This is a genomic window from Agrobacterium tumefaciens (assembly GCF_031801495.1).
In the GTDB taxonomy this organism is placed as follows: Bacteria; Pseudomonadota; Alphaproteobacteria; order Rhizobiales; family Rhizobiaceae; genus Agrobacterium; species Agrobacterium tumefaciens_K.
The window spans coordinates 155,870-213,540 of record NZ_JAOEGC010000001.1; the positions used below are offsets into that span (position 1 = coordinate 155,870).

At 57.7% G+C, this 57,671-nt stretch carries 54 protein-coding genes and 1 pseudogene (2 of these 55 running past the window's edge); 28 read left to right on the plus strand and 27 right to left on the minus strand.

All coding sequences use genetic code 11. From position 1 onward, the window contains the following. The 11 genes from N7578_RS00800 to N7578_RS00850 form a co-directional block, all read left to right on the plus strand. Window positions 1-1,423 carry the 3' portion of a PAS domain S-box protein gene (locus N7578_RS00800; protein WP_311108427.1) on the plus strand. Its footprint begins 392 nt before the window's first position, so only the last 1,423 of its 1,815 coding nucleotides appear in the window; the start codon falls outside the window, past its left edge; its stop codon occupies window positions 1,421-1,423. A gap of 289 nt (window positions 1,424-1,712) precedes the next feature. After that, window positions 1,713-2,480: a Crp/Fnr family transcriptional regulator gene (locus tag N7578_RS00805; RefSeq protein ID WP_311108428.1), complete on the plus strand. Its 768-nt coding sequence runs from the start codon at window positions 1,713-1,715 to the stop codon at window positions 2,478-2,480. Window positions 2,481-2,823: 343 nt separating this feature from the next. Further along, window positions 2,824-2,967, plus strand: a complete 144-nt coding sequence (locus N7578_RS00810; RefSeq protein WP_311108429.1) for a hypothetical protein — start codon at window positions 2,824-2,826, stop codon at window positions 2,965-2,967. 43 nt (window positions 2,968-3,010) lie between these two features. Beyond that, entirely contained in the window at window positions 3,011-3,181 is a 171-nt protein-coding gene (locus N7578_RS00815) for a hypothetical protein (RefSeq protein WP_311108430.1), read from the plus strand. 876 nt (window positions 3,182-4,057) lie between these two features. Next, complete coding sequence (locus N7578_RS00820) at window positions 4,058-4,675, plus strand: NAD(P)H-dependent oxidoreductase (protein ID WP_311108431.1); 618 nt, start codon at window positions 4,058-4,060, stop codon at window positions 4,673-4,675. 265 nt (window positions 4,676-4,940) lie between these two features. Further along, window positions 4,941-5,258, plus strand: coding sequence for a PepSY domain-containing protein (locus tag N7578_RS00825; protein ID WP_311108432.1), 318 nt, complete (start codon window positions 4,941-4,943; stop codon window positions 5,256-5,258). Window positions 5,259-5,285: 27 nt separating this feature from the next. Then, window positions 5,286-5,888: a general stress protein gene (locus N7578_RS00830; RefSeq protein ID WP_311108433.1), complete on the plus strand. Its 603-nt coding sequence runs from the start codon at window positions 5,286-5,288 to the stop codon at window positions 5,886-5,888. Window positions 5,889-5,956: 68 nt separating this feature from the next. Next, complete coding sequence (gene catE, locus N7578_RS00835; RefSeq protein ID WP_311108434.1) at window positions 5,957-8,095, plus strand: catalase C; 2,139 nt, start codon at window positions 5,957-5,959, stop codon at window positions 8,093-8,095. Between the two features lie 48 nt (window positions 8,096-8,143). Continuing rightward, the gene (locus N7578_RS00840) at window positions 8,144-8,644 is read left to right on the plus strand and encodes a ferritin-like domain-containing protein (RefSeq protein ID WP_311108435.1); all 501 of its coding nucleotides are present in this window, start codon (window positions 8,144-8,146) and stop codon (window positions 8,642-8,644) included. A gap of 81 nt (window positions 8,645-8,725) precedes the next feature. Next, the gene (locus tag N7578_RS00845; protein ID WP_311108436.1) at window positions 8,726-9,385 is read left to right on the plus strand and encodes a DUF6766 family protein; all 660 of its coding nucleotides are present in this window, start codon (window positions 8,726-8,728) and stop codon (window positions 9,383-9,385) included. A gap of 9 nt (window positions 9,386-9,394) precedes the next feature. After that, window positions 9,395-10,021: an isochorismatase family cysteine hydrolase gene (locus tag N7578_RS00850; RefSeq protein ID WP_311108437.1), complete on the plus strand. Its 627-nt coding sequence runs from the start codon at window positions 9,395-9,397 to the stop codon at window positions 10,019-10,021. Between the two features lie 7 nt (window positions 10,022-10,028). On the opposite strand, the gene N7578_RS00855 is transcribed toward N7578_RS00850, so the two are convergent. Both N7578_RS00855 and N7578_RS00860 read right to left on the minus strand, forming a co-directional pair. Next, complete coding sequence (locus tag N7578_RS00855) at window positions 10,029-10,823, minus strand: SDR family NAD(P)-dependent oxidoreductase (RefSeq protein ID WP_311108438.1); 795 nt, start codon at window positions 10,821-10,823, stop codon at window positions 10,029-10,031. 10 nt (window positions 10,824-10,833) lie between these two features. Further along, a complete protein-coding gene (locus N7578_RS00860) occupies window positions 10,834-12,003 on the minus strand; it encodes a zinc-dependent alcohol dehydrogenase (protein ID WP_311108439.1) in 1,170 nt (389 codons plus the stop codon). Window positions 12,004-12,189: 186 nt separating this feature from the next. Here N7578_RS00860 and N7578_RS00865 point away from each other — a divergent pair, with 186 nt between their 5' ends. Then, window positions 12,190-12,387 carry a hypothetical protein gene (locus N7578_RS00865; protein ID WP_311108440.1) on the plus strand — a complete coding sequence of 66 codons (198 nt, stop codon included), beginning with the start codon at window positions 12,190-12,192 and terminating at the stop codon, window positions 12,385-12,387. 15 nt (window positions 12,388-12,402) lie between these two features. Here N7578_RS00865 and N7578_RS00870 read toward each other — a convergent pair whose 3' ends face one another. Beyond that, window positions 12,403-12,633: a hypothetical protein gene (locus tag N7578_RS00870; protein ID WP_013762433.1), complete on the minus strand. Its 231-nt coding sequence runs from the start codon at window positions 12,631-12,633 to the stop codon at window positions 12,403-12,405. Between the two features lie 156 nt (window positions 12,634-12,789). Beyond that, the gene (locus N7578_RS00875) at window positions 12,790-12,915 is read right to left on the minus strand and encodes a hypothetical protein (RefSeq protein ID WP_311108441.1); all 126 of its coding nucleotides are present in this window, start codon (window positions 12,913-12,915) and stop codon (window positions 12,790-12,792) included. A gap of 181 nt (window positions 12,916-13,096) precedes the next feature. Here N7578_RS00875 and N7578_RS00880 point away from each other — a divergent pair, with 181 nt between their 5' ends. Next, on the plus strand, window positions 13,097-13,621 hold the full coding sequence (locus tag N7578_RS00880; protein ID WP_112154539.1) for a sigma-70 family RNA polymerase sigma factor: 525 nt from the start codon (window positions 13,097-13,099) through the stop codon (window positions 13,619-13,621). 147 nt (window positions 13,622-13,768) lie between these two features. Here the strand turns inward: N7578_RS00880 and treZ are convergent, their stop codons facing one another. The 5 genes from treZ to N7578_RS00905 form a co-directional block, all read right to left on the minus strand. Further along, the gene (treZ, locus tag N7578_RS00885) at window positions 13,769-15,550 is read right to left on the minus strand and encodes a malto-oligosyltrehalose trehalohydrolase (RefSeq protein ID WP_311108442.1); all 1,782 of its coding nucleotides are present in this window, start codon (window positions 15,548-15,550) and stop codon (window positions 13,769-13,771) included. Window positions 15,551-15,576: 26 nt separating this feature from the next. Further along, window positions 15,577-17,106: a glycogen synthase GlgA gene (gene glgA, locus N7578_RS00890; protein ID WP_311108443.1), complete on the minus strand. Its 1,530-nt coding sequence runs from the start codon at window positions 17,104-17,106 to the stop codon at window positions 15,577-15,579. A 515-nt stretch (window positions 17,107-17,621) separates the two neighbouring features. Next, window positions 17,622-17,849, minus strand: coding sequence for a hypothetical protein (locus N7578_RS00895; RefSeq protein ID WP_311108444.1), 228 nt, complete (start codon window positions 17,847-17,849; stop codon window positions 17,622-17,624). 124 nt (window positions 17,850-17,973) lie between these two features. Beyond that, entirely contained in the window at window positions 17,974-18,756 is a 783-nt protein-coding gene (locus N7578_RS00900) for a Crp/Fnr family transcriptional regulator (protein ID WP_311108445.1), read from the minus strand. Window positions 18,757-18,771: 15 nt separating this feature from the next. Next, a complete protein-coding gene (locus tag N7578_RS00905) occupies window positions 18,772-19,131 on the minus strand; it encodes a hypothetical protein (RefSeq protein WP_311108446.1) in 360 nt (119 codons plus the stop codon). A 243-nt stretch (window positions 19,132-19,374) separates the two neighbouring features. On the opposite strand from N7578_RS00905, the gene N7578_RS00910 reads away from it, so the two are divergent. Together N7578_RS00910 and N7578_RS00915 are read left to right on the plus strand one after the other, a co-directional pair. Then, the gene (locus N7578_RS00910) at window positions 19,375-19,623 is read left to right on the plus strand and encodes a hypothetical protein (RefSeq protein WP_311108447.1); all 249 of its coding nucleotides are present in this window, start codon (window positions 19,375-19,377) and stop codon (window positions 19,621-19,623) included. A 292-nt stretch (window positions 19,624-19,915) separates the two neighbouring features. Next, the gene (locus N7578_RS00915; RefSeq protein ID WP_311108448.1) at window positions 19,916-20,545 is read left to right on the plus strand and encodes a Crp/Fnr family transcriptional regulator; all 630 of its coding nucleotides are present in this window, start codon (window positions 19,916-19,918) and stop codon (window positions 20,543-20,545) included. A 90-nt stretch (window positions 20,546-20,635) separates the two neighbouring features. Here N7578_RS00915 and N7578_RS00920 read toward each other — a convergent pair whose 3' ends face one another. After that, entirely contained in the window at window positions 20,636-20,779 is a 144-nt protein-coding gene (locus N7578_RS00920; RefSeq protein WP_311110104.1) for a hypothetical protein, read from the minus strand. 9 nt (window positions 20,780-20,788) lie between these two features. Between N7578_RS00920 and N7578_RS00925 the strand changes: the two are divergent. Beyond that, window positions 20,789-21,123 (plus strand): annotated as a pseudogene (locus tag N7578_RS00925) (IS30 family transposase); the annotation flags it as partial. Between the two features lie 43 nt (window positions 21,124-21,166). On the opposite strand, the gene N7578_RS00930 reads toward N7578_RS00925, so the two are convergent. The 6 genes from N7578_RS00930 to N7578_RS00955 form a co-directional block, all read right to left on the minus strand. After that, window positions 21,167-21,943, minus strand: a complete 777-nt coding sequence (locus N7578_RS00930; protein WP_311108449.1) for an ATP-dependent Zn protease — start codon at window positions 21,941-21,943, stop codon at window positions 21,167-21,169. After that, a complete protein-coding gene (locus N7578_RS00935; protein WP_311108450.1) occupies window positions 21,940-23,919 on the minus strand; it encodes an ATP-binding protein in 1,980 nt (659 codons plus the stop codon). The genes N7578_RS00930 and N7578_RS00935 overlap by 4 nt, the downstream gene beginning before the upstream one ends. Beyond that, window positions 23,912-24,454, minus strand: coding sequence for a hypothetical protein (locus N7578_RS00940; RefSeq protein WP_311108451.1), 543 nt, complete (start codon window positions 24,452-24,454; stop codon window positions 23,912-23,914). The genes N7578_RS00935 and N7578_RS00940 overlap by 8 nt, the downstream gene beginning before the upstream one ends. 117 nt (window positions 24,455-24,571) lie before the next feature. Then, window positions 24,572-25,636 carry a hypothetical protein gene (locus N7578_RS00945; RefSeq protein ID WP_311108452.1) on the minus strand — a complete coding sequence of 355 codons (1,065 nt, stop codon included), beginning with the start codon at window positions 25,634-25,636 and terminating at the stop codon, window positions 24,572-24,574. A 331-nt stretch (window positions 25,637-25,967) separates the two neighbouring features. Beyond that, window positions 25,968-27,134 (minus strand): hypothetical protein, encoded by a 1,167-nt coding sequence (locus tag N7578_RS00950; protein ID WP_311108453.1) that lies wholly within the window; start codon window positions 27,132-27,134, stop codon window positions 25,968-25,970. 487 nt (window positions 27,135-27,621) lie between these two features. Further along, complete coding sequence (locus tag N7578_RS00955; protein WP_311108454.1) at window positions 27,622-27,921, minus strand: hypothetical protein; 300 nt, start codon at window positions 27,919-27,921, stop codon at window positions 27,622-27,624. 67 nt (window positions 27,922-27,988) lie between these two features. On the opposite strand from N7578_RS00955, the gene N7578_RS00960 reads away from it, so the two are divergent. The 5 genes from N7578_RS00960 (at window position 27,989) to N7578_RS00980 (ending at window position 35,007) form a co-directional block, all read left to right on the plus strand. Next, on the plus strand, window positions 27,989-28,324 hold the full coding sequence (locus N7578_RS00960; RefSeq protein WP_311108455.1) for a hypothetical protein: 336 nt from the start codon (window positions 27,989-27,991) through the stop codon (window positions 28,322-28,324). A gap of 644 nt (window positions 28,325-28,968) precedes the next feature. Beyond that, entirely contained in the window at window positions 28,969-29,766 is a 798-nt protein-coding gene (locus tag N7578_RS00965; RefSeq protein WP_311108456.1) for a hypothetical protein, read from the plus strand. 158 nt (window positions 29,767-29,924) lie between these two features. Further along, complete coding sequence (locus N7578_RS00970) at window positions 29,925-30,788, plus strand: recombinase family protein (RefSeq protein WP_311108457.1); 864 nt, start codon at window positions 29,925-29,927, stop codon at window positions 30,786-30,788. A gap of 74 nt (window positions 30,789-30,862) precedes the next feature. Next, window positions 30,863-32,644 (plus strand): recombinase family protein, encoded by a 1,782-nt coding sequence (locus tag N7578_RS00975; RefSeq protein WP_311108458.1) that lies wholly within the window; start codon window positions 30,863-30,865, stop codon window positions 32,642-32,644. Window positions 32,645-33,063: 419 nt separating this feature from the next. After that, on the plus strand, window positions 33,064-35,007 hold the full coding sequence (locus tag N7578_RS00980) for a M23 family metallopeptidase (protein WP_311108459.1): 1,944 nt from the start codon (window positions 33,064-33,066) through the stop codon (window positions 35,005-35,007). A 63-nt stretch (window positions 35,008-35,070) separates the two neighbouring features. Here N7578_RS00980 and clpB read toward each other — a convergent pair whose 3' ends face one another. From clpB to N7578_RS01010, 6 genes are all read right to left on the minus strand, one after another. Then, window positions 35,071-37,695 (minus strand): ATP-dependent chaperone ClpB, encoded by a 2,625-nt coding sequence (clpB, locus tag N7578_RS00985; RefSeq protein WP_311108460.1) that lies wholly within the window; start codon window positions 37,693-37,695, stop codon window positions 35,071-35,073. A gap of 403 nt (window positions 37,696-38,098) precedes the next feature. Further along, window positions 38,099-38,896, minus strand: coding sequence for a DUF4167 domain-containing protein (locus N7578_RS00990; protein WP_311108461.1), 798 nt, complete (start codon window positions 38,894-38,896; stop codon window positions 38,099-38,101). A gap of 396 nt (window positions 38,897-39,292) precedes the next feature. Further along, window positions 39,293-40,162 (minus strand): peptide chain release factor N(5)-glutamine methyltransferase, encoded by an 870-nt coding sequence (prmC, locus tag N7578_RS00995; RefSeq protein WP_311108462.1) that lies wholly within the window; start codon window positions 40,160-40,162, stop codon window positions 39,293-39,295. Continuing rightward, a complete protein-coding gene (gene prfA, locus N7578_RS01000) occupies window positions 40,159-41,238 on the minus strand; it encodes a peptide chain release factor 1 (RefSeq protein WP_311108463.1) in 1,080 nt (359 codons plus the stop codon). Before prfA ends, prmC begins: the two co-directional genes overlap by 4 nt. Before the next feature lie 30 nt (window positions 41,239-41,268). Next, window positions 41,269-43,536, minus strand: coding sequence for a phosphoenolpyruvate--protein phosphotransferase (ptsP, locus tag N7578_RS01005; protein ID WP_311108464.1), 2,268 nt, complete (start codon window positions 43,534-43,536; stop codon window positions 41,269-41,271). 174 nt (window positions 43,537-43,710) lie between these two features. Continuing rightward, window positions 43,711-44,988, minus strand: coding sequence for an aspartate kinase (locus N7578_RS01010; protein ID WP_311110016.1), 1,278 nt, complete (start codon window positions 44,986-44,988; stop codon window positions 43,711-43,713). A gap of 380 nt (window positions 44,989-45,368) precedes the next feature. On the opposite strand from N7578_RS01010, the gene N7578_RS01015 reads away from it, so the two are divergent. Beyond that, on the plus strand, window positions 45,369-47,207 hold the full coding sequence (locus N7578_RS01015) for a DEAD/DEAH box helicase (RefSeq protein WP_311108465.1): 1,839 nt from the start codon (window positions 45,369-45,371) through the stop codon (window positions 47,205-47,207). 143 nt (window positions 47,208-47,350) lie between these two features. On the opposite strand, the gene N7578_RS01020 is transcribed toward N7578_RS01015, so the two are convergent. Beyond that, entirely contained in the window at window positions 47,351-48,589 is a 1,239-nt protein-coding gene (locus tag N7578_RS01020) for a saccharopine dehydrogenase family protein (protein WP_311108466.1), read from the minus strand. 85 nt (window positions 48,590-48,674) lie between these two features. Next, window positions 48,675-49,772, minus strand: a complete 1,098-nt coding sequence (nspC, locus tag N7578_RS01025) for a carboxynorspermidine decarboxylase (RefSeq protein ID WP_311108467.1) — start codon at window positions 49,770-49,772, stop codon at window positions 48,675-48,677. Window positions 49,773-50,132: 360 nt separating this feature from the next. Between nspC and N7578_RS01030 the strand changes: the two genes are divergently transcribed. The 3 genes from N7578_RS01030 to galE all read left to right on the plus strand — a co-directional run bounded on the left by N7578_RS01030 (window position 50,133) and on the right by galE (window position 52,080). Continuing rightward, on the plus strand, window positions 50,133-50,474 hold the full coding sequence (locus tag N7578_RS01030; protein WP_311108468.1) for a DUF883 domain-containing protein: 342 nt from the start codon (window positions 50,133-50,135) through the stop codon (window positions 50,472-50,474). 9 nt (window positions 50,475-50,483) lie between these two features. After that, complete coding sequence (locus tag N7578_RS01035; protein ID WP_311108469.1) at window positions 50,484-50,915, plus strand: hypothetical protein; 432 nt, start codon at window positions 50,484-50,486, stop codon at window positions 50,913-50,915. Between the two features lie 181 nt (window positions 50,916-51,096). After that, window positions 51,097-52,080 carry a UDP-glucose 4-epimerase GalE gene (galE, locus tag N7578_RS01040; RefSeq protein ID WP_311108470.1) on the plus strand — a complete coding sequence of 328 codons (984 nt, stop codon included), beginning with the start codon at window positions 51,097-51,099 and terminating at the stop codon, window positions 52,078-52,080. A gap of 91 nt (window positions 52,081-52,171) precedes the next feature. Here galE and N7578_RS01045 read toward each other — a convergent pair whose 3' ends face one another. Then, window positions 52,172-52,750: a PRC-barrel domain-containing protein gene (locus N7578_RS01045; protein ID WP_311108471.1), complete on the minus strand. Its 579-nt coding sequence runs from the start codon at window positions 52,748-52,750 to the stop codon at window positions 52,172-52,174. 238 nt (window positions 52,751-52,988) lie between these two features. On the opposite strand from N7578_RS01045, the gene N7578_RS01050 reads away from it, so the two are divergent. Then, on the plus strand, window positions 52,989-54,710 hold the full coding sequence (locus N7578_RS01050) for an HWE histidine kinase domain-containing protein (protein ID WP_311108472.1): 1,722 nt from the start codon (window positions 52,989-52,991) through the stop codon (window positions 54,708-54,710). A gap of 199 nt (window positions 54,711-54,909) precedes the next feature. On the opposite strand, the gene N7578_RS01055 is transcribed toward N7578_RS01050, so the two are convergent. Then, on the minus strand, window positions 54,910-55,896 hold the full coding sequence (locus N7578_RS01055; protein WP_311108473.1) for a sensor histidine kinase: 987 nt from the start codon (window positions 55,894-55,896) through the stop codon (window positions 54,910-54,912). Between the two features lie 101 nt (window positions 55,897-55,997). Further along, a complete protein-coding gene (locus N7578_RS01060) occupies window positions 55,998-56,792 on the minus strand; it encodes a response regulator (RefSeq protein ID WP_311108474.1) in 795 nt (264 codons plus the stop codon). A gap of 136 nt (window positions 56,793-56,928) precedes the next feature. On the opposite strand from N7578_RS01060, the gene N7578_RS01065 reads away from it, so the two are divergent. After that, on the plus strand, window positions 56,929-57,135 hold the full coding sequence (locus N7578_RS01065; RefSeq protein ID WP_311108475.1) for a NepR family anti-sigma factor: 207 nt from the start codon (window positions 56,929-56,931) through the stop codon (window positions 57,133-57,135). Beyond that, window positions 57,135-57,671 carry the 5' portion of a sigma-70 family RNA polymerase sigma factor gene (locus N7578_RS01070; RefSeq protein ID WP_311108476.1) on the plus strand. Its footprint extends 30 nt past the window's final position, so only the first 537 of its 567 coding nucleotides appear in the window; its start codon is at window positions 57,135-57,137; its stop codon lies off the right edge, out of view. The genes N7578_RS01065 and N7578_RS01070 overlap by 1 nt, the downstream gene beginning before the upstream one ends.

The window sequence follows — 57,671 nt, forward strand, 5'->3', positions numbered from 1 at the left end:
CTACTCTCCTGTAAGAGATGAAGCTAACGTTGTGCGCGGCGTTTTTTGTATCGTCAACGAGACGACCGATCGGATCAGGTCGGACGCCGCACTGCGCAACAGTGAGGAGCGCTTGCGCGCAATATTCTCCCAATCGGCTGCGGGTATCGCCCTTCGGGACCTGTCAGGCAAGCTCATCAGCGTCAATGGGCGCTATTGCGAAATCGTCGGTCGTGCTGCCAGAGAATTGATGGGAACACGCATAGAGGATATCACCTATTCAGAGGACCTTGCTCGTAACAACGAGCTTACCCAGCAACTGATGGGAACCGGACAAAGTTTCGATATCGAAAAAAGATACGTGCGTCCTGACGAGAGCCTTGTTTGGGTTACGAACTCGGTTTCGGCTATCCGGGATGACGACGGTAGAATAATGCAATCCGTGGCCATCGTAATCGACATTACCGAGCGCAAGAAGGTCCAGGAAATCGAGAAGCATCTCGCGTCGATGATAGCATCTTCCAACGATGCAATTCTCGGGATTGACCTCGACATGGCGATCACAAGCTGGAACGCTGCCGCCAAACGGCTATATGGTTACGATGAAAGAGAAGCCATTGGCGCATCGGTGTTGATGCTGGTTCCCGACGATCGTCAGGAGGAAGAGCCCTCGATCCTCAACAGGATAAGGTCCGGGCTGGTTGTTGAGCCCTATGAGACCAAACGGATTTGCAAGAGTGGGCGGATCGTCGAAGTTCTGCTCAGTGTGTCACCCATTCTCGACGCATCCGGTCGGGTGATTGGTGCATCCAAGGTGGCTCATGACATATCCGCCCGAAAAGAAGCTGAACGTCTGCAGTCCCTTCTTACGAACGAACTGCATCATCGCGTAAAAAACATACTCGCTACGGTGATTGCGGTTGCGCGCCAGACATTGGGCCGCGACCAATCAAACAGAGATAGCGTTGATGCGTTCACGAGCAGGTTGACCTCCCTTAGCCGCGCGCAAGACCTTCTTATTCACGGAGATTGGTGCCACGCTGATCTGAGATCGGTTGTGATGCAGGCAATTTCTCCTTACCCGATCGACGTTTTCGAGATTGATGGACCACGTGTACCGCTGCCTCCAAAGGCCGTGATTTCATTGTCGCTTGCTCTACATGAACTGGCCACAAACGCTGCCAAATATGGTGCACTATCTGTTCCGGAGGGGCGAATATCAATTGCATGGCAGGATGACGTTAACGCCTCCAAACTGCGTATATTATGGAAAGAACGCGGCGGCCCCCATGTCGTTTTCCCAAAACGCAGGGGATTCGGATCGACGCTTGTAGAGCGGCTTTTGACGGCAGAGCTGCGCGGGGACGCTGAGATCGTTTATTCTCAAGACGGCGTTGTCTGCACTATCGAAGCGGACATGACGAAAATTCGCGACGGGCTATGACAGCCCGACCGTAGTTGCCAGGACGACTGTTGCCGAAGCTGAAGTATCGAGTGGGATCAAGCCGTTGCCGCATTTCCAGGTTATCGAATAGTAATGTTAGCCTATGGTGAGGGCCGTCTTGCGATGACGCACCGCTGCCCGCGACCACAAGACACAGGTGGGTGTCATTATCGTCGCGGTATCTGGTGATTGGTACGGAAACGTACTCATGGTTTTCTTACAATTTCCAGCTGCTAAGGTGCGGCTCGCAGTTGAGGTTTAAGCAGAAAGGCGAACCAACCGGACCGCCATGCCTGAATCCAATTTCCCAGTTCGCAACCGGTTACTCAATGCCCTTGGCAGCGAAAGCTTTTCGCGTCTCGTTCGATATATGGAGCCGATAAAACTACCTGCCGGTCATCGCCTGGTGGCAACAAACTCGCCAATCACGCATCTCTGTTTTATCGAAACCGGGCTGGCGTCAACGATAGCTCACACGGAGGGCGGGAAAAGCATGGAGGTTATGCCCGTCGGCTGCGAGGGTATGACGGGTTGGCCCAGTCTTCTGGGCGCGGAAGCAACCCCCGATGAGACCGTGATGTATGTTTCCGGCGAAGGCTTTCTAGTACCTACATTGGAAATCCGCCGTGAATTGGAAAGCGATATCCGCCTGCGCAACCTGTTATTCGGCTACATCAACGTATGTCTTATACAGATCGGGCAGCTCGTTCTTGCGAATGGTCAATACACCTTGCGCGAACGACTCGCCCGATGGCTACTGATGTGTCATGACAGGCTCAATACCGACAATCTTCCGATTACACATGAATTTCTTTCGACTGTACTCGGCGTTCGGCGGCCGGGCGTGACAAACGAACTGCACGTGCTGGAAGGTATACATGCAATTCGCGCCAGTCGCGGGAACGTTCGTATCATTGACCGCAATCTTCTCGACCAGGTGGCTGCCATGACATATGGCAGTGCTGAGCGTGAATACGAAAGGCTCATCGCGAGGGTGCGGAACGCAACGTCGTCAGGCTTTTCTCTCCAGGGGGGTGGCGAACCGGACCACTTTTAGTGGACGATGCATCCCTCGAAATTTCGCCAGTAACGAACCGCTTCGTCCATCAACACTCGTGCGCCCTCAAATCGCCGTTCCGGTGGTCACATAAAAATATCGGGCGTTTCCAGGAATAAAGGCGATTTCCACCTGGTCCGGATTTTTTGGTCCGCAAAAGAGCAGACAATTACGATTTGAACCTCCCCTCGCTTCCGGAAACCGCTCGGGCAAATTGTTTCGGGTTTGGATAACAGTCTTCCATGATGCCAAAACGGTTTGAGGTCCGAAGCGCCGTGCATCAGATGCTTTGGGGAACTCAACCGTCGAAGATCTGTTATCGCTTACAGCGAAAGGATTACTCATGCGGAAAAAACCTCAACAGGAAGTCGTGAGCGGGCGAGAGGCGCGTCAGGGGTGGCTTGGCCGCCCGGTTCTCGTCGTACTTATCAGCAGTCTTATTCTGGCGGGTATGGTTTGGCTGGGAATAGAAGCATGGTGGTCGTGAGTCTGTGCCATCGCTAACTCGTATTCAATGAAAGGACCGGGTGATGGAAAAAAGTGATAAATACGATCCGATTTTGCGAAAAACCGAGCCAAACGATAGCAAGCCCAAAAAGCGTCGTGCTGCCAGTTTTGTAATTGCATCTATGATTGTAATTGGAGCCGTGGTGTTTGTCGCTTATGCAAGTGTCATTGGCTTCACGCTTTTTAGCGGATGAGTACCAGTGAAATCTACGCGATCGGTTCGGACCCGACGCTGGATCTGTGCGGTTACAGCCTAGCTGGTCAAATAGTAGAAACACCAGCTCGTCGATAGGTGGCTGGCGTTTCCAGTATCTCTCCGAGACTCGCATCCGCTTTTGTCCGATATCTTAGCCCTCCTCTACGAGCGAGCGCTCAAACTGGCGAGTAAGTGACAGCGCGATTTATAAAGTGCATCGCGAAAATAAGCTGACGCCCCGTTCTGTTGGCCCCCTTTGTAGCAGCCTGCATTGGAAGGTTCGGATATTTCGCGATTTTTCGTTATCGCCGTCTCCCCGGCCCTGCTGCCAGATAAGCCCGGAACTATCCTCCGCTTTCTTTGTTAGTTTCATCGCGTAACAGCAGCGCACTCTACTGAACCTACGCCCTTCGTTTGCCCTACAAGTGTGCCAGTGATCGGCGCAGAGCGTTATGAAGAAGCTTTTATACAGTCTTGGGGGCGTTTTGGTGTCCCCATTCACCAACGGCGTTTCGGTTTAAGTGGTTTGGCAAGCAGTCATATTCCTCACGATTTTCCCGGTGCGGAATTCGCAGACCCAGGCTTCGCAGTGATGGAAGCAACCTTGACGACCTGCGGACCAGCAGGCGCACGTCGATAGAGCAGGATCGATCATCCCAACGAAGAGGAAATCGAAGATATCGCGCCAGACTGAAAAGGAAAACGGACCCGGAGCCGAGAAGCTGCCTCCACTTCCCACCAAAGCGCGGTTGCTTTCCCAGCGTTTGGTCAAATCGGTCTACCAGATTGGTGGCGGTGGTGGCCACCTACTTTCACCGAGACGTACTCACCAAAACCAACATGCGGCAAAGTCCGCTGACAGAAGGAGCTAACCATGTCTCTCACAGCCCTTGCATTGAACGCGACACTCAAGCCCTCCGCGTCGACAGAGCCCTCGTCGACCGAAAGACTGCTGGCCCTGATCCTTCAAGAGCTTGGCGATCACGATGTACGAACCGAGACGATCCGGCTTGCGAATCACGACATCAAACCTGGTGTCACATCCGATGAAGGCGACGGGGATGCTTGGCCGGCTATCCGCGAAAAGATTCTTGCTGCCGATATTCTTTTGTTTGGCACACCGATATGGCTCGGACAACCCTCGAGCGTTTGCAAAAGGGCGTTGGAGCGCATGGATGCATTTCTGGACGAAACCGACGAGCAAGGGCGTATGGTTTCCTACGGCAAGATTGCCGCGGTCGCGGTCGTCGGGAATGAGGATGGGGCTCATCATGTTTCTGCGGAACTTTTTCAGGCTCTGAATGATATTGGCTTCACGATCCCTGCAAATGCGGTTGCTTATTGGGTGGGGGAGGCGATGGGCTCGGAGAATTTCATAGATCTCGCTGAAACGCCTGATGCAGTTAAGACCATGATCAGCATGCTTGTGCGCAATACCGTGCATCTGGCGGAATTCCTGAAGAACAACCAGTATCCGGGCGGCAAGGACTGATACCATTCCCTCGGTTCGCAGCACGGGCCTTTCCCCCTCAAGCCGGCTGCGCGGGTCGTTGAGGGTCCTTTCAGGCCCTCCCGGATCGCCGCCGTCGCGACATCTGGAAACGAGGACTTCCTAAGCCGCTAATTATTTTCGGAACTCTTAGCATTTCGGTTTGTTCGGGAGGTGTTCAAGCCGGCCTTAAGGTGTGCTGCTCCGTCGCTCGGGGTAGTCGCATGAGGTAGGCAGGAGAACGATGATGCAAGTGGAGGAAACCTCAATGAAGAAGACTGTTTTCGTTGCGTTGCTCTTGGCGAGCGGTGCGCTGTCGGCTTTCGCCCAGCAGACGCCGACAGCAAATCCCGGAGGTGATACGCCTGCTGTGGCCACACCGGGCGCCAATAATCCCGCGGCACCGGTAGAGGGCGCCAACAGTTTCACCGAAGCGCAGGCCAGGCAGAGAATTGAAGATGCCGGTTACACACAGGTCAAGAACCTGACGAAGGACGACAAGGGTGTGTGGATGGCGTCCGGCATGAAGGGTGGGAAGACCGTCGCCTTAGCGCTCGACTACCAGGGCAACATCGTCGCCAAGTAGGGCGCGCACGATTTTGGGAGAAGTGACATGAGAACCGTAACCGGACTTTTCGACGACTATGATGATGCAAGTGCCGCCGTTTCCGAACTGGAAAACGCGGGCGTCCCGTCACACGATATCAGCATTGTGGCTAGCAACGCCGACAGACGACATGGAGAGGATTCCAATGCGGCCGAGGGCGCTGGGACTGGCGCCGGTATCGGCGCGCTTGTTGGTGGCGCCGGCGGTCTGCTGGCGGGGCTTGGACTGATGGCAATCCCGGGAGTGGGGCCGGTCGTTGCAGCCGGTTGGCTTGCCGCAACGGCAGTCGGAGCAGCCGGCGGCGCTGTTGCCGGCGGTGCTGCCGGCGGGCTGATCGGAGCCATGACCCGCTCGGGTGTTTCCGAAGAGGATGCCAATCTCTACGCGGAAGGGGTGCGCAGGGGCGGCACACTGGTAACCGCCCGTGTGGAAGACAATCTGGTGCCGGAGGCCGAGGCCGTGCTGAAGCGGCAAGGCTGGGTTGATCCTGCCGAACGCCGCGCCGCTTATCGCGAACAGGGCTGGACGCGTTTCGACGAGACCTCGAGACCGTACGCAGCGGAAGACATTGAACAGGAACGTAGCCGCTATCGCCGCTCGGCAATTTGACGAGAACGTCCGTCCTCCAGGGGCCTGGTTCCGCCATGGTCCCTGGTCAACGCCTTGCAGGAGTTAACATGGCCAAAAAACCAGATTCCACCTCATCTTCCGTTACCATCCACGACCAGAAGCTTGTTCGGGGAGAAGGAGGCGAGCTGCACCAGATTGCCGCTGGCGACGAGCCCGTGCTGACGACCGCGCAGGGCGGGCCGGTTGCGGACGACCAGAATTCCCTTCGGGTCGGTCCTCGCGGGCCGCTTCTCGTGGATGATTTTCATTTCCGCGAGAAGATTTTCCATTTCGATCACGAACGGATTCCAGAACGCGTAGTTCATGCCCGCGGTTACGGCGCGCATGGCTATTTCGAGACCTATGACTCCCTTGCCGCCCACACCAAGGCTGACCTGTTTCAGAGGGCCGGTGAAAAGACGCCCGCCTTCGTGCGGTTCTCGACAGTTGCCGGCAACAAGGGCTCGGCCGATCTCGCGCGGGATGTGCGCGGCTTTGCCGTGAAGCTCTACACCAAGGAAGGAAATTGGGATCTCGTCGGCAATAACATTCCCGTCTTCTTCATTCAGGACGCAATCAAGTTTCCGGACCTCATTCATGCCGCCAAGCAGGAGCCCGACCGCGCCTTTCCGCAGGCGCAAACGGCGCATGACACCTTCTGGGATTTCATCAGCCTCACGCCCGAAAGCATGAACATGGTCATGTGGATCATGTCGGACCGGACTATTCCGCGTTCCTTCCGGTTTATGGAAGGGTTCGGCGTACACACCTTCCGCCTCATCAATGCGAAGGGAGAATCGAGCTTCGTGAAGTTTCACTGGAAGCCGAAGCTCGGATTGCAATCGGTGGCGTGGAACGAAGCGGTCAAGATCAACGGCGCCGATCCCGATTTCCACCGGCGTGATCTCTGGACTGCGATCCAGTCCGGCAATTTCCCGGAGTGGGAGTTGCAGGTGCAGCTTTTCGACCAAGACTTCGCCGACAGTTTTGATTTTGACGTCCTCGATCCCACCAAGATCATCCCCGAGGAGATATTGGCGCCCAAACCGGTCGGCCGACTCGTCCTTGATCGTATGCCGGACAACTTCTTTGCCGAGACCGAACAGGTGGCGTTCATGACGCAGAACGTTCCGCCGGGCATCGATTTCAGCAATGATCCGCTGCTCCAGGGCAGGAATTTTTCCTATTTGGATACGCAGTTGAAGCGTCTCGGTGGACCAAACTTCACACATCTGCCGATCAATGCGCCGAAGTGTCCTTTCGCGCATTTTCAGCAGGACGGCCATATGGCGGTGCGCAACCCGACCGGACGGGCCAATTATCAGCCGAATTCCTTCGGAGAGGGTCCAAGGGAATCGCCGATGCGTGGTTTTCAGCATTTCCCCGCTGAAGAGCAGGGACCCAAGGCGAGGCTGCGGCCGGAAAGTTTTGCCGATCACTACAGCCAGGCGCGCCAGTTCTACATTAGCCAAACGCCGCCTGAACAACGCCATATCGCATCGGCGCTCACCTTCGAACTCAGCAAGGTGGAAACGCCAGTCATTCGTGAGAGGATGGTCGCGCATCTTCTCAATATCGATGAAACGTTGGCTGCGACGGTGGCGCAGAAGCTCGGCCTGCAAGCCATGCCGAAGCCCGCGGATGCCGCCATGCCGACCCGTCAGGATCTTGAGCCTTCGCCGGCGCTCAGTATCGTTCAGCGTGGGCCCAAACGGTTCGAGGGTCGCAAGCTCGGTATTCTCATCACCGACGGTGTGGATGCAAAACTGCTGAAGGGGGTGACCAAGGCGGTAACGGCCGAAAAAGCCGTCTTCGAGTTGATCGCGCCCAAGGTTGGCGGCGTGACGGCGTCGGACGGTACGTTCATCGAGGCACATCACATGATCGATGGCGGCCCTTCGGTGCTCTTCGATGCGGTGGCGGTGCTAACATCGGCTACGGCCGTCGACGAACTGACCAAGGAAGCAACCGCGCGGGATTTCGTTGCCGACGCGTTCCAGCACTGCAAATTCATCGGTTACGACCAGTCGGCGCTGCCGCTTCTGGAAAAAGCGGGAATTGCGGATGCCATGGATGAGGGGGTGCTGCCCTTGCCAGGCGAGGAGGGACTGGCGGCCTTCGTGTCCGAACTCGGCAAATTGCGGGTGTGGGCGCGCGAGCCATCGGTGAAGCTCGGCAAGGCCTCCGTTCCCGTTAATGAGCAATGACGAACATCTGATTTCCCACTCACCAACCAAAGCAACAGGAGACTAAAAATGGCTGAGAAGACATTGGAAGACCTTTTCCTCGATACGGTGAAGGACATTTATTTTGCCGAGCGCCAGATTCTCAAGGCGCTTCCGAAGATGGCGCGCGCTGCGCAATCGCCGGACTTGAAGGCGGCATTCGAAAAACACAGGGACGAGACAGAGGTCCATGTGGAGCGTTTGCAGAATGTCTTTGAACTGCTCGGCAAGCCGGCGCGCGGCAAGACCTGTGAGGCGATCCAGGGCATCATCGCGGAAGGCGAGGAAATCATGGAGGAATTCAAGGGCTCGTCCGCGCTTGATGCCGGGCTCATTTCTTCGGCGCAGGCCGTGGAGCATTACGAGATCACCCGCTACGGCACATTGAAGACGTGGGCGGTTGAACTCGGCATGAAGGAAGCGGCCAAACTGTTCGAACAGACGCTGGGCGAAGAAAGTGCGACGGACACGGCGCTCTCGTCGCTTGCCCAGGCCAGCGCGAACGTGAAGGGCAAATCCAAGGCGGCGTAAGCGTTCCGTCACTTGGGAGGTGCCGCTCAAACCGGCGGCACCTTCGATTCTGCAGTTGTCTCTTTCATGCGAGGCTGAACCATGAGGCTGTTTCGCGACAATGGATTGACGATTGTCCTTGTCCTGACTTCCGTATTGACGATCGGTGGTATGCTGGCGACCGGTTGGGCGGTTTACAATGAGGAGCTGGCGCAACATCACGCCATGCCTCTCACGTTTTTTTCTTATGCAAAGAGCGGTCATTTTCTCTCCGCTTTGTTCGAAAACTGGGAGAGCGAATTCCTTCAGATGTCGGCTTACGTGATGCTGACCGCATTTCTTTTTCAAAGAGGCTCGTCGGAGTCCAAAGATCCTGACAAAACGGCCTCGCAGGATGAAGACCCTGCCCAAAACGAAGATGATCCCAAGGCGCCTTGGCCGGTAAAACTTGGAGGATTTATCCGTGCCATATATTCTTATTCCCTGGGTCTGGCGCTGTTCTTTCTTTTTATCGTCAGTTTTCTCCTGCACCTGAAATACAGTGCCGACACGGCGGCGTTGGAAGCCGCCATGCACGGCGAGCCCGAGACGACGCTGTTTGCGCATCTGGGAAGTGTAGAATTCTGGTTTGAATCGTTTCAGAACTGGCAATCGGAGTTTCTGTCGACTGCGGTCCTCGTCGTTCTTTCCATCTTCCTGCGCTTTCGCGGATCGCCGGAATCAAAGCCGGTTGCCGCTCCTCACAGCGAGACTGGCGGGTAGGGAGGAGGCATGATCGAATTTTCGGACGAGGGAGACTGGCGGCACCTGTGCGTCGACATGCAGCGCGTTTTCGCCGAGGATACGCCATGGCATGTCGAATGGATGGACCGTATCAGCGAAGAGGTGGAGGCCGTGGTTCAGGCGGATCCCGCCCGCTGCATTTTCACCTGTTTTATGCCGCCTAAAACCGTAGAAGAGGCTCCCGGTGCGTGGCAGGCCTATTACGAAAAATGGCCGATGATGACGCAGCAGGCCCTGCCTCCCGAGCTCATCGAGGTCATCCCCTCCCTATCGCGCTATATCCCACCCGCCCGTATCTTCCGCAAAAGCGTCTATTCGCCGTGGCAACAAGGGGGTCTCGGCGAAATCCTGCGGAAAGAGCGTGTATCGACGGTTGTGATCACAGGCGGAGAAACGGATGTCTGCGTTCTCGCCACCGTTCTGGGTGCGATAGACCAGGGTTTCCATGTCGTTCTGGTAGAAGACGCGCTTTGCAGCGGAAGGGATGCGACGCACGACGCAGCGTTAAAGTTGCTCTCCGGCCGTTATTCGACGCAGTTGCAGGTCTGTGACACAGCGATACTCCTCGGTGCTCTTCCGTCGCAATCCGCTCGGCGGCTGATAAAATTCCCGTAGGCCAGCGTCACTTTTCTTCCGGGGCAGCCATTTTGCGGTGTTGTTTTGCCAGGATCTCGGATGGGGTCACGTTTGCCGCAGCCGACATCAGCTTGTTTTTCCAGCCGGACACGACGTCACCGTCGCCATTCATCATCGCTTCATAGCCGATTTGCGCGACGAAGCCGGGATCGTCCTTCTTCTGTTTGCCGACCGGCGTATCGAGCATATCTGCGCGCTCGAAAAATGCCGTTTCTGTTGCTCCGGGCATCAGGCAGGTAACGGTAACGCCGGTGCCATCCAGCTCTTCACGAAGTGCGAACGAGAAGGAATTAATAAACGCTTTTGTCGCGTTATACACCGCCTGAAAGCTGCCGGGCATGAAACCGGCAATGGAGCCCGTGAACAGGATCCGGCCGGTGCCGCGCTGGCGCATGCCGTTGCCTATCGCATGCACCAGCGCAACGGTGCCGCTGATGTTGGTGGCTATCACCCGCTGGATAGCATCCATTTTCTGATCCAGAAAACCGTTGCCCAGCCCCTGTCCCGCGTTCGCAAAAAGCAGATCGACCGGGCGCTCTTTCGTCGCTATTCGGGCGAGAAGTTTTTCCACGCCTGCCTGTGTAGAAAGGTCGGCTTGCACCGCCTCCACTTCCGTTCCCGCCGCCAGTAACTTCGTAGCGGCCGTTTCAATTTCCGCTTCGTCAGCCACGATGATGAGATTGTAACCGTCCTGCGCGGCGCATCTTGCCAGTTCGTACCCGATGCCTGACGATGCGCCAGTAACCACAGCAAGGCCCTTGATGGATTTTTTCGCAGGCATGGTTGTTCTCCTATGGCTTCAGGACGACCTTGATGCAGCCATCGTCGCGGTGGCTGAACGTTTTATAAAGATCAGGGCCTTCATCGAGGGTGGCGCGGTGGGTGATGACGAAGGAAGGGTCTATCTCTCCCTTCTCGATCCGCCCCAGAAGGGTGGGAAGATAGGCCTGCACAGGTGTCTGAGCCATTCGGAATGTCAGGCCGCGATTGATCGCGGAGCCCATCGGGATCTTGTCGAGAAAACCGCCATAGACGCCGACGATCGAGACTGTGCCGAAGTTACGGCAGCAATAAATAGCCTGCCGCAGCACATGTGGACGGTCCGTCCCCATGAATGTCGCCACCTTGATACGGTCGAGCCGGGAATCCCATCCGGCGGCCGGATCCGGTTCCGTCCCCACGGCGTCGATGCAGGCGTCGGCGCCGCGACCATGGGTCAATTCCATGATCTGCTCGTAAATATCGTCATCCAGATAATTCAGTGTGAGCGCGCCTGCGGCGGCGGCAAGCGCGATCCGTTCGGGTACGGAATCGATGGCGATGACGCGTTCCGCACCCAAAAGGAAGGCGGAGCGGATGGCCATTTGGCCGACAGGACCGCAGCCCCAGATGGCAATCGTATCGCCGGGCTGGATATTACAGAAATCCGCCGCCATGTAACCGGTCGGGAAAATGTCTGACAGGAACAGGACCTGCTCGTCCGTCAGCCCGTCCGGAACCTTGATGGGCCCGACATCGGCATAGGGAACCCGCATATATTCGGCCTGGCCCCCGCTGAAACCGCCCAGAAGGTGCGTGTAGCCGAACAGCCCAGCGGGGGAGTTTCCCCACATCTCCCGAACCTTATGCGGGTTGGGGTTGCTGCGCTCGCAGCCGGAGTAAAACCCTCTTTTGCAGAAGAAGCATTCTCCACAGGCAATGGTAAAGGGAACGACGACCCGGTCGCCGACCTTCAGGGTCTTGTTGTCCCTACCGACGTCGACAACTTCGCCCATGGTCTCGTGGCCCATAATATCGCCGCCATGCATTTCGGGCATGATGCCGTTGTAGAGATGAAGATCAGAACCGCAGATTGCGCAGGCGGTCACCTTGATAATCGCGTCGCGACCGTGCTCGATTTGTGGATCGGGGACACTCTCACAGCGAATGTCGTGCTTACCGTGCCAGGTCAGTGCCTTCATGGTCGGTTTTCCTTCCGGATCGGAGGAGCAGCAGGGGCTGCCGGGTTCACGCCTAACCGGGCACCCCCGTGAAAGTTCCGGAATTTTTGGCGATCGCGTCGAGCCGTGTGCAGCGACGGAAGGAAGGGAACAAGCGTGGCAGAGCGTAGTTAGGCCACCTATCTTCCCAGCAATGGAGGTCCAGCCATGAGCCAGACAGTCGATCACGAAAACAGCAACAGCTTGAATATCGAGGCTAAAACCCCGAGGGTCATCAAGATCATTGTGGGCGAGCGTACCATACTTGAAGGCGTCCTGAGCACCGGCAGCGTCTTGACGGTACAGACGCGAGAAGGCGCCGAGCCACAATCCATCGAACTTGTGATCGATGATTTGGCCCGGTGACGATTTTCGATCGGGTTAACCTCTGAAATCGCCCTCGTTGGTGTCCCGCTCGTCGTAGTTCAAATCCCAGTCTTTTTCAGGTTTTTTGACCCCGGGCGGCAGCTTATTGGCGGTTGCGTCGTCCGACCCGGTGATAACCCTTGGCTTCGCACTCGCGACGCCGTTGTTATCAGAGGTTTTTTTGCCGCGCGCAAATTGCGGTTCGCTGTCCTTATGAATCTGCTTCAGCTTGTCGTCCTTGTTCATGACATCCTCCTTGATACGCCCCTAACCATTTTCCGGCGACCCTGTTCCCTCAGACCTTCATCACGCCGGAACATCCTTCCGGCGGCATGGTTAGAAAACTGCGGGGATAGCGGGTCCCTCATTCTGGAAACCACAAGCGGAGATGAAGCGATGAGCCTACCAGACGATGACGCCAAGCCAGAGCCCGGTACGGATGACGCCCGTTCCGGCAATAGCGATGAAAGCCGCAAGGACAGGGAACGGACGAGAGAAAACGCGGAACGTATGATTGAACAGCGGCATCGGAAACAATCACCCGGCAGTGCGGAAAGTGCCTGAAGCCACGTTGTCGGGACGCGAGCATTAACGCGGTCCGGGTGTTCTCAATGAGACCTTTGGATCGTCGCGGATTTCGCTATTGTACGTTGGCGTACAGCAACCAAGCGTCCGCCGAGACATTTGCCCATAGTGAAAGGATGGGAAAATGGCCAAGCACGCTGTGAGTGGAGTTTCCGGAAACACATTAAATGATGCGCAGCTGGAGGTGTTGCGTATCGGTATTGCAGATCTGGCGCCGGCCTTGACGGCTTTTGCCCGCCGCTTCGTCAGGAATGAAGAGGATGTCGACGATCTCGTTCAAGAGACGATGTTGCGAGGACTGCGGTCCCTGCACGGTTTTACGCCCGGCACGGCTTTGAAATCGTGGCTCTTCACCATTTTGCGCAACACGTTCTGTACCCGCTACAAGGTGTCTAAACGCGAATGTGTAGGCTTGCCCGTTGGTATCGAGCAGACGATGTCTACCCCTGCCAGCCAGGAATGGCGTGTGCAGCATCAGGAAGTCATGCGCGCGATACGGGATCTCGACAAGGATCAGAAAAAAGCGCTTCTGCTTGTCGCCGGAGGGACAAGTTACTCCGATGCCGCGGCCATTTGCGGCTGCCGGGTGGGCACGATCAAAAGCCGGGTGAACAGGGCAAGGGAATCGCTTCGGCGCAACCTTGACTAAAGGGTAATTTCTCACAATGCGGACGCCTTCGTCCGTCCAACCGCATGCACTCGAGAATGCCTTTCCGGTGGATCGCCGGAAATCATATTTCGATGTTGAACCGGCCGCGCAAGACATTGCCGCGGCCGTTTTGTTTCTCTGCGCCTATCAGCGGTCACCGATCGCAAATTGCAGGGCATAATCGCCATAGCTCGTGCCCTCGATACTGCCGTGCCGGAAAAAGGTTTCCCCCTGCACAGCCGGAAGACTGGTGAGGTTTGGCGAAAGGTTGGCGCGCATTTCCAGCCGTCCCGCGCTGAAATACCAGTCGATCGCCAGACATTGGGTTTCGCAGTCAAGGGAAACTCCCATCTCGAAATCCGAGCACAGGAGCGGCCAGATGTACCGGCGCCGTTTCTCGAGCAATGCCTTCATCCTTTCCCTTGCCAGCTTCCCCTCGGTCGTTTCAGCCTGATCCCACTTCAGAGTCGAGATTTGCATCGTGTGCGGATCATTCGGATCCAGCACTACTTCTGGGGCCTCGGGAGGTAATTCGCCCTGGAAGCTTTCCGCCTGTTTCAGCCGATTCTTGATCTCCTGCTCCCGGTCGTTTTGAGGGTGGTCGGAAAAAAAGAAGAACGGGTTGGTCGAACCATGGTCGTCGCCCATGAACATCAGCGGCGTCTGCGGGGCGAGGAGGAGGATCGTCTCAAGCGTATCGAAAAGGGCAGGTTGTATCAGGGAGCGCAGCCGCTCGCCGCGCAGGCGGTTACCGGCCTGATCGTGGTTATGCAGAAAGTTTACGAACCGGTGGGGCGGGAGATGGCCGCTGGGTTGACCGCTTCCCGCAAAATTATGAGAAGGCCGCGGGTGGCCCTGATAGACAAAGCCGGTTGCGAGCGAGCGGCGAAGACCGTCATAGGGCTGGTTGGCGAAATCTGCGTAAAGGCCACCGTCCTCATGCGTGGTGGCAACATGGATCACGTGGTGAAAGTCGTCGTTCCATTCGGCATCGACACCGACGAGGCCATCAGACGAAGGTGTCATGGGTGAGGCTGCATTTCGCGCGTCTTCCGTAACGATATGGACATGCCTGCTCGTTATCGCCCGCTTCACGTGCGCCGCCATCTCGATCAGAAAATCGACGTCTCCGTCGCCGCCGGCGAGATGGTCGGCGGCATCGATCCGCAGCCCGTCAAACCGATAGGTCTCTAGCCAGTAGAGCGCGTTCTGGAGAAAGAACGACCGCACCTCGGCGCGGTTGAAGTCCGGCGCGGGTCCCCACGGCGTCCCGCCCTGCTTGAAGAATGCGGGGGCAAACGACTCAATTGCGTTCCCCGTGGTGCCGAAGTGGTTATAGACGACATCCAGCAGCACCATGATGCCGTGGGCGTGGGCCTTATCGATAAAGGCCTTGAGGTCTTCGGGCGTGCCATAATCTCGCTGGGGCGCGAACTGCAGAACACCGTCATAACCCCAGCCGCGACTGCCCGAGAAGGTCGCGAGCGGCATGAGTTCGACAACCGTCACACCGATGCCTGCGAGATATTCGAGCTTCTCCGCTGCGGCCGCAAATGTTCCCTCTTTTGTAAACGTTCCGACATGAAGCTCATAAACGACCGCTTCGTGCCACGGCCGGCCTTTCCAGTCGGGGTTTTTCCAGTGGAAGTCATGATTGACGATAAGGGAGGGGCCGAGCGGGCCTTCGTCCTGCTGGTTGGAAGCGGGATCCGCAACCCTTGTCCCGTCATCCAGTATGAAACCGTAGCGATCGCCGGTGGAGGTGGGTATTGTGGCGTCATGCCAGCCGTTCCCGGCCGTTTGCATGTCGAATTCCCCGTCGTTCAGCCACAGTTTCACCGTTGCCGAGGCGGGTGCCCATATGCTGAAAACCGTGTCGCCGGATTGATTGCACTGCACACCCCATTCGCGATAATTCGCTGCATTCATCACCAGAACCTCCTGTTGCCAGTGGCCTAACCTGTTGGTGATCCTGGGGTTCCCGCCTGTCGCCTGTCAGCTCTTATCTTCGCAAAAGTCTCGGGTCTGATGTCGGCGACGGCGTTCTTTTTGCGCGTGCTGTTGCCAACAAGGCTCTCGAAAAGCGCCATATATTGTGCGGCACTCTTGTCCCAGGAAAAATTAGCCTGCATGGCCTGCCCCTGAAGCCGTCGGAAAAGTTCGCGGTCATTATAGGCGTCAATAGCGCGGTCCAGCGCTGCGCGCAGATCGTCTGTGTTCGCCGGCTCGAATTGAAAGCCTGTCGCCACGCCCGCTTCAATGGCCGCGTCATTCGCATCGATAATGGTTTCCGCCAGCCCGCCCGTGCGGCTGACGATGGGCAGCGCGCCATATCGCAGCGCGTAGAGCTGCGTCAGCCCGCATGGTTCGAACCGTGAAGGCTGGATGATGAAATCCGAGCCGGCCTGGATCATGTGCGCCAGCCGTTCGTCATAGCCGATATGGGCGCAGACCAGCTCCGGATAACGCTTTGCCAGCGCCCCCAAGCTGTCTTCCAGTGTCGTATCTCCCTCTCCATGAATGATCAGCCTGCCTTTCCTTTCAATTATAAGGGGTACGACGTAAGGGAGGAGATCGATGCCCTTTTGCCAGGTCAGGCGACTGACCACCCCGAAGACCGGGCCCTGGGTAGGGGCAAGACCAAGGGCCTGGAGCAAGGCATATTTGTTGAGGCTCCGTCTCGTGGCCGTGGCAGCCGTGAAATTGGCAAGAATGTAAGGGTCCGTCGCCGGATTCCAGACGTCCTGATCGACGCCATTGACGATGCCGCGTAGGTTCTCGCGCCGCTTAGCAAGCACGCCCTGCATTCCCATTCCCATTTCCGGTGTGAGGATTTCTCTCGCGTAAGTGGGGCTTACCGTCGTCACGGCCGATGCGGTCGTCAGGCCACCCTTCAAAAACGACATGTCGCCATAATATTCTAGGCAATCCACGGTGCAGAGGTGGGGCGGCAATCCGAGCATACCCGCCCGCTCCATTGGATATTGCCCCTGAAACGAGAGATTGTGAAGGGTAAGAACGGAGGGCACCTGCGGCGTTGCCTCGGTGAGGTAGACGCAGGTTAAGGCCGCGTGCCAGTCATGTGCGTGAACGAGATCGGGCTTCCAGCCGTCAATCGCACCGACTGCGATTTCCGCTGCAACCTTGGAAAGGACCGCAAAGCGCAGATCGTTGTCGGAAAAAGGCTCGCCTTTTATGCCATAGGGATGGCCGTCCCTGTCGAACAGGTCCGCCGCTTCCAGAAGCAGCAGTTGTTGACCGTCGGAGACAACGGAATAAACCGATACCGGCTGCTCAAGAACAGTGGCACTCAGACATGGCTCCTTTCCGCGGATAAGTGGCGTGAGCTTCCGGTACAAAGGCAGCAATGTACGAACATCCGCCCCCTGTCTCCCCAGCGCCTCCGGCAGAGCACCTGCCGCATCGGCCAAGCCGCCGGTTTTGACGAATGGAAACATTTCGGCCGTCACGGCAAGAATCCGCATTTGGCGCCTCCGGGAACCGCATTGATCTTAGATTGCGAGGAGCCGGAAACAGGTTGGTAACAACCAAGCCGCCTGCCGGGAACAGGCGGGCATTACCTGTCCTGCTGATGCCCTTGATGGGTCGTGTTAATCTTTATGTTTGCCTGGCGGCCCGTCTGGGTCGAAGTCTTCTGTTCCTTGATCGAAGAGGCGTCTTCCGTGCTCAGACGGGCATTGTGACCGGGACCCTGGTGGCTCCGGTTGTCTTCTGGAATGGGGAGTGTTTTCCGGGTCATGTGATAACCTCGCTCGGTATGAGTTCCTTGGAGCAACCCGAACCATGCCTACGCAGGTTTGTTCCCGGTCCGCCGGTTGACACTTTCATATCGTGAGCGTCTCGTTTCACAGATCGATCGACAATCGGAACAAGGCAACGTTCTGCCCACCAGCATGGCGAGATGCAGGATTATCGGAAACCTGGGAGGTGAAAAACTAAGCTGAAATCGTGGCAGGCTGCCACGCGTCAGACCTGGATGTCAGCCAACACGCAATTTGGTTCGGAAATAGAGAGCGGCCAATTGCTGGAGTTTCGACGGATCGACAACGCCGCGATCATACATTTTCAGGACATAGCGGGCGACCTCTGCACGGCATAAAGCCGGGTCGCGTTCTGCAGACACAACATTTTCGTAGGCTGCCTTAACGATATTGATGTCTTCGTTTAGAAAAATTCCAGCACTCAGATATTCGTGATTGATTTGCATTTCACCTCCTTGAAACGCGCTCAGCGTTTCACAGTGTGAGGGAAGATGCATTTATCTTATAGAGAAACGACCAAAGGTAAATGTTCGCAAGCGTACCAACTGCAACTGGGAACGGCCGTCCGGCCTACCGAACGCCCTCGCTCGCAACAGCAATCAGGTCGGCAAGCGCGGAATCAGAGCGGTATTTGCGTAGAAAACGGGCGAGCATTCGATTGTTTTCCTCTTCGGGCACGCCGTAGAGATCGCCGGCATAGGTCACAAGCATCTCGCGGTTCCTGATCGTAATTCGTCCCCTTTCGGAGCGAATGAACCCAAAGCTTTCCAGCACGTGGAGAGCGTCCGTCACGCTCGCGCGCCTGACTGCCAGCATGGTTGACAGGAATTCGTGGGTCAGTTGCAGCTGATTGCTTTCTACCCGGTCGTGGCACATCAGGAGCCAGCGGGCGAGGCGCTCCGTTACGGACTGGGTGGCATTCGAAGATGCCGTGAACTGTATCTGTGTTCTTGAGACGTGCAGGGCGCTGACCAGAATGTCAGAGAACACCCGATGTTTTGAAACAAGCGCGTCAAACGACCTGATATCCATGAAAAGTGCTTCGCCCGGAGCCTGCATGACGATCTCGGTCAGGTTCGTTTCCGCACCTGCTACGGCTCCCATCGGCACGAACCCTTCTTTGCCGACAACTCCCGCCTCGGTTTTGCGCCCCGATTTGGTGACGACAACGACGGACGCTATGCCGGATGACAGGAAGAAGACACCCTCGATGGCACCGCCAGCTGGTATCAGTACGTCCCCCAATGCGAGCTTGATGGGCCTGGAAACGTCTACCACCTCAAGCCTGACGTCATCGGGTAGATGTGAAAGTAGAGTATTCGTTTCACCATGGATATCGACTTGCTTCAGCATAGCACGTGCCTCGCTTTAATGTCTGATGCCCCCTCCTTGCGCCATCAAAGCGGAAACAATGTTTTCAATGTCTTCCGAACGCCTGGAGAGGACAAAAGGTCCCGGCTCGCTATCGATGACCGCGTCGGGTACGAAAAAAAGATAGGGAATGGCTTGGCCTTCCAACTGCTCGGAGAGGCGTAGCAGGACGTTTGCCTCGTAACGGACGTCTATAATCGCGGCAGTAAATTTCAGAGCGTCTTCACTCTCTATGAAACTGGCGGAATACGGTCCCTCAAGACCAATCTGAGCATGAAACCAGGCCATTCTGATTTCCGGCGTCACGGTATCAGTCATGCCTATGATCGCGATGGTGAGGCGTTTGACAGTTTGCATGCTTTACTCCTCGCATACCACCGCATGCGTATGTCTTTGCGCCTACCATAACGTCTGAACAGGATGATTTCAGCCGCCCGGTCGTCCGAATTTATCAAATATGCGCGAGAGTGCTGGCGGGGCGTCGCGCATCTCTTCCCAAGGTGGCATCTTGTGACATTCCCCTCCCCCTGACCGCTTCCGGGGCGGAACAATTGAGGATGAGCGTTGTTAGGATGCCGTGCGCCCAGATGGAGGTATCCTATGCAGGCGAAAGATAATGGCATGGCTGATGCACCACGGGAAAGCATCAGGCCCGAGCAGGATTTGAACCGACCGCTAAGCGAAAGGTTCGATTCGAAGTTTTCACCCGTCGGCGTCGATGACGGCGATTTTCGCGGCCGCAAACGCACCTGGAAAACCATGATGGTCTTTGCGCTTGTGATATTTGCGCTGGCGGTCGCCATTGCGCTCTATTTTTTAATCGCGACGCATCCCGGTCGCGCCGCGTGAGCCAGCGCCGGCCCGTCATTTCGCCGAGACTTTACCCGCCGCGAGATTGCGACCGTCAGTCGACGGTGGAAAGCTCATTTCTGCGTTTCTACGTCGCAGGGGAACATCCACCTGGTGGGGCACCGCTACCGGCACCTGGAGCGACCGGGACACCTGATTGGGGGCTGCGGTATCGGTCAGGGTCATATTAGTCGTTTGAGCGAGACGACTCGCCTCTTCGGTCGGTAGCATATCGCTTTCGAGCAGCTTTGCTGCCGCGAGCGCCAGATGTCGGCTGGGATAAACGCCTCTCATGACATCAGAGATGACGACGGCCCATCTCTGTTTCATCGAGAGCGGTCTCGCGTCCACGGTCATTCATGACGATAGCGGCAAAAGCGTCGAAACCGCACTCGTCGGCCGGGAGGGGATTACCGGCTGGCCCGCTCTTTTGGGTGCGGAAACCGCACTGGATGAAACCATCATGTGTGTTGGCGGGCGTGGCTTTCTGATCCCCGCCGTCGAACTGCGACACGAAATGGAGAACGATGCGCGGCTGCGGGCGCTTCTACTGGGCTATGTCAATATTTGCCTGCTTCAGATCGGCCAGCTTGCTCTTGCAAACGGCCAGTACAGCCTGCGCGAACGGCTCGCGCGCTGGCTGCTGATGTGCCATGATCGGCTCGATACCGATGATCTGCCGATCACCCATGAGTTTCTTTCCACCGTTCTTGGTGTGCGCCGCCCTGGCATCACCAACGAACTTCACATTCTTGAAGGAATCCATGCAATCCGCGCCAGCCGCGGAAACGTCCGGATCGTCAATCGCAGCATATTGCAAGACCTCGCCGACACGACCTACGGCGTCCCGGAAAAAGAATATGAAAAACTGATAACTCGTATGCGGACGGATGTTGCAACGCCATCAGTCACTTCCATCTAGCGTGTCGGCGAAGCGGACAACTATCAGTGCTTCTTCATGTCTGTTCCTGAGATGATGCCAGGATGTCGTGCCCTTGCAGGATTGCCTCAGTCATCGCGGCCATCCCGCCAGGGCCTGCTGTACGACCGTGCGAAGTAACTCCGGATCCGCTCCCGCCTTCGCCTGAACGGCAATCCCATGGGCAATGATGAGGACGAATGTTGCGAGCGCGTCAGGGTCAGCCGTTTTCGGCAAGTCTCCCTCCGATCAATCACGTTCGACCGAGGAACAGAGTTTACTGACTGGCCTTATCTTCAGGCGAGCATCGGCATGCAAACGTGGTTCTGTGATCCACAATCGCCGTGGCAAAAAGGCACTGTCGAGAACACTAACCGCCGGGTGGGAAAGTGGCTGTCAAGAGAAGTCGATCCCTGACGGTCACAGACGCAGACTTGATTGAGATTTGCAGTCGGCTCAACGCAACGCCGCGCAAATGCCTTGGCTATCGAACGCCCGCAGAAGTTTCCGGAAGAAAGTTCTCGCGCAGATGCGGCATGCAAGTTAGCTTTGGATGCCCTGCAAGTCGCGGTTCAGTATGAACTCACAAACTCGAGCTTCAAGGTCAGCCGCATCACTGCAACTCTAAGGAGACAGATCACCGTCTTTCAGGATGCGCAGCACCGCCCCTTCATCCAAAGCCTGGGCATCGAACAGCGCCTTTGCGAGGGCATGGAAAGTCGGCCTACATCGTTTGAGGATCGTCTCTGCCCGGTCGAGTGCCACCTCCAGCCTGGCATGAACGCGAGCGGCCAGTTCGGTATCTCGGTCCAGAACCGCGCCCGCATCGCGATGGGGCCGATAGAGCAGCGGATGCTCGCTCCCGAAGCCGAGGGTGCGCTCGATGTCAAAGGCAAGCCGCGTGGCGCGCGCCAGATCGCTGTCGTCGGTACCTCCGGAACCGCTCGAGACACGTTTGAGCACCAGTTGCTCGGCAGCCCGCCCGGCCATCAGCATGGTCAGCATGTTTTCGTACCAGTCGCGGGTGTCCGTGGTCCAGGCGTGGAAGCCGACGAGATTGTAGCCGCCCTCGCCGGTATCGATGTTGAGCCCGCGAACGGGTCCGAGATCGAGCGCATGATGCACGACGGCATGTCCTGCCTCGTGGAAGGCGAAGCGCCAGCGCAGATTATGAGGCACCGGTGGACGATGACCGCGGATGCCCTCTTCGATATCCTCATAGCGTATCGCCCGCTTGCCGCGGCGCGCTTTCAACCGTGCTTCGCGGACGATGCGCTCGATATCCGAGCCTGTCAGCCCCATGGCGCGCGTGGCGAGACGCCTGAGGATCGCATCGGCGGAATGAGCGTGTTGCGCGGCGGTCGGCGTTTCCATCGTGGTGGTGTTCTGTGGGGCGGTCATCGGCTGGCTCCCTTGCATTCTTCTTCGGCTTCGTGCTTCAGATGATCGGCGACGATCTTCTTCAGAGAGAATCCGTTCTCGGCTTCCCACCGGGTTTCCGGTACCGGCTCCCGGATCAGCGACATCACATCGTCACCGAGATGATGAGCCAGGATTTCGGCCAGCGTCGGGACATCGGGCTTGGGGATTTCGATATGGGTCTCCAATCGTCCGGATCGCTTGATGGCCTCGTCGATATGGTCAGGCCTATTGGTGGCGCCGACGACAATCAGCCCTTCGTTTTTGATCGCGCCGTCGAGCAGTTCCAGCGCCTTGTTGACGACGGTATTCCAATAGTCGGCATATTCCCGCTCCGCCGGCTGCCTCTTGCCGATACCATCGATCTCATCGATGAACAGGATCGCCGGCGCCATGGCCCGCGCTTCGACAAATGTCTTGCTCATCCTGTCGATGACGTCGTTGAGATGTCCGCCCTGCAGCCAGGTCGAGACGGATGTGACGACCAACGGGATTTGCAGGCTGTTGCACAGTGCCCGGGCAAAGGTCGTCTTGCCGGTCCCGGGCGGGCCGGACAGCAGCAGCTTGGTGCTCATCTCCGACCATGCCAGGATACTCGCCCGGTAATCGTCGAGGTCGACCTTGAGATCGAGCGCCCAGTCTTTCGCTCGGCCGTATCCGGAGAGGGTCTCGACGGTCATTGGCGGCTTTGGGCCGATCTCACCTGCCGTCGGCACTGGCTCCGGCTGGATCACCTCAGCGCCAGACGGCTTGTCCTTCTTCCAGCGGCCGTTGCTATCAGTGTCGGTCGATTTCGGCTTTTCGTGCGAACCTTGGGGCTTCTCGGTGGATGTGTTCGACGATGCCGATACAGATGCCTTTTGATGGCTCCCGCCACCACCGCCCTCTTCTTCCTCGAAGTCGGCGCGATTGCGCTCAATGAGCGTGGCCAGGACATGCAGCACGTCGCGAACATGCCGCCCCGGTCGAAACGCAAGAACCAGATCCTCGAGCGACAGCCAGCGCGCATCGGAATCCGCCGGCAGTTCCAGCATCTCGATTGCCTCGTCCGGATAGAGCACCTCGACCAGATCGGCGACGAACCTGCGATCGAGCTTTCCCGTTTCCAGCGACAGGTCGGCGGCGATCTGCAGCAGCGAGGGAATGTCCGACCGCTTCTCCGCGATGGCGAGGACGGACAGGTCGCGGGACAGCGCGCTGAGCATCCGCCGGCGCAGGGCATTGCCCGTGACCCGATGCACGCCGGCACCCGAGAAGGTCATCAGGCGCTTGCGTGCCTCACCTTCGAGGACATCGAAGTGATCGTCGTTGAAGATGTGGTCCGCATCGACGATCGCAAACGGGCCGCCCGGCACCAGCCGGGTTTTCTCCAGGAGCCGCAGCACTTGCCCCTCGAAGCCCGCAAGTGGTGCATGGAGGGTGACGACCGGTACCACACGGGTCAGCGTATAAACGATCTCCCGAAGCGACCGCCCGCTGCTCTTAACCGCGCGCGCCAGAACCAAGGCGGACACGATGTGACTAGCCAATGGCTGAGCGGCGGCGCGATCTACCAGACCGATGGCGTAAGCGCGCCGATCGATTCCGTTACCCAGAGCTCCATGATGCGCGATTGTGCCGCGACGCGCCCGAGGGAGGGCCACGAGTTGCGAGGCGAACGGCGGATGAACGGTCCCGGCGGTCACGACACCATCGCCACCGGAACCCGGCCCCGGATTGCCGGTATCCTTCGGTGGGATAAGCCAATCACCAAAATTCCGCCGGAACCAGGTATCGTCACGGATCGGATCGCCGGTCAGTCGTGTCGTATCGAACGCCGGGCTGTAGCGGCAGGTGAGATGACCATCGACATCGACGATCTTACTGTCCAGCAGACCGTTGCGCAGAGCGATCCGGCGTGCCTCGCGGCGCGCAAGGTGCCGAAGACGGCGAACAAGCAGTCGGGCGAGCTTATCCATCAGTCCGGCCTCCCGTCTGCGCGGCAATAATTGCCGTTTGGACGTTCTGCACCGGATCACGCCGACGTGCCCGACCACGCCGCCGCCCGTCAATGCCAGCGGGATTCGGGATCCGCGCCAACACACGGTCGCGCGGCGAACGACGTGGCAGATGCGCGTCAGCCGACGAACCCGTCGAGCCAGACAGGCTCAGATGTTCGTTCCGGAACCGATCGAGATGCCGGTTGCGGCTCCGCAGCCAGTCGAGCAGCAGACGGCATGCCGCATTGCCGCCGTCGCCAACTGCACGCAACCGCAGCATCAGAGGCTCCGGCACAAAGCCATGCAGCAAACTACCTTGCCGGACGCAGGCGAGCGCCAACCCGATCAGAACGGCGGGATCGTCGCGGTAGCTCGAACCGGGGCTAAGGTCGTCGAATCGGATATGAGAGAGATTTGCAGACTTACTGCGAAGGCAAGGCAACGCGACGGTATCGGTCGTAACCGCTTCGCAACGGAAGCCGGCCACAGACGGGCTGTGGTTATCGATGGACATGACTGTCTCCTCGCCGGAGCGCATCGCATCCGGCGTTCGTGGAATGGAAAGGACTGGAGAAGCCGGCCACGCGCTTCAGGCGCGGCCGCGATCAGTATCGCTGGGCTAAGCGGCTCGTCAGTGCCGGCGCGGACGGCGGGCGAAGCCGACCCGGATACGGACCGGTTCGGGCTCTTCGTCCTGATCGTCGAAGCACCCCAGGTCGTAGTAACCGTCGTCCTCTTCATCCGCAGCCATGGCCCGCTCTTCCTCGTAAGTGCGGGCCGGACCGTTCAGAGCGATCAGCGGGTTTGCGACAATGGCAGCGGCGGGCGCCGTATCCAAGATGGTGATTGCCACCAGACCAAGTGCCTTGCGGGCTTCTGCCTCGAGAAGCTGCTGCACGCGGCGGCCGAAGCGCAAACGCAGTTCGGCCATGCAGGTGGCGACACCGTCGATTTCCAGGAGATCGTCGATCTCGGACAAGGCCCAGATGCCGCTGGTGTGATCGCTCGGGCGGCTGGCGCCATCGACGATCGCAACTTCGACCGTGTCGACCATCAGGCGCTTCTGGTTCTTGTAGAGCCAGTCGGGCAGAACCATTGCCGAGGCCATCATCTTGAGCTTCAATTCTTCCAGACGGCTGGTGTCGCCATACGACGCCAGCGACCGTTTCAAGTCGAGAATGTAGGCCGTGTGCCGCACACGATTCACGATAATCACGTCTGGCGTATAGCTGCCCTTCGCAGGTGCCTCGCAGTCAAGCTTCACACCATCGAGGCTGGACCAGTCGTTTCCAGACACGGCTTCGAGCGCCGCCTTGACGAGCGGCAGCTTGAGCGACTGCGTCAGGACGAGAACATTGGGATTGGCTTTCGCCAGGCGTTCGACCGCCTGCTCCAAGAGCTTGCCCTCGCGGAACGAAACGGCGCGCACGAGCGAAGCGATGTGAACGTAATGGCCGAGGATCTCATCTTCGACGGGTTCACCATCGGCAATCGCCGCGATGGCGCGATCGATCAGCAGATCGAGATCGGCCTCGACGTCACGGAAGCGAACGATGTGCGGATGGCGGCGCAGCGCGGCCGGTTCGCCGATGCTGTAGGCACCGATACCGAATGAGCGATGGGAGAACAGCGATGCCGCTGTTGCGGTCGAACGAAGAACTTCCCCGGTGGGGTTAGAGAGAGTATGCGTGGTCATAGCCCGATTCCTTTGTACGAAGGCTTGAGGGTCAGGCCCTTGGTAGCGTTGGCGCGCTGCCTTGGGCCGTTTTGTGTCCGGTCTTCCGAACGGCCCCAACCTGGCAGGACCGGGAGCCGGGCTCAAGGACCCGGAACAACAAAAAAGAACAAAGCAGGTACATAGTTAACGGTGGGCTCACGAGGTCCGGACCAACGAACGCGTCCGGCGATCGCAACGGTCGACCTCAGCGTTTCGCTCGCCATCATCAGGCGAAAGGAAAAGGGCCGACATGCGGCCCTTTCGAGTTTGGCGGGAAGTCCGCTTCACCGGCCTTCGTGCAAACTGCATCTTAAGGCGTGACGACGGGTGCGAGTTCAGCCTCAGCGACGCTGTCATCGGCAAGCGCCGGCACCTTGGCAAACTGCTTGCGGTTTCGCGGCAGCTCCCGGCTGACCGTCATGAAGCCGCCGGTCGCCTCCTCCAGCGCAGCACCAAACCGGTCGATCACCTCATCCGTGACATCGGCAGAGACCTCGTCCGACATTACCGGCTCGGCATCGTGATGATCGCCAACGCTGTCCGCTTCTGCCGGAACCGCCGGTTCGGAAGCCGGAGCAGTTGGCGCCGCAAGCGGCCATTCCGGCTTCCGCTCTCTGGACACCGCCCAGCCGAGCACCGGAAGCACATGCAGCGCAAGCCAGTCACGCATGTCTTTCGACTTCGGCCAGCCATCGACGCCGCCCAATGTGTAGAGCGTATCGTTGACCTCGGCCCAGCCGCTTCCTTTCAGGAACTTCGTGGCCTTAGTGTTGCGGCCATAATCGAGCTCCGGCTCGATGAACAAGGCCAGGCTTTCGAGTTCCTGCCGCGCGACGCGGGCGATGTCCTGGATTTCCTTCGCTAGCGCCTCCTTGATCACACGGCTTCTGCTCAGCGCAGCCTCGACCGCCTTGCAGATCGTGACGACGTGCTCGATGAACGCTTTCAATCCATCGCGGATCTTGGCCGCAATCAACGCTTTCAGTCCGCCCACACCGCCGGCCCAGAACTGATCGTCCTTCTCGGCCTTGTCGCCACTCTCCTCGCCACCGGCAAGAATGGCCTTCACGTCGGCGACCTGAAGGCGCCCGTTCTCCTCAGCAAAGGCAATGGCCGCCTTGACCTGATCGTCGGTTGCCGAACTCAGGTGGAACAACACCGTCGCGCCGACCGAGAGGTCGACCAGTTCATCACGGTAGGGTGTCAGGTTGCGGTACACCGCAGTATAATTGCGGGCGCTGCGCGGTGCGAGACCGCAGCGCATCTTTACCCAATGATCAAACCGGCCGTCGGCCAGCAGGTCTGCGGCCCGGGCCAAATGATCGCCGAGCTCGAAAGTCTGTTCGGTCGTACGGCGCCCGAGATCGAAAATGTAGGCGGCGCTCGTTTCGAGCTGTTCGCGCATTGAGTGCCCGATACCGTTATCTTCGTAGGAGTACGCGGTAGTCGCAGTGGTCTTGGTATTTCTGGTGCGCATGGAAGTCTCCGTGTGACGCGTTTACAATGTATCCGATGAACAATCGCATCGGATATCTATATGATCGCGCCAATGCGGATGTAATGCAAATTCAAGTAAAATATCTTCATAGTGTACATTTGATTATAATCTTTATTTATCCGTGGTATTCAGCGACTATACTTAAATATAAATGACATACTAATCAATTAATATCGAGATATACAATAATTCCAAAAAATTTTCACTTCGTGTTTGGTCATATTTATTTCACCGCAAAATCCAGAATCCGGAGCCGGATAGCCGACCTCCCACATTTAAGGCCTTCACGAAGTAGTTTGGCCGTCACGGCAACACGCGACGAAGTAAACACGAAGCCAGCGTCTCGCCGTCCAAGAGCGACGCTCGATTTCCACCCGAAGATGACACATTCCGCGCGAACGGCTGGGACATATGACATGCGACTTCGCGAATGAACCCACCGGGAAGTTTTTGGTTCGTCGCCGCCTCATAGGCCGGAATGGAGATGGGTCTGCAGGCGCAAGCGCGACAGGAAGCCCTCGGCGATTTTCGTCAGCTTGCCCACAGGTCGTTTCAACGTGTCCGCACGTCGAGACAAATTGCGCTCATTTGATTCAAGGTCCGATATTTTTGATTCCAAACGCTGGTCATTTGATTCACGACCGCCGTTTGTCCCTCGCCAGCTTATCTCGACCTGTCTCAACGTGCCCGCAATTGATCTCAAATTGCGATCATTTGATTCAGAACCCCAAAAAAGCGATTCATAAACCGGGATTTCCGATTCCATGCAAACGGAGTTGCCGTGGCGATAACGGTCTGGCATCCGTAGCCTAAGACCTGACGGGGAAGAGTGCATGCCAGCGAAGTCCGAAGAGATCCGCAACAGCAAACAGCGCGAGCGACAGCAGAAGCTGCGTGATGCCGATCGAAAGGCCAAGCGCCCCGGACGCGACGATGTGGCCCGCACGGCGCTGTTCATGACAATCTCTGGCATGACGACGCGCGAGAAGACCGAAGAGCTGGAACACTTCCAGCATGTCGTCGTCTCTATGCTGGTTCGGCAAGGGTTCGACGAACATGCATCCCACGCCGTCTTCGATGAGCTTGTCGAGAAGTACCGGGATGGCGACTGGCCCTTCCGCCGCAAGCCCCATCTGCTCTATCCTGACGGTGCCAACGAGGGTGACTGACCGGTTTCGTTCGACCTGCCAACTACGGTTCCAGCCCTTTGTCATCCCAACCCCGCCATGGGAACGCCCAACGGCGTTTGCAATCTCTACGACACCTCCCCCCATTACTCGGTTAATCGCCGTTTGATTCTGAATCGGATTTCCAGAGTGCTGGGGGGGGGCGATCATCTAAGATAAACTCATCAGCATCCATCCGATCCGCTAAAATTCTATCGATCTGATTAAGCCCTGGTCAGCCAGGTTTTCAAATAATCCTGAATCCTGCAAGGTCACTGCATTGATTTCGTAAGGCGTACGGATAATGTCGCCGGCGGCTGAGGTGAACGCCTCGGCAGGAATGCGGCCAGCGGAAGCCCTTGCATGGCGGAAACTGGTTTTTGATTGGCTTTTTGCTAACCGGGACAATCTTGCAAGGGAGGACTCCTGGCGCGCTCGTGACACCGATGATCGAGTGGCGTACCGATTTTTACAGAGGCTCTGGCCGGTGCGGACCGTCCTGCAGAGCATTGCCCAGCTTGGGTCACCTTATCCGTGTGGTGGCTTTCAGGCACAAAGAGATGGGATCGAGGGCGAACGGACGCCTGAGGGATCCAGAGTGGTGAGCGCATTCCTTCAACTCCACCCTGGATACGAAGGATCCGAACGTGCCCAACATCATCGACCTCCCGTCCGCACTCGGTGCGATCAAGACCCATCACCTCCACGACGTCGACAACGACACCAAATCCCGCCTGTATTCCGGCACAGCGGCCATGGCCTCCATTACCGGCGCATCGATGTCGCGCGTCCGGGATGCCGTGCGGCTCGCCCGTAATGGCGCAGGCTGGGTAGACCGCCGCCGTGCTCCCGCGGTCACAAAGACAAGCGGCGACGAGATCGAGAGCACCCTGCGATTGCTGGGCTATGCGGGAGAATGGCACGACATCAAAGGTCGCCCGACCCTTGCTGCGTACCTCAAAGCCCGCACGGGCATCCAGCAAAGCCATCCCTGCGTCGTTTTTCTGGGCAACCACCGCGTCGCGATCAGTGGCGGGCTGTTTTGCGACGTGACCAATAACGGCCTGATGGTCGATATCGACCGGGCACCCTGGCGGCGCAAACCGGTGCACCGTGTGTTCGTCCTCACCCACCGCATCCCTGCGACGCAGATCCCGTCGAAGAATCTTCAGCGCGTCCAGCCGGCACACCTGACGGCGGAGCAGAAGCAACGGATCAAGGAACTGGATCGCCTGTTTCGCGAAGCCATCAAGGCAGAGACCGGCGCGACACGGGTCAAGGTGACCGCCACTGAGGTCTTCATTATTCGCCCCGCCGATTCCGGCTGGACGTGGTGCGGCGCACGCGATGGCGTCGTCGACAGCCTTCTCAAACTTCAGGAGCATAGCTGGATTCGCGGCAACACCGATGAAGCCACGGCCTATCGCTCCATGATGGGTTACTGACCAGCGCTCAGGAGCGGCACTTCATCGGCGGCAATTATTGCCGCCGGCACCCCACACCTGCCGGGCCATGATGACCCGGCATCGCGACGGGGCTCTCAAGTCCCCCGCCGCCGGTTACCATGTCCCCCAACTTCACCAATTCGAACGGAGATCACTCCATGACCAAGAACGTCCTGTTCTATGCACGCCATTCCTCCGGCGACCACGTCCATGCCTGCCTCGAAACGCAGCTCTACTACGGGCACCGCTTCATCAAGGGGAATGGCTGGACCTTCGCAAAGTCCTATACTGACGAGGATATCGGGGAAGTCGTCTTCATGGCGCAGCCTGGCGTGCGCAAGCTTTTCGCCCATATCGAGCGTGAGAAAGTCGAGATCGTCCTCTGCCATACCCTGGACCGGTTGTGCTCGCGATTTGATATCGCCAGCCGGCTGTTGAGCGAACTCGCTCGCAAGGGAATCGAACTCTGGACCGCCGATCCCGGCGAGCGTATCACCGCCCGGAACCTGTCGGATTACTATATTGATGACCGCAGCAAGATGTTTGCCGTCTGCAACCACGTTGCCCAGGTGCCCGATGACCTGCGTGAGGAGAAACACTTCGCGCCCCTTCCCTTCGGCTACCGCTATTCCGGCGCCTGCAATGCCGACGGCCAGCGCATCTTCGGTTTCAAGGTCGTCGATCCGGTCGCCGCCGACGTCATCAGGCGTATTTTCGGTATGTATGCCGAGGGGATGGCACCGACAAAGATCGCTGCTCTCCTTAATGCGGAAGGCGTGGCCGGTCCCCGCGGCAGTATCTGGCGCGACGCTGCGATCCGCGGCGACCGCGCCAGCAGAACCGGGATCCTCAACAATCCGGCTTACATTGGCGCGTGTAAACAGGCGGGCGACGATCACTACCATTACGTATCGGCACTGCGCATCGTCAGCGATGACCTCTGGGACCGCGTGAAGGATCGCCAGGATGCCGCAACCGAGCGTGCTGCAGGATTGGCAGGGCGCCGCAAGCAGCAGAGCTGAGCACGTTGCAAACGAACTGGCCGGCAATGCCGGCCAGTGTTCATGAAGAGATTAATAGATATGGAATTCCGCAAATGACCAAGAATGTCCTGTTTTATGCCCGCTACTCCACCGACCGCCAGCACGAGGTGTCGATCGAAACACAGATCGAGCTCGGCAAGGCCTTTGTCGCGCGTCAGGGCTGGAAGCTCGTGGAGATTTACTCCGATGCCGCCATCAGCGGCACCAGCTACCAGCTCCGCCCCGGCATCCAGAGCCTCATGGCGCATGTGAAGCGCGACCGCATCGATGTCGTGCTTTGCGTCACCGTCGATCGCCTGTCGCGCGACATCGAGCATAGCGCCAAAATCCTCAAACAGCTTCGCTATTGCGACGCGGACATCTGGACCGTCCATGCCGGCGCGCCGGTGACCGACCTGGAGATGGCCCTGCGTGCCGCCCTCAGCCATGAACTGGTCGAACAGATCCGGTATCGCACGCGCGAAGGCATGAAGATGGCCGTCCGGAAAGGCAAGGCATCCACCTGCCTCGCCTACGGCTACATGCTCTCCCAGCAGCGCGATGTGAATGGCGATCGCATCAAAGGCCTACGCGAGATCGATCCTGCGAAGGCTGAGGTGGTTCGCCGTATTTTCACCCTCTATGCCGACGGCATGTCGCCTCGCGACATCGCCCAGCTTTTGAACAAGGAGGGTGTCGCCGGCTCGAGAGGCCGTAAGTGGCGCGACACCGCCATCCGCGGTCACGTCAGCCGTGGTACGGGCATCCTTAACAATGAGAGTTACATCGGCCGCATGGTCTGGAACAAGCGTAACTACCGCAAGAACCCGGAGACTGAACGACGCACCGCGCGCGCCAACGACGCAAGCGAATGGGTGCTGACGGCGGTGCCGGAGATGCGCATCGTCTCCGACGACCTATGGCAGCGGGTGAAGGAGCGACAGAAGGAGATCGGCGAGCTTTACGATTTCGGGCAGAGCAACCGGCTAAATGCAACGCACCGCCCGGGATACCTGCTCAGTCACCTGCTCGAATGCGCGGAATGTGGCGGCCCCTACGCGATCAGCGGCAAAGATCGCTATAGCTGCACCAACCGCAAGAAGCGCCTGCCGATCGACGAGCTCGGCGGAGCTTGCTGCAGCAACAGCAAGACCATTACCCGCCAGGAACTGGAGAGCCGCGTCCTCGATTGCCTGCCGGCTGCGTTCTTCTCCCTGGGGATGTTCGACACCATGTCGGCAAAGGTGATCGAACAGGAAACATCAAAGCTTCGCCGCCCGAAAGCCGAGCGCGAGCAAATGACGCGCGAACTGAACGAGTTGGAGCGCAAGCAGAAGAGCATCATCCAGCAGATCTCGGACCGCGCCATGCAAGGCCGCCCTCCTCTCGCCGCGCTCGACGATACGCTCGATCAGATCGAGCACCAGCGTGTCGCCCTGGCAAGGGAGATCGACGCATTCACCACGTCCAAGCCGGACATGCGGGCGAAGATCGAGGAATTGAAGCAGCGTCACAATCCCGCCCAGACGGAACTGCGCATGCGCCACTTCTTCCTGCAGGCGCGCCGCGGCAAAAACGACGATGCCAAACGTCAGGTGATGCCGATTGTGCGCTCACTGGTGCAGAAAGTGGTAATCGGCAAGACCCCGGGGCACCAGCCGGCAACTCTGCAGGTACATGGCCTGATCGCTTCCATCCTCGCGCAGATGGACGTTCTCGACTTGATGGAGCGTCGCTTCGTCGCCGAGGTGCATGCGGACTTCATCGAGAAGCTGGAGGCTGGTGAGATCGAGACGAAGGAGAAACAAAAAAGCTCCTCGACGCGTATGCGGAGGAGCTTTCAGTTAAAGTCTTGATGGTCTTGATCTGGTAAGCAGTCCGTCGCCAGCAGCGCCGCCGCCCTCGTTCAGTGAGCGGACTTATAAACCCCACCCCACAAATAAGTCAACACGGCTTTCAAAACTTTTCCAAAAATTCGGTCAATATATTGATTTAACTCGTTTATTTTGACTTTTCGCCTCTTCGGCCCCGAAAATGGTTTGTAATTCCCGCGGTTCTGCACAGGCCAATGCGCCCCTGCATAAATCAAGAGCGCTCACGCCTTGTTTTAGCCCGGTTCGTCACTAATGAGGTTCGATCAACGGGGCATTCATGGCCACCTGTAATGAGGATATGGAGAGGCTCCAAAAGCCGCTGGGTTTGACTCAGGGCGTTGAAAGTTGCACACCTTCGCTGGAGTTTCTGGAGAACGCATGACCGACGGGAAACAGCAGGCATGATGGCGGATCGTAATCTGATCCGCTCGCTTGGCACCGAACCGCCCATTCTGGCGGAGGGTCGGCGTGCGCCTGACCGTCGCGAAATCTCGATGCGATGGCTCTCTGGCACATTCCTGACCGGTATCACCTCTTCTATATTGATGGGCGTCGCGTTGTTCGCGGCACTTGATGGTCGCCAGCAGCTTGCCATCCCGGCCGAGGCATTTGCCAGAACCGACATGAGCAATGCGACTGAAGCCGCCCGTCGCGGTGTTCGTCTTCTTGCACCCAATATTGCAGCCCGCCCTTCGGACCGGTCGATCATGGAAGTCTCGACAGTGATCCATGACGGCGACAAGGAAGTCGTCCGCAAGGTGCCGTTCTCGCACGTCAAGATACCGCTCGCGGCAAATTATGCCAAACAGGATGACTATCCGGCATTTGACCCGCTGAACATCTTCGCAAGCAACGATGACAACAGCGCTGCCATCCCGCCAGCCAGCAGGACCGGTACCATCTACGGCTCAGAGGTCGAGTCCGAAGTCAATCTGAAAACGGTCGCTTTTCCGACGCAGCATTCCAAATATGCTTTTGCAGGATCGCTGAGCTTCGATGAGGTTGAGGAAGCGGTCCGCTCGAATGGCTCCATCCTGACGGATGGAAACGAGCAACTCGCTGCGCTCTATTACATCGACCCGCGTCGTTTTGACGATGACGAAGGGGATGTCGATATCACCGCCGGACTTGCGGCACGCGTCGTTGAACAGAACATGTCCGTTTCGACACCGCAATCGCCATCCGCGCCGGTGAAGGAATATGCCGACGACGTCATTCCCGCCCGCCAGACAGAGACGATCGAAGAGGCTCTGTTTGGCGCCGGTTACTCAAAGGCACAGGCGTCGGAGATAGCCCTCCTTCTGTCACCTGAACTCCGCTCAAAAAATGTCGAGAGCGGCGATGTACTGCGCGTTGGCGTTCTGCAGGAAGACGAGAAGAGCGATATCGTGCGCGTGAGCCTGTACCGCAAAGGCAGGCACATGGTCACCATGGCAGTCGATGACAGCAAACGCTTCATCAAGGCGAGTGAACCGCCTCAACTCGATGCTGTTGCGACCGCCTTCGACAGTACCCCTGCCCCGGCGGCCGGTCGCGATCTGCCCAGCGTCTATGACGGCGTATATCGCGCGGCACTCGCCTACGGCATGAACCAGAGCATGGTCTCACAATTGATCAAGCTGCTTGCCAGCAGCGTCGATTTCCAAGCCCAGCTGAAACCGGCCGATACGCTCGAAGCCTTTTTCTCCGTCGAAGACACCGATGGAAAAGCAACCGACAAATCCGAGCTTCTCTATGTGAACGCCAAGTTTGGTGACAACGAAACGCGATTTTACCGTTTCCAGAACCCGGACGACAACAGCGTCGATTACTTCGATGAAAACGGCAAGAGCATCCGCCAGTTCCTGATCCGTAACCCTGTTCCCAACGGGCGCTTGACGTCCGGCTTCGGCATGCGCCGCCATCCGGTTCTGAAATTCAGCCGCATGCATACGGGTACGGACTGGGCAGCGCCCCGCGGCACACCCATTATCGCAACAGGCAATGGCGTCGTTGAAAAAGCCGGCTGGTCCAATGGCTACGGTAACCAGACCCTCATCCGTCACGCCAATGGCTATGTATCGTCCTACAATCACCAGAGCGCCATTGCCCGCGGTGTGACGGAAGGCTCGAAAGTCCGGCAGGGACAGGTGATCGGTTACGTCGGATCCACCGGCCTTTCGACCGGGGCACACCTGCATTATGAGCTGATCGTCAACGGCACAAAGGTCGACGCCATGAAGGTCAGACTGCCGGGTGGAAAATCGCTCTCTGGCGATGCACTGGCAAAATTCTCCGACGAACGGAAGCGGATCGACAATCTGCTCAATATCGAAGACAAGCCCAATCAGGTTGCCAGCCGGTAATCGAAGCAGACGGTCAGTGGATCATCGATACGAAAAGGGCTCCGTTTCCGGAGCCCTTTGTTTTTATGCCGCATCTGCAGTTTCGGTTTCATCCGAACTCTTCGCCGGCTTTACCTTGAAGAGCAGGCGATCTGTTCCCGATGTCACCTTGACGCGAGATCCATCCGGGATTTCCCCGCCGAGGATCATCTCGGCAAGCCTGTCCTGAACGGCCTTCTGGATCACCCGCTTCAACGGACGCGCACCATAGGCCGGATCGTACCCCTTGTTGGCAAGCCAGTTGCGGGCATCTTCGTCCAGCTCCAGGCCAATTTTGCGTTCGCCCAGAAGCGCCAGAAGACGCTTGAGCTGGATATCAACGATAGCGCCCATTTCATCGCGGCGCAGGCGATGGAACAGAATGATATCGTCGATACGGTTCAGGAATTCCGGCCGGAAATGCGACCGGACGCGCTCCATCACCAATTCACGGACGGAATCGACATCATCATTGTCACCCATCTGCGTCATGAATTCCGAACCGAGGTTCGAGGTCATGATGATGATGGTGTTCTTGAAATCGACGGTGCGGCCTTGACCATCGGTCAGGCGACCATCATCCAGCACCTGCAGCAGGACGTTGAACACATCCGGATGGGCTTTCTCGATCTCATCGAACAGGACCACCTGATACGGCCTGCGGCGGATGGCTTCCGTCAAGGCTCCGCCTTCCTCGTAACCGACATAACCCGGAGGCGCACCAATCAGCCGGGAAACAGAGTGTTTCTCCATGTATTCCGACATATCGAGGCGAACCATCGCAGTTTCGTCGTCGAACAGGAAGCGCGCTAGCGCCTTGGTCAACTCCGTCTTGCCCACACCGGTAGGTCCAAGGAAGATGAACGAACCGATCGGACGGTTGGGATCCTGAAGACCGGCTCTCGAGCGGCGAACAGCCTTGGAAACCGCCTGAACGGCTTCGCCCTGACCAACCACCGACTGCGCAAGTTCGTCTTCCATCCGAAGCAGTTTTTCGCGCTGACCTTCCAGCATCTTGTCAACCGGAATTCCGGTCCAGCGGGAAACGACATGCGCGATGTTGTCCGCCGTCACGACTTCCTGAACCATTGAGCCGGCGCCACTGGCATCGCGTGCTTCCGCGGCGGCCAGTTCCTTCTCAAGTCCGGGAATGATGCCATAGGTCAACTCGCCGGCACGCTGGAACTGACCGCCACGCTGGGCAATCGCCAGTTCATTACGCGCTTCTTCAAGCCGCTTCTTGAGATCGGCAGCATGACCAAGCTTCTGCTTTTCCGCCTGCCAACGAGCCGTCAGCGCATCAGCCTTCTCTTCCGTATCGGCAAGCTCATCTTCGAGTTTCTTCAGCCGGTCGGCAGACGACTGATCCGTCTCCTGCTTCAAGGCTTCGCGCTCAATCTTGAGCTGAATGATACGACGATCAAGCTCGTCCAGTTCCTCGGGCTTGGAATCCACCTGCATGCGAAGACGCGATGCGGCTTCATCCATCAGGTCGATGGCTTTGTCCGGCAGGAAGCGATCGGTGATGTAGCGGTTGGAAAGCGTCGCAGCCGCCACAAGAGCCGAGTCCGAGATGCGGACCTTGTGATGCTGCTCGTATTTTTCCTTCAGACCGCGCAGGATCGATATCGTGTCCTCGACAGTCGGTTCATCCACCATGACCGGCTGGAAACGGCGGGCAAGCGCGGGATCCTTCTCGACATGCTTGCGATATTCGTCCAGCGTGGTCGCGCCGACGCAGTGTAGTTCACCACGTGCCAATGCAGGCTTCAGCAGGTTGGATGCGTCCATCGCGCCATCAGCCTTGCCGGCACCAACCAGCGTATGCATCTCATCGATGAACAGGATGATACCGCCACTTTCGGCCTGCACTTCATTCAGCACGGCCTTCAGACGTTCTTCGAATTCACCGCGATATTTCGCGCCGGCGATCAATGCGCCCATGTCCAGCGCCATGAGCTTCTTGTCTTTAAGGCTTTCCGGTACATCACCGTTGACGATACGCAGCGCCAGACCTTCCGCAATCGCCGTTTTACCGACGCCGGGTTCACCGATCAGCACAGGGTTGTTCTTGGTGCGACGCGAAAGCACCTGAATGGTGCGGCGAATTTCATCATCGCGACCGATCACCGGATCGAGCCTGCCTTCGCGGGCTTCCTCGGTGAGATCACGGGCGAACTTCTTGAGGGCATCGAAACCCTGCTCAGCATTGGCGCTATCCGCGGTACGGCCCTTGCGAATTTCGTTGATGACCTGATTAAGAGCCTGCGCCGTCACGCCTGCTTTCTTGAGCGAAGCGGAGGTGGACGCCGAGCTTTCGATGGCAAGCGCCTGCAAGAGCCGCTCGACAGTCACGAAGCTGTCGTTTGCTTTTTTCGCCAGATCCTCAGCGGTGGAGAACACCTTCGCAAGAGGAGCCGTGAGGGAAAGACCGCCATTGCCACCGGAAACTTTCGGCAGTTTTGCAAGTGCCGCGTCGTTCGCAAGACGCGCTTCCTTGGCGTCACCGCCGGTTCGCTCGATCAGCGACGCTGCCATGCCCTGCTCGTCATCGAGCAGGACTTTCAGAACATGCTCGGGCGTAAACTGCTGATGATTTTCAGCAAGAGCAAATGTCTGCGCTGATTGCAGAAAACCGCGAACGCGTTCGGAGTATTTTTCAATATTCATACCTGAACCTCCATATACCGGTCTGCCCGTTTTCGGCACAGCCCCGGATGTTTGGGTTGAGGCTCCCTTGAAGGCAAGCCCCGCTACAAGAGATGCATTTCAGAAGATTTCGCATCCTCGCCTATTGAGGAAACCAGCGGCGCGATAACGCGGTGCCGGTTCTTTCAAGAGAGATATGGGAGGCATCTTCTTCGGTTTAAAGAGGAGGAAATCCACATGGTGGAAATTTTCAGCGTACTGTGAAACGACACGTCCGACACGTTTTGCATCGACCGTCTCCATCTCCTACCCGGCTTCAAAGGCAGGATGTTTCCGACGTTGAAACCGTTTGCGACCGTGAAAAGCAAAAAACTCCGGCAAGCCGGAGTTTTTCGATGACGTCTCTAATCTGAAGGCATACTGCTTATTCGGCAGCGCTTTCCAGCGTTGCGGGAGCAGCTTCCTCGCCAGCGGGTGCTTCTGCGCCTTCGGCATTTTCATCAGAGGCGGCGCGACGTGGACGGCGCGGACGCGGGCTGGCAGCGCGGCGGCTCTTCGGCGCCCGCTCTGCTGCAGGAGCGGCCGTTGCCTCTGCCTGCTGCTGCTCTTCCTCGACGGCGACTTCCATCGGCGTGCCTTCGATGACCGGTTGCGGCGCAGAGCTTGCATCATAAACCGGAGGCGCTGCCTCGACAGCTGTCTGACGCTCCTGTCGGTCGCGACGATCCTGGCGATCACGACGGTTCTGGCGCGGCTCGTTGCGCTCGGACCGCTCCTGACGTTCCGGCTGATCCTGACGCTGGGCGCGTTCGGTCTGCTCGGACTGCTGTGGCGGCACGATGACTACAACGTCGTCGCCGTCGTTAACATCTTCATCGTCGGTGTCGGCAGCATTGTAGTCGGCACGATCGTCACGCTGGAAACGTTCCTGCATCTGCGCCTGTGCGGCTGCAATGATGCGATTGTAGTGTTCAGCATGCTGCAGGTAGTTTTCAGCAATCACGCGGTCGCCGGAACTCTGCGCATCCCGTGCAAGTGCGGCATATTTTTCCGCTATGTGCTGGGCTGTGCCACGGATCTTAACATCAGGGCCGGAACTGTCATAAGTCCTGGTGAGCGGATTACCGCCTTTGCGGTTGAAGTTGTTGTTACCGCCACCATTGTTATTGTTGTTGTTATTTCCACGCCCCCGGCCGCGCTTGTTTTGCTGTCCTGGCCTCATCAATTGCTCACCTGAATTCTGTTTTGCTGACAATCTGGTTGTTTTCATACAATTCCAAACGGAAATCGCTTACGCATTTTCCTTGAAATTGCTCCATCACGCGCCTTGCCGGACATAGCTCCGGACGAAAACCTCGCGTATGACGCCCGGCTGCGCAAATGCTGCACCGAGCCGCCTGCGAACAAAGTTTACTGATTCACATGCCGGAAACGTCCAGCCTTTAAGGGCTCTTAAAAGAACCCGCTTCGGGACTGACCCATACCCTGACGAATCTTAATTCGTCCTCAGCCACCCGGCATGTGGCCGCAAACTAGCCCGCTTCATGCGGAAATCCAAGTCTTTTCTTTTGCTGTGCAAAATATCCTTGCAAAAAATCCGCAGACATATCGCGAACAACTATCTCCGGAAGGTCAAAACTCTGTCGTTACCGCCATAATCCTTCACAGCCTCGAGAAGAACGAAACCGTGCGACGCAAATATAGCGGAGACATCAAGCCTTTGATCGAAGCCGATCTCTACTCCGACGATACCGTTTTCCACAAGAAAACGTGCTGCATCGGCGGCAATATGGCGGTACGGTGCAAGGCCGTCCTGACCTCCGTCCAGCGCTGCCAAAGGATCGTGATAACGAACCTCCCGATCAAGCGTCGCGACGACATCACTTCTTATATAAGGCGGATTCGACACAATTATGTCGAAGCTGCCGGAAATATTTTCGAACCAGTCGCTCCGCACCGTCTCAAAGCGCTCGCCAACACCGAGCCGCTCGGCATTTTTCGCAGCTGTCTCAAGAGCATCGGTTGATATGTCACTGCCAATACCGGTCGTACCGGCGCTTTCCTTCAGCAGCGCGAGGCAGATAGCTCCCGTGCCGATGCCTAGATCCAGAACACGCGCGCTGCCGTTCGACCTAACTATCTGCCGCAGATGGGGCAGCAGTGTATCTACGAGAATTTCCGTGTCGGGACGCGGCTCGAGCGTTTCCTTCGACAACAGGAAATCCAGCCCGTAAAACTCGCGGTGGCCGAGAATGCGATGAACGGGCTCACCCGCTGCACGGCGCTCCAGCATGGCCGCAATCCGTGCGACCTCCTCCTGCGTGAGGTCGCGATCCGACTTCGTGACAAAATCCGTGAGGGAGAACCCGATGACTTCGCCAATCAGCGTGCGGGCATCGAGAAGCGGATCGCCAACACCCGCCGACGCAAGTTTCTGCCGCGCCGTGATAACTTCACGCTCGACCGTGTGCCGGGACGCGCGGGTCAATGCTGTTCGCCGAGTTGGGCAAGCTGGCCCGCCTGATAATCAGCGATCAGGGCATCCACCACCTCGTCGATCTCACCCTCCATCATGCGGTCGAGCTTGTAGAGCGTGAGGTTGATGCGGTGATCGGTAACGCGGCCCTGCGGAAAGTTGTAGGTGCGGATACGCTCCGAGCGGTCGCCGGAACCGACCTGGCTCTTGCGGTCGGCGGAACGCTCGCTGTCAACCTTCTGGCGTTCGATGTCGTAAAGGCGCGAACGCAGAACCTGCATCGCCTTGGCACGGTTCTGGTGCTGGGATTTTTCCGAACTGGTCACGATAAGACCCGTCGGAATATGGGTGATGCGAACGGCAGAATCGGTCGTGTTGACGTGCTGGCCGCCAGCACCGGAAGCTCGCATCGTATCGATGCGAATGTCTTCAGGACGGATTTCGATATCGATGTCTTCAGCCTCGGGAAGGACCGCAACCGTCGCCGCCGAGGTATGGATGCGACCGCTCGCTTCTGTCTCGGGTACGCGCTGTACGCGATGCACGCCGGATTCGAATTTCAGCTTGGAGAACACACCGCGACCGCTGATGGTCGCGATGATTTCCTTGTAGCCGCCCGCTTCACCTTCGCTCGCGGAAAGCACCTCGACCTTCCATCCCTTCGATGCGGCAAAGCGCTCGTACATCCGGAAAAGATCGCCTGCAAACAGTGCCGCCTCGGAACCACCGGTTCCGGCGCGGATTTCCAGGATCGCACTCTTTTCATCAGCCGCGTCCTTTGGAAGCAGAAGGACCTGCATATCCTTCTCAAGCTCGCCGATGCGCGCCTCAACGTCTGGCAGCTCCATTTCGGCCAGATCGCGCATTTCCTTGTCAGTCGTCTTGTCGGCAAGCAACGCTTCGAGATCGGCAGCCTCGGAGATTGCTTTCTCGTAGTCGCGGATCTTCTTCACCACTGGCTCAAGTTCGGAATATTCCGAAGCCAGCTTCACATAGACATCTGCCGCCGGGCCAGCCGACATGCGCGCTTCGATTTCACCGAAACGCCTTTCAAGTTCACGCATTTTTTCGACGGGAAGCTTCGCCACCAGTCACTCCGATTATCGTTTGTATTTTTGTCAAATAGGGATGGAATGGGTCGCCGCAAAGCGCAACAGCAACTCGCGCGCGCTTTCCAGCGATTTGTGATCGTCCAGCGCAGCGTTCAGCTCTTCGGCAAGCAGCCTCGCGTCAAGTCCAAGCAGCATCGCCTTGACTGGACCGATCGCCGTTGGCGACATGGAGACCGAACGGAAGCCAAGCCCGATCAGCGCCATCGCCGAAAGCGGCTTCCCTGCCATTTCGCCACAAAGCGTAACGGAAGTGTTATGGCGCTCGCCTGCCCTTACGATATCGCGCAGGATGCGCAGGAACGGCTTGCCTAGAATGTCGAACCGGTCGGAAACCCTGGCATTACCGCGATCAACCGCCATAGAGAACTGGAACAGGTCGTTGGAACCGACGGAGACGAAATCGACCTCCTGCATCAGCTCATCGAGCTGCCACATCAGCGAAGGCACTTCCAGCATGGCGCCGAATTGCAACTTTTTAGGCAAAGCATGGCTGAATTTCGAGAGGTGCTGGACCTCTTTCTGGAACAGATCACGGGCCGCGCGGATTTCCGACACTTCGGTAATCATCGGCAGCATCATGCGCAGTTCGGCACCCGCCGCGGCACGCAGCAAAGCTCGCATCTGGGTACGCATCAGGCCCGGCCGGTCGAGAGACAGGCGGATCGCCCGCCAGCCAAGCGCCGGGTTTTCCTCTTCCTGACCGCGCATATAGGACACGACCTTGTCGCCGCCGATATCCAGCGTGCGGAAGGTTACCGTCTTGCCCTTGGCCTGCCGGAGAACGGAGCGATAGAAAGCCTCCTGCTCCTCGCCCTTCGGCATGTTTGAGGCAATCATGAACTGCAATTCGGTGCGGAACAGACCGATGCCGTCTGCACCGGACTCCTCAAGCTGCGGCAGGTCGACCAGCAGGCCCGCATTCATCTTGAGATTGACCTTCTGACCGTCCTTGGTAACAGGCTCGACATTGCGGAGCGCACGGAACTGCTCCTGCCGACGGGCGCGCAGGCGAACCTTTTCCTCGTAAGCACGCTGCAGATCCATCACGGGACGCAGATGCACCTGACCGTCATCGCCGTCGATGATGATCGGGTCATTGTTTTCGGCAAGCGCGACCACGCCGGCAGCCTGGCCGATGATCGGAATACCCATCGCACGCGCCACGATAACGACATGGCTTGTAACCGCACCGTCTTCGAGCACCAGCCCACGCAACTTTTCACGCGGATAATCAAGCAGTTCGGCAGCACCCATTGCACGCGCCAGAACGATGGCGTCCAGCGGAAAGTCCTGCTCGGAACTACGGCCGCCAAAGCCAATGAGCTGGCGCAGCAGGCGATTGGCGAGATCGTCGAAATCGTGCATGCGTTCGCGAAGATAAGGATCCGTCAGGCGCATCATGCGCGCCTTTGTATCACTCTGCACCTTCTCGACTGCGGCTTCCGCCGTCAGACCGTTGCGGATCGCCTCTTCCATGCGCCGCACCCAGCCCTGATCGTGGGCGAACATGCGATAGGTTTCGAGAACCTCGCGATGCTCGCCTTCGGTAGGCACATCGCGGCGCTGCAGCATGTCGTCAATCGAAATACGCAGTGAACCAATAGCGTCGGCCAGACGCTGGATTTCGGTATCTGCATCCTCGTTCAGGAGATTGGTGACGACGATCCTCGGATCGTGCAGCACGACATGACCAAGGCCGATGCCTTCGCCATAAGCATCACCATCGATCGAGACGGCGCGCGTCAGGTCAAGCTCCACGCCGGGGCGGGTGATCTTCTTCAATTCTCCGCTCGCCACTATTTCCGCAATAAGCATCGCGGTTGTCTCAAGCGCTTCAACTTCATCCTCCCGGTACGTTCGGCTGACCTTGTTCTGGACCACAAGAACGCCAAGAGTGCGGCCGGAGCGCAAAATCGGCACGCCCAGGAAGGAATGATAAATTTCTTCGCCCGTTTCAGGCAGATAACGGAATGCGGGGTGGGCCTGCGCATCGGAAAGATTGAGCGGTTGAGCGGAGGCGGCGATGGTGCCGACTAGGCCCTGCCCCATTTTCAACTGGGCCAGATGCACGGCATCCTTGTTAAGACCTTCGGTCGCGTAAAGCTCGAGAACACCGTCGGAGCGGAGTACGTAAACCGAGCAAACCTCCGCCACCATGTTGCTGGCTATCTGACGGACGATCTGGTCCAGACGCTCCTGCGGCTCAAGGTGCTCCGCCATCATTTCGCGCAGCCGCTTGAGCAGGACACGTGGACCTGCAGACAGGTCTCTCATCGCGCTTGCTCCCCGACTGTTCCGACCCGGCTTTCACACAAGCCGGGAATCGAAACGTCATTTAAAATTTATAGCGTGAGAACCGCGTCCCGCAAGGGACGCGTTTTCATGAAACGCCACATCGGAAGAACGCGGCCCCGGAGAATCGGAGCATCGGAAACCGACGTCGCAACCTCAGCTTTTATCGAGGCCGTAGGCAGAATGCAAAGTGCGAACAGCGAGTTCGGCATAAGCGCCGTCGATCAGGATCGAAATCTTGATTTCAGACGTGGTGATCGCCTTGATGTTGATGTTCTTTTCGGCAAGCGCCTTGAACGCACTGGCAGCAACGCCGGCGTGGCTGCGCATGCCAATGCCGATGACCGACACCTTTGCAAGGCCAGTCTCGTTCTGGGCAACGTCAAAGCCGATCGTCGCCTTGTTGTCTTCCAGAACCTTGAGCGCCTTGGGAACATCACCCGACGGAACCGTAAAGGTCATGTCGGTGCGCGAACCGTCTTCCGAGATGTTCTGGACGATCATGTCGACGTTGATATGCGCTTCGGCCAACGGTCCGAAAATCGCAGCGGAAACGCCCGGGCGATCTGCTACGCGGCGCAGCGAAATCTGTGCTTCATCCTTGGCATAGGCAATGCCGGTTACGACTTCCTGTTCCACGATTTCATCCTCGTCACAAATCAAAGTACCGGGCGGGTTGATGAGGTCGCCCATGCCCGGCGCATCGGGATCCTCGAAACTGGAGCGAACGAAGGTACGGACCTTGTGCACCATGGCAAGCTCGACCGAACGAACCTGCAGCACCTTCGCACCGAGAGAGGCCATTTCGAGCATTTCCTCGAAAGCCACCTTCTTCAGGCGGCGAGCCTTCGGAACGATGCGGGGATCGGTCGTATAGACGCCATCCACGTCGGTATAGATATCGCAACGATCCGCCTTGACGGCAGCGGCGATGGCAACGGCGGACGTATCCGAACCACCGCGGCCGAGCGTCGCGATCCGGTTATCCGGGCCAAGCCCCTGGAAACCAGCAACGACCGCAACCTGGCCTTCACCCATGCGGCGGACGATGTCGGAACCGTCGATGTCGAGAATGCGGGCTGCGCCATGGGCGTTGTCCGTGCGGATCGGGATTTGCCAACCCTGCCAGGAACGGGCGTTGATGCCCAGCGACTGCAACGCAACGGCCAGGAGACCTGACGTAACCTGCTCGCCGGATGCTACGATGGCATCATATTCACGCGCATCGTAAAAAGATGCGGCGCTGGCACCAGCGACCTTGGGCGTATTCTCGACCCAGTCCACCAGCTCATTGGTTTTGCCGGACATGGCGGAAACGACAACGGCCACTTCATGGCCAGCATCCACTTCGCGTTTCACATGCCGCGCGACGTTGTGAATACGTTCGAGGTTTGCGACGGACGTGCCGCCGAATTTCATGACAATGCGAGCCATAGCCTTGACCAGTACCATCCCGTTTTCCCGCCGACCTTTTTTTCAGGACGGACGGACAAGAACAAACCCAATCAGCTCTTCATGACAAGGAGCCTCAAGTTGGGGGTCTATTATCGAAAAGGAGGGGGGCACGCAATGCCGTTTATGACCCATGCGGTACGCCTTTTTCAACCTCAAACCGCGCCCGGAAAGCCGGATGCGGCAAGTGACCGCGCCGCCACGGCGCAAGAGCGTACCGCACTGCACTGTACAAATGCGCCTATTCGCAGTATGAGCGCGGCAATCAAACCGGCCACGTGGCCGAAATGGCCGGTATCGGCTGCTTTATGGCCTATGGGTTTCGAGCGGATGCAGGCAGTATAACATCCGAAAGACGGTAGATGACAGACACCCAGGGTATCGCCCCGGCGATTGCACAGGCGTTGGAGAAACGCGGTTATAAAGATTTGACTCCGGTTCAGAAGGCGATGCTTGCGCCTGAGCTGGAAGGGCACGACGCGCTGGTCTCCGCCCAGACGGGCTCTGGCAAAACGGTTGCCTTTGGCATTGCCATCGCCCCGACGCTGTTGCAGCAGAACGGCCGTTTCGGCCCAGCCGGCGCACCGCTCGGCATCGCTATTGCCCCGACCCGCGAACTTGCCATGCAGGTAAAGCGCGAACTGGAATGGTTGTACGAGTTTACCGGTGTTTCCATCGCCTCCTGCGTTGGCGGCATGGACATCCGCACCGAGCGTCGGGCGCTGGAACGTGGCGCGCACATCATCGTCGGTACGCCGGGACGTCTTTGCGACCACATCAAGCGCGGCGCCCTCGACTTGTCGTCCATCCGCGCCGTCGTCCTGGACGAAGCCGATGAGATGCTGGACCTCGGTTTCCGCGAAGATCTGGAATTCATTCTGGAAGAATCGCCAGCAGACCGCCGCACGCTGATGTTCTCGGCCACGGTATCGCGCAGCATCGCCAAGCTGGCTGAAAGCTATCAGAAAGACGCCGTACGCATTGCGACTGCCTCCGAGCAGAAACAGCACAACGACATTGAATATCGCGCCCTGCTGGTGACGCCGGCAGATCGCGAGAATGCCATCATCAACGCGCTGCGCTTCTATGAGGCACGCAACGCCATCGTGTTCTGTTCCACGCGCGCCAACGTGAACCATCTGACGGCACGGTTGAACAACCGTGGTTTCTCCGTCGTGGCGCTGTCCGGCGAACTGAGCCAGAACGAACGCACTCACGCGCTGCAGGCCATGCGCGATGGCCGCGCGCGGGTTTGCGTGGCGACAGACGTCGCCGCTCGTGGTATCGACCTGCCGGGACTCGAACTGGTCATCCACGCCGACCTGCCGACCAACTCCGAGACTCTGCTGCACCGTTCCGGTCGCACCGGACGCGCGGGGCAGAAGGGCGTCAGCGCCATCGTCGTGCCGATCAGCCAACGCCGCAAGGCAGAGCGCCTTCTGGAAGGCGCGAAGGTCAGCCCGGCCTGGGTTCGCCCGCCATCCGTTGAAGAGATTGTCGAACGTGATGGCACACGCCTGCTTGCTGATCCATCCTTGAACGAGGCAGTAGCGGACGACGAACGCGATTTCGTGACAAGGCTTCTGGAGCAGCACGGCGCTGAAAAGGTCGCCGCTGCTTTCGTGCGCCTTTATTACGCTGGTCGCTCCGCACCGGAAGACATCACCGAAGTGTCGCTGGACAACAGCCGCAAGCCGCGCCGCGACAGCTTCGAACCTGTCGAAAACAATGCGCCGCGCCGTGAGCGCTCCGATTTCGCCGACAGCGCCTGGTTCTCGCTTTCGGTCGGCCGCAAGCAGAACGCCGAGCCGCGTTGGCTGATCCCGATGCTTTGCCGCTTCGGCAAGATCACCCGCCAAGACATTGGCGCGATCCGCATGCAGCAGACGGAAACCTTTGTGGAACTGGCCGCCGACGCCGTCGACCGCTTCACATCTGCCATAGGCAAGGACATGTCGCTTGAAAAGGGCATTCGTCTGAAGGCGCTGGAAGGCAAGCCGGAAATGACCGGCGGACACCGCGAAGACACCCGCCCGGCCAAGGCGCAGCGCAAATTCGACAACGCTGGTGGCAACCGTGACGACCGCAAGGGCGACGACAAGCCTTGGAAAAAGAAGAAAGCTTTCGGCGACAAGCCGAAGTTCGAAGGCAAAAAGGACAAGCCCTTCGAAAAACGCGCACCGAAGCAAAAGAAAAGCTGATAAAAAAAGCCCCGCTTTCGCGGGGCTTTTTCTTTTCGATTGGACAGCTCCAAGAGGCGTTTCCACTCGCGAGAAGCTTCATACCTTGTTTCATGCATTTCCGGGCGGAACACAGATTTCCGCCCTTCCCGAAAAAGCTCTGATCAGAACGTCAGTTCGCGATCGCCGTTCTCATCCCTGATGCGGTTCGGAAGACCGATCTTGTTCAGAATGTTGAGGAACGGCTGAGGCGGCAGTTCTTCGACATTCGCCATCTGCTTCACATCCCATTCGCCGGTGGCGATCAGCATTGCAGCGGCAACCGGCGGAACGCCTGCCGTATAGGAAATGCCTTGGGAGCCGACTTCCTCATAGGCTTCCTTGTGGTCAGCCACGTTGTAGATGAAGACTTCGCGTTCCTTGCCATCCTTGATACCCTTAACGATATCGCCGATGCAGGTTTTGCCGACGTAGTCGGGCGCGAGCGACGATGGATCAGGCAGCACTGCCTTGACCACCTTGAGCGGAACGACTTCCAAACCCTCTGCCGTCTTGACCGGCTTTTCCGAAAGCAGGCCGAGGTTCTTCAGAACGGTGAAGACGTTGATGTAGTGATCGCCAAAGCCCATCCAGAAGCGCACGTCAGCGCCGTCCATGTTCTTTGAAAGCGAATGCACTTCGTCGTGGCCGGTCATGTAGGCTTTCTGCTTGCCGACAACCGGCAGATCAAATTCCTGCCCAACTTCGAACATCTGGTTCGTCTGCCACTGGCCGTTCTGCCAGGAGTAGACGACGCCGGTGAACTCACGGAAGTTGATTTCCGGATCGAAGTTCGTCGAGAACCAGCGGCCATGGCTACCGGCATTGATGTCGACGATATCGACCGACGTCACCTTGTCGAAGTATTCATCCTTGGCAAGGCGCGCATAGGCATTAACGACGCCCGGATCGAAGCCAACGCCGAGGATGGCGGTAATGCCCTTTTCCTTGCACTCTGCGGCACGCTTCCACTCGTAGTTTCCATACCACGGCGGCGTTTCGCAGATCTTGGTCGGATCTTCGTGGATCGCCGTATCCATATAGGCAACACCCGTATCCATGCAGGCACGAAGAACGGACATGTTGACGAAAGCCGAACCGACATTGATGACGATCTGAACGCCGGCCTTCTGTATCAAGGCTTTCGTCGCCTCGATATCCATCGCGTCAAGCGCATGAGCCTCAAGTTTTACATCAGTCTTGAGGCTCTTCTTTTCGCGTACGGACTCGACAATCTTGCGGCACTTTTCAAGTGTGCGTGACGCAATATGAATGTCTCCCAATACATCGCTGTTCTGGGCGCACTTATGCGCCACAACCTGTGCCACGCCACCGGCGCCGATGATGAGAACGTTCTTCTTCATTTCAGGTGATGCCCCCTTTATCCCCGCAGGGATGAGCTTGGTTGAATTCAGATTTTACAAGAGCCTCTCCCGGGAGAGGCCGTCGTTACGATAGGCTTTGCTCGTAATCGGCAAAGTCAAACTCACGAACGGCGCGCAATGTGCCGTCCAGTTCCTTGATGGCGATCGCCGGCATCTTCACGCCATTGAACCAGTTCTTCTTGACCATGGTGTAACCGGCCGCATCCTGGAAAGAGATTCGGTCGCCGACCTTCAGAGCCTTGTCAAATTTGAACTCGCCAAAAATATCGCCCGCGAGGCAGGATTTGCCGCACACCATGAAGGCATGCTCGCCATTATTCGGCGAAACCTTGGCGCTTTCACGATAGATCAGAAGGTCTAGCATATGCGCTTCGATGGAGCTGTCGACGATGGCGAGGTTTTTGCCATTGAACAGCGTATCGAGCACCGTGACCTCAAGCGTGGTGCTCTTGGTGATGGAAGCTTCTCCGGGCTCCAGATAGACCTGAACACCGTACTTATCGGAGAAGGCTTTAAGGCGGTCGCAGAACTCATCGAGCGGGTAGTTCTCGCCGGTGAAGTGAATCCCGCCGCCAAGGCTGACCCACTCCGCACGCGACAGGAGCGAACCGAATTTCTCCTCGATCTGCGTAAGCATACGATCGAAAAGCGAAAAATCGCTGTTCTCGCAGTTGTTGTGAATCATGAAACCGGAAATGCGGTCCATGACCTTCTCGACCTTCGCCACATCCCATTCGCCGAGACGGCTGAACGGGCGCGCGGGATCAGCCAGGTCGAAGGTGGACGAGCTGACCTGCGGGTTGAGACGCAAACCACGGGTAATGCCGGATGCCTTGTCCGCAAAACGCTCCAGCTGACCGATGGAGTTGAAGATGATCTTGTCCGCATTGGCGATCACTTCATCGATTTCGTAGTCGGCGTAAGCGACAGAGTAGGCGTGCGTTTCGCCCGCAAACTTTTCCTTGCCCAGACGGACCTCGTAAAGCGACGAGGAGGTCGTTCCGTCCATGTACTGCGACATGAAGTCAAACACCGACCATGTGGCAAAGCATTTCAGCGCCAGAAGCGCCTTGGCGCCGGATTTCTCCCGCACATAGGCAATCTTCTCCATGTTGTGGAGGAGTTTTGTCTTGTCGATCAGGTAATAAGGCGTCTGAAGCATCTCGGTATCACAGATTGATTGGTGTCAAGGCACGTTTCGATTGATGGGCCTTATATGATGCTTGTTACAGGAAAACAAATGTCTGGCCTTTAAATCCTCGAAAAACCCCGACTCGCCGTCAATGCACGGAGAAACTGGACGGCGACATGGAACAAAGGACCCACCAGCGCGTTAAATTTCGTGAACGGGTGGAGTATTTCCCACTCTGAACGGGGTCTGGCAGCAAACGTTTTACCCGAGGAAACATGACGACCGCTCTGCTAAATGCATTCATGATAACCGAACGCCTCTGCGAAGGCGTCTCATGTATCCCCGCCTCTGATCACTCCCAACACGCAACAACTGTAAAGGAATTCTTCCATGGCAAGCGCTCGCGACGTGAATGACAAGATCCAGCAGTCCCTCGAAAATGGCGATGCGGCCGATGTGGCAGCTCAGCTCGCTCAGCTTCGCGAAGATCTCGCCAATCTTGCCAAGAGCGTTAAGGCACTTGGTGTGGGCGCCTCCAATGAATTGAAGGCGCAGGCTGCCCGCGTGGCAGACGATGCCCTGACCGCATCGGGTGAGGCGGTGGAGAGCGTACGCAGTGAAATCTCCACGCTGAACGACAATCTGACCGAACAGGTTCAGAAAAATCCGCTTCAGTCCCTTGGCCTGGCGGTAGCGGCTGGCTTCGTGCTTGCTCTCCTTACCCGTCGATAAGGCGTCCTCATGTTAGAAGCATTACTGGTGTATCTGGGAGACACCCAGCGCGAAGGGCGGATGGTGACACGCCGCCTTCGTGCGAACATTGTTCTCTGGACCCTAATAGCCGTGTTTTTCCTGATCGCGCTCATTGCCGGAGTGGTCGCTGGTTCAATCTATCTTTCGGATTATCTCGGCGCAGGACCAGCGGCACTGGTGGTTGCCGGAACGGCATTCCTGCTGGGCGTGATCATGCTTGTGATACTCGCGATCATCAGACGTCCTCGGGCCTACGCCCCTAGGGCAGCCGCTCCGCTCGCCACACCCATTGCGGCTGCGCCACTGGCCCTGCAGTCCGCACTGACGCTGGCGATGCAGGCCCGGCCCTACGCCACGCTTGCGTTGGCGGTTGCAGCAGGTTTCCTTGCGACCCGAGCCAACACCAAGAAAACCAAGTGAGCGGATAAAAAACTGCTCAAGGCCTCCCAAAAAATGACTGCGCATTCCGCTAATGGATGCGCAGTTTTTTTTATGTTACGCGCAACGGATAGGTTGACGACTGGCATCATGCCTCGCTCCGCCCTTATTTGAACAAACAAAATAAGAGTCTTGGCGCGTCTGTTTTTCTGAAAGGTCATTGATGAAGAAGAAAGTTCTTGTCGTCGGCGGTGCAGGTTATATCGGCTCGCACACATGCCTACTTCTGTCGGAACGCGGTTATGAACCCGTCGTGTTTGACAACCTGTCCAACGGCCATGAGGAGTTCGTCCGCTGGGGGCCTTTTGAGCAGGGAGATATCCGCGACCGCGCGAGGTTGGACGAGGTCTTCGCCAAACATCGGCCGGAAGCGGTTCTGCACTTCGCGGCTCTGATCGAAGTCGGCGAATCGGTTAAACAGCCGGTCGCGTTCTACGACAACAACGTCATCGGATCGCTCAACCTTCTTTCAGCGGCGATCGACGCTGGTGTGAACGCTTTCGTGTTTTCCTCCACCTGCGCCACCTACGGCCTGCCCGAACAGGTGCCGATCGATGAAGCCCATCGCCAGGCGCCGATCAACCCTTACGGCCGCACGAAATGGGTCGTGGAACAGGCATTGAAAGACTACAGCACGTACAAGGGATTGCGTTCGGTGATGCTGCGCTATTTCAACGCCGCGGGTGCCGATTTTGAAGGCCGCATCGGTGAATGGCATACGCCCGAAACCCATGCGATCCCACTCGCCATAGAGGCAGCACTCGGGCGGAGACAGGGCTTCAAGGTATTCGGATCCGATTACGATACGCGAGATGGCACCTGTGTTCGCGACTACATCCATATTCTCGATCTAGCCGATGCGCATGTGCGGGCGGTCGACTATCTCCTCAACGGAGGCGAAACCGTCGAGCTCAATCTCGGCACCGGCACGGGCACGACGGTAAAGGAACTGCTTGCCGCCATCTCCGAGGTGTCAGGTCGACCTTTCCCGGTCGAATATGCGGATCGGCGCGATGGCGATTCGACCACGCTGGTAGCCAACAATGATAAAGCGAAGGAGATCCTCGGGTGGGAGCCCCGCTACTCCCTGACAGACATCATCAAGTCTGCCTGGGCATGGCATTCGTCCCGCAACGCTCCGATCTGACAAATACCAAAAATGCAAAGACACCGGCCTCCTCAGACCGGTGTCTTCCGGGGCGGCAGTTCGCCGCCCCGCTCCTGCTCCCCCTCAAGGGTTAGGGCTTTGTCGCGGAAGTGGTGGTGTTATCCGGCGCGGGTGCTGGAGCAGCCGCGTTCTGGTCAGAAGCCTTCTGTTCCAGCGTCTTGAATTCCGGAGCAGCCTTCAGAGTTTCCGCCGTTTCCGTTGTCGTCAGGCGGATGGTGCCGTCTTCAGCATTCCGGGTCATGGTAACCTTGTCCATGGGAACGGCGACGTCCTTGGCGCCGATACCAAGAAAACCACCTACGCCAACAACAGCCGCAACCAGGCCGCCGTTTTCTTCCATAACAAGATTCGTAACGTTACCGATGCTTTCATCAGCCGCGGTATAGACAGCCTTGCCGATATAGTCGTTGGCGCTGATCTGGTTTTCGGCCTGCTCGGTCAGATAGGCACCACCTGTAGTCGTTGCGGCCGCACTCGTCTCAGCGGTTGGCGCCGCCGGTGCCATCGGCGTGGCCGATGGTGCAGCAGGCGCCTGCGTGGTCGGGTTCGCAGGAGCCGGTTCCGTCGCGGTCTGGGCAATCGCAAGCGGAGCAAAAGCAGTTGCACCCATAAGCGCAGCGGCTGTAATCGTCGTAAATTTCCTGGTCATCTGGTCCTCCTTTCGACGTTTCCTCGCCGGCCTATGGCATTCTATCTGCCTGTTCATTCTGGCCGGCTCTGCATTGCAAACGAGCTAGTTGTTGAAACGGTTCCGATTTTTTCCATATAAAAACCACCTGCAGCTGAACGCCGACCAAGGGCCGCCGTGCAAATCAAGCATTGCTAACAGGTCCCGGAGCGTTATTATCGCAACCGTAACAATGAGATTGCCTGCCGGAGTTTTTCATATGCCTCAACCCGGCACGAAGCTACGAAACATGATTTCCAGTGTTCGGCGTCGAAGTGCGAATTTCTTCCCCACCGCGTCCATCGGAACCTATCTGGTGGTCATGGCAACCGTCATCACGCTGCCACTGATCCTCTTCGTCGGTTACCTGATGCTGCGGCTGGAGACGGAGAAACGCGACGATCTGCGCCGGGAAACAGTGGAAGACGTTCGGTTCATCAGCCGCAACATAGACCGCAGGCTTCAGGAAATCGCGACGTCCCTCAACCTGCTCTCGCAGTTTCCCGAACTCGAAAGTGGAAATCTCGCCGCCTTTCAGACGCGGATTGCAGACAGCCTCAGCCGCGAAGGTCTTTACGCAATTCTGGCGACAAAGGATGGTCAGCAGCGCCTCAACACACGCGTTGCCTATGGCCAGCCGCTGACAAGAGTGGCAGAAGGCGCCGATCTGGAAAACGCCCTCGAATCACGGCGCATTTCCGTCTCTAACCTGTTTTTCGGCCAGACGAGCAAGGAGTGGGTATTCAACGTCACCCTGCCGCTTGACCAGAAGCTGTCATCAGCGGGCGATGCCCTGATCCTCACGCAGAACGCGAGCGATCTTGGCAGGCTTATCGCCACCGAGAACCTGCCCAAGAACTGGGCAGTCGCGATCATCGACGGCATGAACCGCATCGTCGTTTCCAGCAACCAGGACATGCAATCCGGCCAGCCATTTGCTGTGCCCGATATCGTCTCCGAAATGCGGGCTTTCAGCGGAAACTTCTTCGATGACAAAGGAAATCTCTACGCCTATGCTCAATTGCCCGGCTGGCAATGGAAGGCCGTGATGTGGGGGCCGCTTGCCGCGAGCCAGGCCGCGTTGGTCGACACGTGGCGGCAGATGATGATTGGCAGTCTGTTACTCGTCCTGATCGCCATCGGAGGGGCTTACATGGTCGGGCGTCAGTTGCGCAGCTCCATTCGTGACCTGACGCGTATGGCGGAACGGATCGGTGAAGGGGAAATCGTTGCCCCGATCGACACGCGGATCAAGGAAGCCAACCAGGTGGCGGTCGCGCTCTCCAATGCCTCTTTCGATCGCAGTCAGGCAGAGGACCGCCTTCAACTTCTGCTGCATGAACTGGTACACCGCTCCAAGAACATTCTGACACTTGTTCAGGCCATGATGCGTCAGCTCGGGCGCGAGAACACCACTATTCCAGAATTCCAGAAAGAGGTAGATCACCGTCTGCGCGGTCTCGGCATGTCCATCCGGGCTTTGGCGGAAGTGCAATGGCAGGGCTTGCCCATCCGCAAACTGATCGAGACCCATCTGGATGTCTTCGGCAGCGTTTCCGAACGTTTCATCCTTGAGGGAGCCGATTTCATGCTGTCACCCGAAGCCGCGCAGAATTTCGGCCTAGTGCTGCATGAACTGACGACGAATTCCATCAAGTACGGTGCGCTTTCCACGTCGCGCGGCGAAATCAGGCTAAGCTGGAAAAAACTGGAAAAAGACGGTCAGGACCTGCTTGCCCTGCGCTGGGTTGAAGTTGGAGGTCCACCGGCGACGCAGCCGACGCGCAAGGGTTTTGGTACCACCGTCATCAAACGCCATGCGGAAGGCTCCTTCGGCGGTCAGGTTGTCACGGAGTATCTGGCAACGGGTTTCGTCTGGTCGCTGGAAGCGCCTCTGCGCTATTTTATCCAGAAACCATCCGAGCAGCTGGGGCAGCAATAAAAAATTTGACAATTGCGGAACCAAAGGTCGGTACGGGCGTTTCTTTACCAGCCAAGCAATTCCCCCGTCCCCGCCTGAAGCTTGGCTGATATAGGCAGGTTTCGCCCCTGAAGACCTGCGATGAAAGTGGCACGGCTCTTATACGAGCCGTGCTTCTTTCGTTTAAGCCCTACGCAAGCAAAGGATAGCTGTTAGGCTATCAGGAGCTCTCGGTCCCATCCATGGCTGGAAACTTCAGACTATAGAAAACCTGTTGCGGCGAAAGCTCGTACCGCGCCGTTCCAGCCAACGCTGCGGGCACAACTTTCTCCAGCACCACACTGCCGAAGTTGCTGCGTCGGGCGTCAACCGGCTCCTTGGAGGCCATGACGGGCTCGTTCCACTCCACCACGTAAAAATCCCCCTCCCGGCGACATAGCAAAGATATCGGCAGATGATAAGCGAGGTTGCCGCTGTGGCTTACGGTGTTCACCACCAGTTCATGAAACGCCAATCCGATATAAAGAGCACCATTCGGATTCAGCAGCAGATCCTCTCCCTCCATGCGTATGAGGTTTGGATATTCCGGCACATAGAGATCGAATTGCTGGCGAAGAAGCTCAAATATGCGAGCACCTCGCCAGTCGGAATCCGTAATAAGATCCTGGCTCTGGGCAAGAGCATGCAATCGCCCGCGAAACTTCCGCAGAAAATCATCCTTGGTCAGGCTGAAACGCGCCGTCTGCGCGGCCAGGCTCTGGATGATGGCAAGAAGGTTCTTGGAACGATGGCTGACCTCGCGAAGCAGTGAACGCAGCAACTGTTCACGCCGCCTTTCCAGCGTCACTTCCCGGATCGTGGTTTTCAGCACCGTCTGATTTGCCTGATTGACGGTCGAATAAACGTGAAACTGAAATACACGGTTCGCGCCTGCGATCACCTCCAGCATGCCGCGACTTCCTGCGACCACCATATCTTTTTTGAGGTCGGCCAGACGCGCAGACAGGTCGCTGCCGAAAAGGCTCTCGTCCGTTGGCGCAGAGTTCGCAGGCAGACGCCAGACATCGGGCAGGTTCGCAACGAATATGTAATCCTTGTTGCGGTCCTGCAGCATGACCGTCTCACCGGAATCGAGCAGTGCAAGGACGAGCGAATCGTGTAGCTCGCCCTCATCCCTGTCCGTGTTGTGCCATGCCAGCCGATGCAAATTCGTCTCCTAGCAGAAAGCCGCGTTCAGTTCAGAAAACCGTAACTGCGAACGCCCGGTAACCCATGAGGTTCCCGGCGTTCGATGCAGTTAGATGGTTTTTATGCCGCTACGCGAGAGCTTTCATCAAAGAAAAGCGCCTGGCTGATCAGCGCCTTCACCATATCCGGGTTGAATGGTTTCGTGACGAGGAAGGTTGGCTCCGGACGCTCGCCGGTGAGAAGCCGCTCCGGGAAAGCCGTGATAAAGATCACGGGCATGGAGGTCATCTGAAGAATGTCCTTCATGGCATCCAGACCGGAACTGCCATCGGCGAGCTGGATATCGGCGAGGATCATCTTCGGCTGTGTTCTATGGAACAGTTCCAATGCTTCCGTATGGGTACGGGCGATACCGGTGACGCGATGACCCAGATCCGTCACCATCTGTTCGATATCCATCGCGATGAGCGGTTCGTCCTCGATGATCATGATGTCTGTTGCAACCTGCCGCGCAATTTCCGACGCGGCCTCGTCAATCAGTTTGCCGATCTTCTCTTCCGATACTCTCAGCACCTCGGCAGCCTCCGAGGGCGTGAATTCCTCAACCGTCGTCAGAAGAAATGCCTGTCGCGGCACCGCCGGGACAGCGGACAGGTTTGCGGATGCACGCTTTTCCCATCCAGAAAGATTTTCGTCGGTCTTTATGTTGATCGTTACGGAACTAAAGATGGAAACAAACAATTGATAAAGCGCGACACGATCACTGCTCGTCTGCGGAAAGATGTCGATATCGGCGATCAACGCTTCTAGTGTTGCTGCGACATAGGCATCGCCTGTGGACTGTGAACCGCAAACGGCACGGGCGAACCTGCGAAGATAAGGCAGGTGCGGTGCGATGCGTGTAGAAACTGACATGGAATTCTCCCCTTTCATGCGGTCTGCACGGCAAACCGAAGTACGAACGCATGCATCACAAAAATAGTTCCAGCGTCGGGAACTATTTTTTCTCCGACGCATTCTATGCTGCGACACAAAAGGAATACCGGACGTTATGAGCATATTTCAATCCGACCAAGATGCGCGGGACGATTCCGCCGCCCCCCAGGTTCCGCATTCCGGGCGAGCCGTGATTTCCCGCAAGCTGCGGGAGCTTTACGATGCCGTTCAGGATGAGGGAATACCTGACAAATTCCTCGATCTTCTCGAAAAACTCGATGAAGCCGAAAGCAGGGCCAGAAACGGGGCTTCGGAGGAATGATGGCGAAAGAGCCCGAGCAGACTGAATACAACTTCAAACGGGAAATGCTGGCGGCACTGCCAAACCTGCGCGCTTTTGCAATATCCCTCATCAGATCCCGCGACCGTGCCGACGATCTCGTCCAGGACACGATCATGAAGGCGTGGGCGAAACAGGACAGTTATCAGCCCGGCACCAATATGCGAGCCTGGCTTGTCACTATCCTTCGCAACGAGTTCTACAGCCAGATTCGCAAATCCGGCCGGGAGGTGCAGGATACGGATGGCGCTTACACCGCTCAATTGTCCGTTCCGCCGGAGCAGCACGGCTCCGTCGACCTTCAGGATTTCAGGTCGGCGCTGGCGAAACTCCCCGACGATCAGCGAGAGGCGATCCTCCTGATCGGCGCATCGGGTTTCGCTTACGAAGAAGCGGCAGAAATCTGCGGATGCCCCGTCGGCACCATCAAGAGCCGCGTAAGCCGTGCTCGTATTCGACTGCAGGAACTGCTTGGCATCGAAAACGAAAACGAGTTCGGTCCGGACGCACAGACAACA

Bases quoted from the DNA above. Each gene is read 5' to 3' on its own strand.
- N7578_RS00805 (WP_311108428.1), top strand. From the start codon at position 1,713: ATGCCTGAATCCAATTTCCCAGTTCGCAACCGGTTACTCAATGCCCTT.
- N7578_RS00810 (WP_311108429.1), top strand. From the start codon at position 2,824: ATGCGGAAAAAACCTCAACAGGAAGTCGTGAGCGGGCGAGAGGCGCGT.
- N7578_RS00815 (WP_311108430.1), top strand. From the start codon at position 3,011: ATGGAAAAAAGTGATAAATACGATCCGATTTTGCGAAAAACCGAGCCA.
- N7578_RS00820 (WP_311108431.1), top strand. From the start codon at position 4,058: ATGTCTCTCACAGCCCTTGCATTGAACGCGACACTCAAGCCCTCCGCG.
- N7578_RS00825 (WP_311108432.1), top strand. From the start codon at position 4,941: ATGAAGAAGACTGTTTTCGTTGCGTTGCTCTTGGCGAGCGGTGCGCTG.
- N7578_RS00830 (WP_311108433.1), top strand. From the start codon at position 5,286: ATGAGAACCGTAACCGGACTTTTCGACGACTATGATGATGCAAGTGCC.
- catE (WP_311108434.1), top strand. From the start codon at position 5,957: ATGGCCAAAAAACCAGATTCCACCTCATCTTCCGTTACCATCCACGAC.
- N7578_RS00840 (WP_311108435.1), top strand. From the start codon at position 8,144: ATGGCTGAGAAGACATTGGAAGACCTTTTCCTCGATACGGTGAAGGAC.
- N7578_RS00845 (WP_311108436.1), top strand. From the start codon at position 8,726: ATGAGGCTGTTTCGCGACAATGGATTGACGATTGTCCTTGTCCTGACT.
- N7578_RS00850 (WP_311108437.1), top strand. From the start codon at position 9,395: ATGATCGAATTTTCGGACGAGGGAGACTGGCGGCACCTGTGCGTCGAC.
- N7578_RS00855 (WP_311108438.1), bottom strand. From the start codon at position 10,823: ATGCCTGCGAAAAAATCCATCAAGGGCCTTGCTGTGGTTACTGGCGCA.
- N7578_RS00860 (WP_311108439.1), bottom strand. From the start codon at position 12,003: ATGAAGGCACTGACCTGGCACGGTAAGCACGACATTCGCTGTGAGAGT.
- N7578_RS00865 (WP_311108440.1), top strand. From the start codon at position 12,190: ATGAGCCAGACAGTCGATCACGAAAACAGCAACAGCTTGAATATCGAG.
- N7578_RS00870 (WP_013762433.1), bottom strand. From the start codon at position 12,633: ATGAACAAGGACGACAAGCTGAAGCAGATTCATAAGGACAGCGAACCG.
- N7578_RS00875 (WP_311108441.1), bottom strand. From the start codon at position 12,915: ATGCCGCTGTTCAATCATACGTTCCGCGTTTTCTCTCGTCCGTTCCCT.
- N7578_RS00880 (WP_112154539.1), top strand. From the start codon at position 13,097: ATGGCCAAGCACGCTGTGAGTGGAGTTTCCGGAAACACATTAAATGAT.
- treZ (WP_311108442.1), bottom strand. From the start codon at position 15,550: ATGAATGCAGCGAATTATCGCGAATGGGGTGTGCAGTGCAATCAATCC.
- glgA (WP_311108443.1), bottom strand. From the start codon at position 17,106: ATGCGGATTCTTGCCGTGACGGCCGAAATGTTTCCATTCGTCAAAACC.
- N7578_RS00895 (WP_311108444.1), bottom strand. From the start codon at position 17,849: ATGCAAATCAATCACGAATATCTGAGTGCTGGAATTTTTCTAAACGAA.
- N7578_RS00900 (WP_311108445.1), bottom strand. From the start codon at position 18,756: ATGCTGAAGCAAGTCGATATCCATGGTGAAACGAATACTCTACTTTCA.
- N7578_RS00905 (WP_311108446.1), bottom strand. From the start codon at position 19,131: ATGCAAACTGTCAAACGCCTCACCATCGCGATCATAGGCATGACTGAT.
- N7578_RS00910 (WP_311108447.1), top strand. From the start codon at position 19,375: ATGCAGGCGAAAGATAATGGCATGGCTGATGCACCACGGGAAAGCATC.
- N7578_RS00915 (WP_311108448.1), top strand. From the start codon at position 19,916: ATGACATCAGAGATGACGACGGCCCATCTCTGTTTCATCGAGAGCGGT.
- N7578_RS00930 (WP_311108449.1), bottom strand. From the start codon at position 21,943: ATGACCGCCCCACAGAACACCACCACGATGGAAACGCCGACCGCCGCG.
- N7578_RS00935 (WP_311108450.1), bottom strand. From the start codon at position 23,919: ATGGATAAGCTCGCCCGACTGCTTGTTCGCCGTCTTCGGCACCTTGCG.
- N7578_RS00940 (WP_311108451.1), bottom strand. From the start codon at position 24,454: ATGTCCATCGATAACCACAGCCCGTCTGTGGCCGGCTTCCGTTGCGAA.
- N7578_RS00945 (WP_311108452.1), bottom strand. From the start codon at position 25,636: ATGACCACGCATACTCTCTCTAACCCCACCGGGGAAGTTCTTCGTTCG.
- N7578_RS00950 (WP_311108453.1), bottom strand. From the start codon at position 27,134: ATGCGCACCAGAAATACCAAGACCACTGCGACTACCGCGTACTCCTAC.
- N7578_RS00955 (WP_311108454.1), bottom strand. From the start codon at position 27,921: ATGGAATCGGAAATCCCGGTTTATGAATCGCTTTTTTGGGGTTCTGAA.
- N7578_RS00960 (WP_311108455.1), top strand. From the start codon at position 27,989: ATGCCAGCGAAGTCCGAAGAGATCCGCAACAGCAAACAGCGCGAGCGA.
- N7578_RS00970 (WP_311108457.1), top strand. From the start codon at position 29,925: ATGACCAAGAACGTCCTGTTCTATGCACGCCATTCCTCCGGCGACCAC.
- N7578_RS00975 (WP_311108458.1), top strand. From the start codon at position 30,863: ATGACCAAGAATGTCCTGTTTTATGCCCGCTACTCCACCGACCGCCAG.
- N7578_RS00980 (WP_311108459.1), top strand. From the start codon at position 33,064: ATGATGGCGGATCGTAATCTGATCCGCTCGCTTGGCACCGAACCGCCC.
- clpB (WP_311108460.1), bottom strand. From the start codon at position 37,695: ATGAATATTGAAAAATACTCCGAACGCGTTCGCGGTTTTCTGCAATCA.
- N7578_RS00990 (WP_311108461.1), bottom strand. From the start codon at position 38,896: ATGAGGCCAGGACAGCAAAACAAGCGCGGCCGGGGGCGTGGAAATAAC.
- ptsP (WP_311108464.1), bottom strand. From the start codon at position 43,536: ATGAGAGACCTGTCTGCAGGTCCACGTGTCCTGCTCAAGCGGCTGCGC.
- N7578_RS01010 (WP_311110016.1), bottom strand. From the start codon at position 44,988: ATGGCTCGCATTGTCATGAAATTCGGCGGCACGTCCGTCGCAAACCTC.
- N7578_RS01015 (WP_311108465.1), top strand. From the start codon at position 45,369: ATGACAGACACCCAGGGTATCGCCCCGGCGATTGCACAGGCGTTGGAG.
- N7578_RS01020 (WP_311108466.1), bottom strand. From the start codon at position 48,589: ATGAAGAAGAACGTTCTCATCATCGGCGCCGGTGGCGTGGCACAGGTT.
- nspC (WP_311108467.1), bottom strand. From the start codon at position 49,772: ATGCTTCAGACGCCTTATTACCTGATCGACAAGACAAAACTCCTCCAC.
- N7578_RS01030 (WP_311108468.1), top strand. From the start codon at position 50,133: ATGGCAAGCGCTCGCGACGTGAATGACAAGATCCAGCAGTCCCTCGAA.
- N7578_RS01035 (WP_311108469.1), top strand. From the start codon at position 50,484: ATGTTAGAAGCATTACTGGTGTATCTGGGAGACACCCAGCGCGAAGGG.
- galE (WP_311108470.1), top strand. From the start codon at position 51,097: ATGAAGAAGAAAGTTCTTGTCGTCGGCGGTGCAGGTTATATCGGCTCG.
- N7578_RS01045 (WP_311108471.1), bottom strand. From the start codon at position 52,750: ATGACCAGGAAATTTACGACGATTACAGCCGCTGCGCTTATGGGTGCA.
- N7578_RS01050 (WP_311108472.1), top strand. From the start codon at position 52,989: ATGCCTCAACCCGGCACGAAGCTACGAAACATGATTTCCAGTGTTCGG.
- N7578_RS01060 (WP_311108474.1), bottom strand. From the start codon at position 56,792: ATGTCAGTTTCTACACGCATCGCACCGCACCTGCCTTATCTTCGCAGG.
- N7578_RS01065 (WP_311108475.1), top strand. From the start codon at position 56,929: ATGAGCATATTTCAATCCGACCAAGATGCGCGGGACGATTCCGCCGCC.